Annotated in this window: 42 protein-coding genes (1 of these 42 cut by a window edge); 13 read left to right on the top strand and 29 right to left on the bottom strand. The window is 64.4% G+C overall.

Annotated features, from left to right (window positions below; translation table 11 throughout):
- Positions 1 to 229: acetyl-coenzyme A synthetase N-terminal domain-containing protein (locus tag MUB52_RS18855; RefSeq protein WP_318527443.1), on the bottom strand; the 229-nt coding region annotated here is incomplete at its 3' end.
- Between the two features lie 364 nt (positions 230 to 593).
- Between MUB52_RS18855 and MUB52_RS18850 the strand changes: the two genes are divergently transcribed.
- The 3 genes from MUB52_RS18850 to MUB52_RS18840 all read left to right on the top strand — a co-directional run bounded on the left by MUB52_RS18850 (position 594) and on the right by MUB52_RS18840 (position 3,701).
- Positions 594 to 1,610 carry a C4-dicarboxylate TRAP transporter substrate-binding protein gene (locus tag MUB52_RS18850; RefSeq protein ID WP_263845707.1) on the top strand — a complete coding sequence of 339 codons (1,017 nt, stop codon included), beginning with the start codon at positions 594 to 596 and terminating at the stop codon, positions 1,608 to 1,610.
- Positions 1,611 to 1,671: 61 nt separating this feature from the next.
- Positions 1,672 to 2,301: a TRAP transporter small permease subunit gene (locus MUB52_RS18845; RefSeq protein ID WP_263845706.1), complete on the top strand. Its 630-nt coding sequence runs from the start codon at positions 1,672 to 1,674 to the stop codon at positions 2,299 to 2,301.
- Positions 2,301 to 3,701, top strand: a complete 1,401-nt coding sequence (locus MUB52_RS18840) for a TRAP transporter large permease (protein WP_263845705.1) — start codon at positions 2,301 to 2,303, stop codon at positions 3,699 to 3,701. The genes MUB52_RS18845 and MUB52_RS18840 overlap by 1 nt, the downstream gene beginning before the upstream one ends.
- Before the next feature lie 66 nt (positions 3,702 to 3,767).
- Here MUB52_RS18840 and pobA read toward each other — a convergent pair whose 3' ends face one another.
- The 4 genes from pobA to MUB52_RS18820 all read right to left on the bottom strand — a co-directional run bounded on the left by pobA (position 3,768) and on the right by MUB52_RS18820 (position 8,722).
- Complete coding sequence (gene pobA, locus MUB52_RS18835; RefSeq protein WP_263845704.1) at positions 3,768 to 4,937, bottom strand: 4-hydroxybenzoate 3-monooxygenase; 1,170 nt, start codon at positions 4,935 to 4,937, stop codon at positions 3,768 to 3,770.
- 72 nt (positions 4,938 to 5,009) lie between these two features.
- Positions 5,010 to 7,058, bottom strand: a complete 2,049-nt coding sequence (locus MUB52_RS18830; protein WP_263845703.1) for a putative bifunctional diguanylate cyclase/phosphodiesterase — start codon at positions 7,056 to 7,058, stop codon at positions 5,010 to 5,012.
- A 114-nt stretch (positions 7,059 to 7,172) separates the two neighbouring features.
- On the bottom strand, positions 7,173 to 7,532 hold the full coding sequence (locus MUB52_RS18825; RefSeq protein WP_263845702.1) for an antibiotic biosynthesis monooxygenase family protein: 360 nt from the start codon (positions 7,530 to 7,532) through the stop codon (positions 7,173 to 7,175).
- Positions 7,533 to 7,759: 227 nt separating this feature from the next.
- Positions 7,760 to 8,722 (bottom strand): AraC family transcriptional regulator, encoded by a 963-nt coding sequence (locus tag MUB52_RS18820; RefSeq protein ID WP_263845701.1) that lies wholly within the window; start codon positions 8,720 to 8,722, stop codon positions 7,760 to 7,762.
- 235 nt (positions 8,723 to 8,957) lie between these two features.
- Here MUB52_RS18820 and MUB52_RS18815 point away from each other — a divergent pair, with 235 nt between their 5' ends.
- The 5 genes from MUB52_RS18815 (at position 8,958) to MUB52_RS18790 (ending at position 14,738) form a co-directional block, all read left to right on the top strand.
- On the top strand, positions 8,958 to 9,665 hold the full coding sequence (locus tag MUB52_RS18815) for a hydrolase (RefSeq protein WP_263845700.1): 708 nt from the start codon (positions 8,958 to 8,960) through the stop codon (positions 9,663 to 9,665).
- Positions 9,666 to 9,735: 70 nt separating this feature from the next.
- On the top strand, positions 9,736 to 11,703 hold the full coding sequence (locus tag MUB52_RS18810) for an amidohydrolase (protein ID WP_263845699.1): 1,968 nt from the start codon (positions 9,736 to 9,738) through the stop codon (positions 11,701 to 11,703).
- A gap of 19 nt (positions 11,704 to 11,722) precedes the next feature.
- A complete protein-coding gene (locus tag MUB52_RS18805; protein WP_263845698.1) occupies positions 11,723 to 12,319 on the top strand; it encodes a histidine phosphatase family protein in 597 nt (198 codons plus the stop codon).
- A complete protein-coding gene (locus MUB52_RS18800) occupies positions 12,316 to 13,944 on the top strand; it encodes an MFS transporter (RefSeq protein ID WP_263845697.1) in 1,629 nt (542 codons plus the stop codon). The genes MUB52_RS18805 and MUB52_RS18800 overlap by 4 nt, the downstream gene beginning before the upstream one ends.
- Positions 13,945 to 14,522: 578 nt before the next feature.
- A complete protein-coding gene (locus MUB52_RS18790; RefSeq protein WP_263845709.1) occupies positions 14,523 to 14,738 on the top strand; it encodes a hypothetical protein in 216 nt (71 codons plus the stop codon).
- Positions 14,739 to 14,799: 61 nt separating this feature from the next.
- Here MUB52_RS18790 and MUB52_RS18785 read toward each other — a convergent pair whose 3' ends face one another.
- Genes MUB52_RS18785 through MUB52_RS18770 form a run of 4 tightly spaced genes read right to left on the bottom strand, consistent with a single transcriptional unit; the run spans position 14,800 to position 18,003 of the window.
- Complete coding sequence (locus tag MUB52_RS18785) at positions 14,800 to 15,249, bottom strand: DUF411 domain-containing protein (RefSeq protein ID WP_263845696.1); 450 nt, start codon at positions 15,247 to 15,249, stop codon at positions 14,800 to 14,802.
- Between the two features lie 42 nt (positions 15,250 to 15,291).
- A complete protein-coding gene (locus MUB52_RS18780) occupies positions 15,292 to 16,680 on the bottom strand; it encodes a multicopper oxidase family protein (protein WP_263845695.1) in 1,389 nt (462 codons plus the stop codon).
- Positions 16,668 to 17,633, bottom strand: coding sequence for a copper resistance D family protein (locus tag MUB52_RS18775; RefSeq protein ID WP_263845694.1), 966 nt, complete (start codon positions 17,631 to 17,633; stop codon positions 16,668 to 16,670). The genes MUB52_RS18780 and MUB52_RS18775 overlap by 13 nt, the downstream gene beginning before the upstream one ends.
- A gap of 7 nt (positions 17,634 to 17,640) precedes the next feature.
- Entirely contained in the window at positions 17,641 to 18,003 is a 363-nt protein-coding gene (locus MUB52_RS18770) for a copper resistance CopC family protein (RefSeq protein ID WP_263845693.1), read from the bottom strand.
- A 728-nt stretch (positions 18,004 to 18,731) separates the two neighbouring features.
- On the opposite strand from MUB52_RS18770, the gene MUB52_RS18765 reads away from it, so the two are divergent.
- From MUB52_RS18765 to MUB52_RS18750, 4 genes are all read left to right on the top strand, one after another.
- Complete coding sequence (locus MUB52_RS18765; protein ID WP_263845692.1) at positions 18,732 to 19,130, top strand: hypothetical protein; 399 nt, start codon at positions 18,732 to 18,734, stop codon at positions 19,128 to 19,130.
- A gap of 26 nt (positions 19,131 to 19,156) precedes the next feature.
- Entirely contained in the window at positions 19,157 to 21,100 is a 1,944-nt protein-coding gene (locus tag MUB52_RS18760) for a methyl-accepting chemotaxis protein (protein WP_263845691.1), read from the top strand.
- 660 nt (positions 21,101 to 21,760) lie between these two features.
- Positions 21,761 to 22,048 (top strand): hypothetical protein, encoded by a 288-nt coding sequence (locus tag MUB52_RS18755; RefSeq protein WP_263845690.1) that lies wholly within the window; start codon positions 21,761 to 21,763, stop codon positions 22,046 to 22,048.
- Entirely contained in the window at positions 22,049 to 22,414 is a 366-nt protein-coding gene (locus MUB52_RS18750; protein WP_263845689.1) for a hypothetical protein, read from the top strand. It abuts the gene before it with no gap.
- A gap of 35 nt (positions 22,415 to 22,449) precedes the next feature.
- Here the strand turns inward: MUB52_RS18750 and MUB52_RS18745 are convergent, their stop codons facing one another.
- Positions 22,450 to 22,935, bottom strand: a complete 486-nt coding sequence (locus MUB52_RS18745; protein WP_263845688.1) for a hypothetical protein — start codon at positions 22,933 to 22,935, stop codon at positions 22,450 to 22,452.
- On the opposite strand from MUB52_RS18745, the gene MUB52_RS18740 reads away from it, so the two are divergent.
- Positions 22,936 to 23,709, top strand: a complete 774-nt coding sequence (locus MUB52_RS18740) for a hypothetical protein (RefSeq protein WP_263845687.1) — start codon at positions 22,936 to 22,938, stop codon at positions 23,707 to 23,709.
- Between the two features lie 3 nt (positions 23,710 to 23,712).
- On the opposite strand, the gene MUB52_RS18735 is transcribed toward MUB52_RS18740, so the two are convergent.
- From MUB52_RS18735 to MUB52_RS18645, 19 genes are all read right to left on the bottom strand, one after another.
- The gene (locus MUB52_RS18735) at positions 23,713 to 26,004 is read right to left on the bottom strand and encodes a hypothetical protein (protein ID WP_263845686.1); all 2,292 of its coding nucleotides are present in this window, start codon (positions 26,002 to 26,004) and stop codon (positions 23,713 to 23,715) included.
- Between the two features lie 263 nt (positions 26,005 to 26,267).
- Positions 26,268 to 27,548 (bottom strand): hydantoinase/carbamoylase family amidase, encoded by a 1,281-nt coding sequence (locus MUB52_RS18730; RefSeq protein WP_263845685.1) that lies wholly within the window; start codon positions 27,546 to 27,548, stop codon positions 26,268 to 26,270.
- Positions 27,545 to 28,846 (bottom strand): TRAP transporter large permease, encoded by a 1,302-nt coding sequence (locus tag MUB52_RS18725; RefSeq protein WP_263845684.1) that lies wholly within the window; start codon positions 28,844 to 28,846, stop codon positions 27,545 to 27,547. The genes MUB52_RS18730 and MUB52_RS18725 overlap by 4 nt, the downstream gene beginning before the upstream one ends.
- On the bottom strand, positions 28,843 to 29,367 hold the full coding sequence (locus tag MUB52_RS18720) for a TRAP transporter small permease subunit (RefSeq protein WP_263845683.1): 525 nt from the start codon (positions 29,365 to 29,367) through the stop codon (positions 28,843 to 28,845). The genes MUB52_RS18725 and MUB52_RS18720 overlap by 4 nt, the downstream gene beginning before the upstream one ends.
- 56 nt (positions 29,368 to 29,423) lie before the next feature.
- Positions 29,424 to 30,455, bottom strand: a complete 1,032-nt coding sequence (locus MUB52_RS18715; protein WP_263845682.1) for a TRAP transporter substrate-binding protein — start codon at positions 30,453 to 30,455, stop codon at positions 29,424 to 29,426.
- A complete protein-coding gene (locus tag MUB52_RS18710) occupies positions 30,452 to 31,375 on the bottom strand; it encodes a polysaccharide deacetylase family protein (protein ID WP_263845681.1) in 924 nt (307 codons plus the stop codon). The genes MUB52_RS18715 and MUB52_RS18710 overlap by 4 nt, the downstream gene beginning before the upstream one ends.
- Complete coding sequence (locus MUB52_RS18705; RefSeq protein WP_263845680.1) at positions 31,368 to 32,099, bottom strand: maleate cis-trans isomerase family protein; 732 nt, start codon at positions 32,097 to 32,099, stop codon at positions 31,368 to 31,370. Before MUB52_RS18705 ends, MUB52_RS18710 begins: the two co-directional genes overlap by 8 nt.
- Before the next feature lie 30 nt (positions 32,100 to 32,129).
- The gene (gene hydA, locus MUB52_RS18700; RefSeq protein ID WP_263845679.1) at positions 32,130 to 33,527 is read right to left on the bottom strand and encodes a dihydropyrimidinase; all 1,398 of its coding nucleotides are present in this window, start codon (positions 33,525 to 33,527) and stop codon (positions 32,130 to 32,132) included.
- Positions 33,524 to 34,267 carry an aspartate/glutamate racemase family protein gene (locus tag MUB52_RS18695; protein ID WP_263845678.1) on the bottom strand — a complete coding sequence of 248 codons (744 nt, stop codon included), beginning with the start codon at positions 34,265 to 34,267 and terminating at the stop codon, positions 33,524 to 33,526. Before MUB52_RS18695 ends, hydA begins: the two co-directional genes overlap by 4 nt.
- A complete protein-coding gene (locus tag MUB52_RS18690; protein ID WP_263845677.1) occupies positions 34,267 to 35,601 on the bottom strand; it encodes an amidase in 1,335 nt (444 codons plus the stop codon). The genes MUB52_RS18695 and MUB52_RS18690 overlap by 1 nt, the downstream gene beginning before the upstream one ends.
- A complete protein-coding gene (locus tag MUB52_RS18685; protein ID WP_263845676.1) occupies positions 35,598 to 36,479 on the bottom strand; it encodes a polysaccharide deacetylase family protein in 882 nt (293 codons plus the stop codon). The genes MUB52_RS18690 and MUB52_RS18685 overlap by 4 nt, the downstream gene beginning before the upstream one ends.
- Complete coding sequence (locus tag MUB52_RS18680; RefSeq protein ID WP_263845675.1) at positions 36,476 to 37,276, bottom strand: ABC transporter permease; 801 nt, start codon at positions 37,274 to 37,276, stop codon at positions 36,476 to 36,478. Before MUB52_RS18680 ends, MUB52_RS18685 begins: the two co-directional genes overlap by 4 nt.
- On the bottom strand, positions 37,273 to 38,100 hold the full coding sequence (locus MUB52_RS18675; RefSeq protein WP_263845674.1) for an ABC transporter permease: 828 nt from the start codon (positions 38,098 to 38,100) through the stop codon (positions 37,273 to 37,275). The genes MUB52_RS18680 and MUB52_RS18675 overlap by 4 nt, the downstream gene beginning before the upstream one ends.
- Positions 38,100 to 39,185, bottom strand: a complete 1,086-nt coding sequence (ccmA, locus tag MUB52_RS18670; RefSeq protein ID WP_263845673.1) for a heme ABC exporter ATP-binding protein CcmA — start codon at positions 39,183 to 39,185, stop codon at positions 38,100 to 38,102. Before ccmA ends, MUB52_RS18675 begins: the two co-directional genes overlap by 1 nt.
- Positions 39,186 to 39,188: 3 nt before the next feature.
- Positions 39,189 to 40,244: an extracellular solute-binding protein gene (locus MUB52_RS18665; protein WP_263845672.1), complete on the bottom strand. Its 1,056-nt coding sequence runs from the start codon at positions 40,242 to 40,244 to the stop codon at positions 39,189 to 39,191.
- A gap of 156 nt (positions 40,245 to 40,400) precedes the next feature.
- Entirely contained in the window at positions 40,401 to 41,078 is a 678-nt protein-coding gene (locus tag MUB52_RS18660) for a GntR family transcriptional regulator (protein WP_263845671.1), read from the bottom strand.
- 101 nt (positions 41,079 to 41,179) lie between these two features.
- Positions 41,180 to 42,721: an amidohydrolase family protein gene (locus MUB52_RS18655; protein ID WP_263845670.1), complete on the bottom strand. Its 1,542-nt coding sequence runs from the start codon at positions 42,719 to 42,721 to the stop codon at positions 41,180 to 41,182.
- Positions 42,718 to 43,404, bottom strand: coding sequence for an aspartate/glutamate racemase family protein (locus tag MUB52_RS18650; protein ID WP_263845669.1), 687 nt, complete (start codon positions 43,402 to 43,404; stop codon positions 42,718 to 42,720). The genes MUB52_RS18655 and MUB52_RS18650 overlap by 4 nt, the downstream gene beginning before the upstream one ends.
- Positions 43,404 to 44,433, bottom strand: partial view of a TRAP transporter large permease gene (locus MUB52_RS18645; RefSeq protein ID WP_263845668.1) — the 3' portion only. The gene runs 257 nt beyond the window's last position; only the last 1,030 of its 1,287 coding nucleotides appear in the window; its start codon lies beyond the right edge, outside the window — the gene reads right to left on this strand; the stop codon is at positions 43,404 to 43,406. Before MUB52_RS18645 ends, MUB52_RS18650 begins: the two co-directional genes overlap by 1 nt.

Genomic DNA, 44,433 nt, shown 5'->3' with positions numbered 1-44,433 from the left:
CATCGGCAAACCAGTTGATCGACACGCCGCCCAGGCTGAAATCCACGTCCCGCACCCGGCTGAACGGCTTCATCCACCCCAAACGACAACCATGAACACCCCAAAAACCATCAGGGTCCGTGATGGAGCTTTCGTACATCTGCGCGTATGTCTCGGCGTCCACATGCGCATTCGCGCGCATCTCGGTCGACGGCGGATAGGTCTTTGCGGCTTTTACGGTGTCGGACATGAAGGCTCCTCCCTTGGGTCGTGGCTGTCAGGAGAAGTGGCACGCCGCCTGAACACCCCGTCCGGTCTTGCTCTCCTCCGGCATTGATCATAACGCCAATCGGACGGAAGGGAATAAGCCCAAAGGACAATAGCACCGCCTCGGATCTCTGCCGTTTGCGGCATCGTCAGAGCGGGGTTATCGGCGGCATGGCGTCTCCGAGGCCGTTCGGCGGCGGTGAGGAGGCCTGACGCGACCACCGAAGACGCGGCTCGGGGATGGTCCGGAGCGCGCCTGCGCTTTCTGGGCTTGGCAGGCCCGGTCCGCTTGGGTAGCTTTGCGCCAAGCGTACCCCATATAAGGTACGTCAAAAGGGAGAAACCACATGAACAGATATTTGTCCGGCGCCGCTGCCGCCGCCATCAGCTTTGCCTTTGTCTCGGAAGCTGCCGCAACCGAGTGGAATGTCTCGGTCTGGGGCAAGCGCCGTGCCTTCACGGAACATGTTGAAAAGCTGGCCGAACTCGTCTCGGAGAAGACGGGCGGCGAGTTCACCATGAACGTCAGCTATGGCGGGCTGTCGAAGAACCGCGAGAACCTCGACGGCATCTCCATCGGCGCCTTCGAGATGGCGCAGTTTTGTGCCGGGTATCACCCCGACAAGAACCGCGTGATCACCGTGCTCGAGCTGCCCTTCCTCGGGGTGGAGAACCTCGAGCAGGAGGTTGCCGTGTCCTCCGCGGTCTATGCCCACCCCGCAGCGACAGAAGAGATGGCGCAGTGGAACGCCAAGCTGCTGATGACCTCGCCGATGCCGCAGTACAACCTCGTCGGCACCGGTGAGCCGCGCGATGAGCTGGCCGAATTCGAAGGCATGCGCGTGCGCGCGACCGGCGGCCTTGGGGAGGCGTTCAAGGCCGTTGGCGCGGTGCCGACCTCGGTGACTGCCACCGAAGCCTATCAGGCGATGGAAGGCGGTGTCGTCGATACGGTCGCCTTTGCCCAGCACGCACATCTGAGCTTTGGCACCATCAACCAGGCCGACTGGTGGACCGCGAACCTGAACCCCGGCACCGTCAACTGCCCGGTGGTCGTGAACATCGATGCCTATGAGTCCCTGTCGGATGAGCATCGTGCGGCACTCGACAGCTCGGTGCCCGAGGCGATTGATCACTATCTGGCCAACTACGCCGAACTGCTCAAGCGCTGGGATGCGGTGCTCGAGGAAAAGGGCGTGACCAAGGTCGAGATCGACCCTGCGGTGATCGCGGAGTTCCGCTCGGCGGCGGCCGAGCCCGCCAAGGATGCGTGGATCGCCGAGATGGAGGCCCAGGGCCTGCCTGGGCAAGAGCTCTATGACCTCGTGGTCACGACGCTCGAAGAGGCCAAGGGCGGCAGCTAAGCCATCCGGGCCGCGCCCCACCGAGGCGCGGCCCCAACGATAACCACAAGGGGGCAGAGCGATGGCGGGATCTGCTGCGGTGCTCGAAGATTCCAGCCTGCTCAGCAGGTTGGACCGCACTCTTCTACCAATTGAGCGGTATTGCGCCCTGTTGAGCGGGCTGGCGATCTTTTCGCTGATGTTTCTCGCGGCCTATTCGGTCACGGGGCGCAAGTTCTTCGGCTCACCCCTGGCCGGCTATGTGGATTACATTGAGGCCGCGATGCCGATCATCGCGATCATGGGTATTTCCTACGTGCAGCGCGATGGCACCCATGTGCGCATGGACATGCTCGTCAGCGCCTTGCGCGGCCGGCTTCTGTGGTTCTTCGAACTCGTCTCCGTCCTGCTGATCCTGCTGCTGATCGTGGCGCTGACCTGGGGCGCGTGGGATCACTTTGACCGGTCGTTCGATTGTGCTCGGCCGCTCTGCAGCCGCGACAGTTCGATCGACATCGGGCTGCCGGTCTGGCCGTCGAAGCTGGTGGTGCCGATTGCCTTCGCGGTGCTGACGCTGCGGCTGTTACTGCAGGCCTGGGGCTATGGTCGCGCGCTGGTGCTTGGGCTGGAAAGTCCCGTGGCGGTGCCGCTCAATCTTTCGGTCGCCGAACAAGCGCGGCTCGAAGCCGAAGCGCTGGACGGGGCGGACTGATGGAGCCCATTGAGATTGGCCTATGGGTCAGCGGTGGCCTGCTCGTCTTCGTCGTCTTGGGCATGCGCGTGGCTTTCGCGGCGGGCCTTGCGGGGTTTGTTGGGCTGGTCTGGCTGCGCTGGAACGGCTTTGACTATGACCCGGAGCGGTTCTGGAAAGCGGTGGAGATCAGCGTCAAGATCGCGGGGCTCACCCCGCATTCGAAGGTGTCCGCGCAGGTTCTGAGCCTGATTCCGGTCTTTATTCTCATCGGCTATCTGGCCTATTACGCCAAGCTGACCACCGCGCTCTTCGTGGCGGCCAAGCGCTGGATCGCATGGGTGCCGGGTGGCCTCGCCGTCTCCACCGTCTTTGCAACCGCCGGATTCGCCGCGGTCTCCGGCGCCTCGGTGGCAACGGCTGCGGTCTTTGCCCGCATCGCCATCCCGGAGATGCTCAAGATCGGGTACAACAAGCAGTTTGCCGCCGGTGTCGTCGCCGCGGGCGGCACGCTTGCGTCGCTGATCCCGCCGTCCGCGATCCTCGTGATCTACGCCATCATCGTCGAGCAGGACGTGGGCAAGCTGCTTCTGGCCGGCTTCCTGCCGGGGATGTTCTCGGCGGTGGTCTACGCCACGCTGATCATCGGCATCGCGGTTCTGTTCAAGACCGTCGGCCCGCCTGTCGGCGGGTTTTCGTGGCGCGAGCGGTTTGAAGCGCTGCCACCGGCGCTGCCCATCGTGGCGGTGGTCGTGATCATCATCTTCTTTGTCTACAACCCCTTCGGCGAGGCCTGGGGCACGCCGACCGAGGGCGGCGCCATCGGAGCCTTCATCATCTTTCTGATGGCCCTCTACCGGGGCATGCGGTGGGGGCAGCTGAAAGACGCGCTGCTCGACACCGCGAAGCTCACCGTCATGATCTTCTCGATCATCTGGGGTGTGCTGATCTACGTGCGCTTTCTGGGGTTTGCGGAACTGCCCGAGGCCTTCGCCGACTGGATCACGTCGCTGTCGATGTCGCCGATGCTGATCCTCATCTGCATTCTTCTTGCCTATGCGGTGCTCGGGATGTTCATGGACGCCATCGGGATGCTGCTGTTGACGCTGCCGGTGGTCTATCCCGCGGTCATGGCGCTCAACGGTGGCGAGTTCGTGAGCGCGGCGGACAGTGCCTTCGGGATGTCCGGGCCGATGTGCGCGATCTGGTTCGGTATCCTGGTGGTGAAGATGGCCGAATTCTGTCTGATCACGCCGCCCATCGGTCTCAATTGCTTCGTGGTTGCCGGCGTGCGGGATGATCTCGCCGTTCAGGACGTGTTCAAGGGGGTCACGCCCTTCTTCGTCGCGGATGCTGTGACCATCGCACTTCTCGTGGCCTTCCCGGGGATCGTGCTGTTTTTGCCCACGTTGGCAGGCTAGGCGTCGTCCAGAATATCCAAGCCAGGGTTTTGGCCTTTCCCCGGCTGGCCTCAGACCTTGAGCGGGTCAGTAAGGCAGCCCCACGTAGTTTTCCGCCATCGCCTTCTGGGCAGCTGCATTGGTCCGCAGGAACTCAAGCTCCGCATGCTGCATGCGCAGGTCGAAGTTGGACTGATCGGGAAAGCGGTGCATGATGGACGAAAACCACCAGCTGAAGCGCTCGGTCTTCCAGACCCGGGCGAGCGCCTTTTCGGAGTACTGCCGAAGCCCCTCGTCGTCACCGTCGGCGTAGTAGCGCGACAGACCCTCGAAAAGGTAGTGCACATCGGATGCGGCGGTGTTCAGGCCCTTGGCGCCCGTTGGTGGGACGATGTGGGCGGCATCGCCGCAGAGAAACAGCCGCCCCCAGCGCATGGGTTCGGTGACAAAGGACCGCAGCGGGGCGATCGATTTCTCGATCGAGGGCCCGGTGACGAGGCTGTCGGCATAGCGGGCCGGGATGCGGCGCTTCAACTCGGTCCAGAAGGCGTCATCGCTCCAGTCTTCGGGCTTGTCGGCCATGCTGCACTGGATGTAGTAGCGCGACAAGTGCGGGTTGCGCATCGAACAGAGCGCAAAGCCGCGGTCCGAGTTGGCGTAGATCAACTCGTCGGCGACGGGGGGCGTTTCGCTGAGGATGCCGAGCCATCCGAACGGGTAGATCTTCTCGTACTCGCTGCGCACCGTCTCGGGAATCGCGGCGCGGCTGACCCCGTGAAACCCGTCGCAGCCGGCGATGAAGTCGCAGTCGATCCGCTGCGTCTTTCCATCCGCGCGGTAGGTCACATACGGTCGGTCACGATCCGCGTCGTGGATCGTCACCGCCTCCACCTCGAACGCGGTCCGACAGCCCGCAGCGTCGCGGGCATCGTAGAGGTCGCGGGTCACTTCGGTCTGGCCGTAGACCATCACCTGGGTCCCGGTATGCGCCTTGAAGTCGATGCGAAAGAGCGTGTCGTTGTACGAGATCAGCGTGCCGTGATGCGGATGCCCTTCGGCCTTCATGCGGGCGTCGATGCCGGCCTTGGCCATCAGCCCGACCATGCCTTGCTCCAGCACACCGGCGCGGATGCGGCCAAGCACATGCGCCCGGGTCTGCCGCTCCAGCACCACGGTGTCGATGCCTTTCGTGTAGAGGAGCTGGCCCAGCAAAAGGCCGGACGGGCCGCCGCCGATGATAACAACCTGTGTGCGCATGGGTCTCCCGGATCTTGCCCCGGCGCAGCATAATCCGACACGGTCTGGTGGCAATACAGAAGCGGGTCTCGCTCAGCCCGCCTTGCCGAGGCGCGCGTCCCTCTCGAAGAGGCGGTGCAGATCGTCGCGGCTCATCGGGCGCCCGAAGTAGAAGCCTTGGACCAAGTCGCACCGCTCCCGGCGCAGGAACGAGAGCTCATCCTCGACCTCGACACCCTCGGCAAGGACGGGGATCTTCAGCGCTGCCCCCAACAGCAGCGTGGCGCGCACGATGGCCGCGCGCTGATCGTCAAGATGCACGTTCTGCACAAAGCTGCGGTCGATCTTGATCTTGTCGAAGGGGAAGGTCTGAAGCGTCGCGAGGGAAGAGTAGCCGGTTCCGAAGTCATCCATCGCGATGCCGATGCCCATCTCCTTGAGGCGGTGCATCACCCGCAGCGTGTGGGCCTGATCGTCGATGATGCTGGCCTCGGTGACCTCGAGCTCCAGGCGCTCGGGCGGCAGCCGGCTCTCGAAGAGGATGTCGGACACATGTTCGAGAAAGGAGGGCTGGACGAGCTGCTGTGGTGCGACGTTGACCGCAATCTTGTAGGGCCTCGGCCAGGTCATGGCCTCGAAGCAGGCCGTGCGCAGCACCCATAGGCCGATCTCGCGGATCAGTCCCGATTCCTCGGCCGCGGGGATGAAGTCCGACGGGGACACGCGCCCCCGCGTGGGGTGGTTCCAGCGCAACAGCACCTCAAAGCCGATTGGCGCGAGAGACTGGATATCGTTTTGCAACTGATAGGCCAGTTCGAATTCGTCGTTGGCGATGGCCTGGCGCAGGTCGCTGATCAGCAGGATCTTGTCGCGGCTCTGCCGATCCATGTCGGCATTGTAGGGGCAAATGTGGCGCTCCGGTTCCATCTTCGCTCGGTACATCGCGAGATCGGACTTGTGCAGCAGATCGTGCAGCACGCGGCCGTCGTGAACGGTGGTCGCCGTGCCGATCGACGCACCGATCACCACCGAGGCGGCATCGGTCGTGATCGGTTCGACCACCGCGGCATGCAGGCGCTCGGCGAAGGCCGCGACCTGATCGGGGCGCCGGATGCCGCGCTTGATCGCCACGAATTCATCGCCGCCGGTGCGCGCCAGGAATTCATCGGGCTCCAGCGCGCTTGCGAACCGCCTGCCGACCGTCGCCAGAACCTGGTCGCCGGCGGAATGCCCATAGACGTCGTTCACCTCCTTGAACATGTTCAGGTCAATCGCCAGCACACCCAGCCGCTCCATCGCATCATTATCGAGCCGTGTGGACAGCTCGGTTATCTTCCGGTTGAGATGCATCCTGTTGGGCAGATCGGTCAGCGGGTCATGCAGGGCCGCCTGTTCGAGCTGGCCGCGCGCCTCTTCCTCGATGTTCGTCTCGATGCTGACCGCGGCGAAGCCGACCAGCAGCACCAGCGCCATGATACCGATGATAAGCAGGCTCAGGGTCTCGTCCGAGACCACCTGCCGCGGCACCGTGTAGAGCGGGCTGAGTTCGATCTCGATCGCGCTCATGCCGGTGAAATGCATCGCACAGATGGCCAGGACCATGAAGGCAGCCCCACCGAGCCAGCAGTAGGATGTCACCGGAAATGCCATTCTATGGTAGGCCGCAGCACCCAGCACCGCCCCCAGAAGCACGGAGACCGCCACCGCGGACTGATCCCAGAGGATGATCCCGGGCAGCAGGTAGGCGGACATGCCGATGTAGTGCATCGCAGAGACCGTGAGGCCGAAAATCGCCCCGGCCACGATGGTATAGACACCCTTCGGCGCAAAGCTCAGTACCGCATTGGCGGCGAGCAGCCCGAGCACGGCCACCAGCAGGGAGACGCCGGTGGCAACCGGCTCATAGCCGTGTTCGATCCCCGGCTCGTAGGCGAGCATCGCGACGAAATGGGTGGACCAGATCGTGGCCCCGCCGATCACGCTGGTCAGCGCAAGCTGGATCAGACGGCGCGGACCGGAGACCGCGAGCAACCTGCGGCCGAGCAGCACGGTCAGGCAGCTTCCAATCAGGCAGATGATCCCTGCAAGCACGACCAGGGCGTGATTGTGCTCGTGGGTGATGCACTCGATAAGACGATTCATCGGCGATGTGGCACTCGGCACGGGTTACAAAGGTCGAATTCACACCAAACGGGTAAATACTTTGATAGGGTGCATCCGGATAAGTCGCCGCATTTAAGTCGTATTTTTCGGACCTCAGGCGGCGCTGCCAGCCTCGTGGCGGGCCTTGCTGTCCGCAGGGGCCTCGGCGCGGTCGACCATGCCGTAATCGCGGATCACCCCGGCGATCCGCAGGCGGTAGTCCGAAAAGAGACCATCGCGCCCGGCGTCCTGGGCTGCGCGATGCGCGGCCAGCGTGCGCCAGCGCGCAACAGCGGCTTCGTCCTCGAAAAACGAGAGTGAGAGGAGCTTCTTCGGATCCGTCAGGCTCTGAAACCGTTCCACGGAAATGAACCCCTCGACCTCGTCCACCATCGGCCGCATCTTGGCCGCGACATCGAGATAGTCGTCCTTTCGACCGTCGGCGGGTTCAACTTCAAAAATCACTGCGATCACATCTGCTCTCCGTGTGGCGTGGATGCCAGCTTCAAAAGGTTCGGTCTTCGCTTAGCAGAAACCGCTACGACTGCGCGATGACGTCAGTCGCGCGGCTGCTCCGCAAGGCGGCTGCGGTCGGTCGCATTGGTCGCGCGGCGTGGACTCGAACAGGTGCCATGGGCGAGAGCCGATCATCGGGCATGCGGGGCGAAATGGCCAATCACATCCGCGCCACCGGGCGCAGGTCACTGATCACCGTCGCGGCCTTTGGCCCGTCGCTCGCTGAAGGCCTCGCGGTATCGCGCAGGCGTCACCCCCAGCCGCTTCTTGAAGGTGCTCGACAGATGCGCCTGGCTGGAGAAGCCGGTGGTCACCGCGATCTGCGCGATCCCGCGATCGGTATCCGACAGCAGGTCGCGCGCGCGGCAGAGGCGCCGGCCAATGATGTATTCCTGCGGCGATTCCCCCGCGGCACTCTGGAACGCGCGGGTGAAATGCGACCGACTCAGCCCCGCGGCCCTGGCGAGCTCTTCGACGACGAGCTTCTCGCCCAGATGGGCTTCGATGTGCTCCACGATGCGCCGCAGCGTGCTGGGCGAGATCGCCTCCTTGGTTCGGGTCCCGATGTTCGAACCCGCCAGCAGGCAGCCGATGCGCGCCAGAATACCGTCGGCGAGCGCTTCCAGGTACGTAGGCTCGACCAGGGGATCCCCCAGCAGCGAGCGCCGGATTTCCAGTTGCAGCGCGGTGAAGCCCGGATCGGAAAAGTCGGCGATCAACTCGGGGGCCCAGGGCCGCCCGCGCGCGGTCCGCTCGAACACCGAATTGGCGCGTGTTTCCTCGACCGCGATGCAGAGGAATTCGACCGGATCGGCCATGCGCGCGCGGATCGTGGTCTCAGGCGGAACGATGAAGGCCGAGCCTGCGGGCCAGGCCTGTTGGCGCACGGGCCCGTCCTTCACCGAGACATCTACCACTGCCCGGGCGTAGGGCGTGAAGATCAGATACTCTGGGATCCGGTAGGCGATTTCGAAATGCAGCGGCGGATGAAGGATGAACTTCAGCCCCGGCGCGCGTGCGACCCCGCCCCATTCGGGCAAATCGGCGGTGGGCGGGCCGCCGAAGGGCACCATGGAAAGCTCCGTCCGCGGCGGCATGAAGAAGCGCTGATCCTGGAGCGTGGGGCGCGATGTGTCTTCGGGTTTCATGAGGTCAATACTGGGGTCTCACCCGATCCCTCTCAAGCGCATGGCGTCCGGTTTTCGCACATCGTTGAAAAACTTGCCGCATTGTTGAAAGCGATCGCACATCGCTGCTCGCATATCACGCTTATCACGCAGATGGCGTTCAGGCGCGGGGCAGGGGCCCCTCATGCCTCTCCGCGATCCAATGCGCCAGTGCTGCATTCCAGTGGAACATCACAGCATCAACAGGAGACGTCCGATGACCACAGCGCCCGACCTTTTGACCCCAGAGAACTCGCAGTTGATCTTCATCGACCACCAGCCGCAGATGGCCTTCGGCGTGTCGTCCATCGACCGGCAGATCCTCAAGAACAACGTCGTGATGCTGGCGAAATCGGCAAAGCTCTTCGGTATTCCGACGACCATCACCACGGTCGAGACACAGTCCTTTTCGGGCTATGTCTACCCCGAATTGCTGGAGGTCTTTCCCGAAGACCCGATCCTCGAGCGCACATCGATGAACTCCTGGGACGACCAGAAGGTGCGAGATGCGCTGAGCGCCGCGGGGCCGGAGCGCAAGAACGTGCTGGTCTCGGGCCTCTGGACCGAGGTCTGCAACAACAGCTTTGCGTTCTCGGCCATGGCCGAAGGGGGCTACACCATCTTCATGGTGGCCGATGCCTCCGGTGGCACCTCGCTTGAGGCGCATGATTACGCGATGCAGCGGATGGTGCAGGCCGGGGTCGTGCCGATGACCACTCTGCAGACAATCCTCGAGTGGCAGCGCGACTGGGCGCGGCGCGACACCTACGACGATCTGATGGCGATCTTCAAGGAGCACGGCGGCGCTTACGGGATGGGCATCGACTATGCCTACACCCATGTTCACAAGGCCCCTGCGCGGGTTGCGGGCGGCCCGGTTCAGGATCCGGTGCCCGCCAGCTCGGGCCCCGTCGCGGCAGAATAGCCGCGCGTCGCTTTCGGCAGCGCACCACGCTGCCGATCCCAACCCCGAAGCCACAGCAGGGAGAAACCCCATGCCGATCCGCCGCCGAACCTTTGTTCAGGGCGCCGCCGCAAGCGCCGTGCTGCCCAACATCGGAGCCAAAGCCGCCCGGAGCCAGACCATGACCCAAACCCCCGACATGATTTTGCACAATGGGCGCGTCACCACGCTCGACCCCGCCACGCCGGAGGCTTCGGCGATTCTGATCCGGGACGGCCTCGTCGCCCAGGTCGGAGATGACGCGGAGATCATGCCGCAGGCAACCGAGGAGACGCAGGTGATCGATCTGGCCGGCCGGCGGGTGATCCCGGGGCTGAACGACAGCCATACACATCTGATCCGCGGCGGATTGAACTACAACATGGAGCTGCGGTGGGAAAATGTGCCCTCGCTCGCCGATGCGCTGCGAATGCTGCGCGAGCAGGCCGAGCGCACGCCGGCGCCGCAATGGGTGCGGGTGGTGGGCGGCTGGTCCGAGTTTCAGTTCGCCGAGCGCCGCATGCCGACGCTGGACGAGGTCAACGCCGCCGCGCCAGAGACGCCGGTTTTCATTCTGCACCTCTACGGCCGCGCTCTGCTGAACCGCGCGGCCCTGCAGGCGCTTGGCATCACGGCCGACACCCCCAACCCGCCGGGCGGCACGATCGAGCGTGGGCCGAACGGCGAACCGACGGGTCTGCTCCTGGCCACGCCCTCGGCCTTCATCCTCTATTCGACCTTGGCGCAAGGGCCGGCCCTGCCGGTGGACCAGCAGATCAACTCGACCCGGCACTACATGCGCGAGATGAACCGGCTCGGCATCACCTCGGTGATCGACGCGGGCGGCGGCGGGCAGAACTTCCCGCAGGACTACGACGTCATCCAGCGGCTGCACGATGACGATCAGTTGACTGTGCGCATCGCCTACAACCTCTTCGCGCAGACACCGGGAGAGGAGCTGAGCGACTACGAGCGCTGGATCGGCATGACCGAACCGGGTGCGGGCGACGCGATGCTGCGCATGAACGGGGCGGGCGAGAACCTCACCTGGTCGGCAGCGGACTTCGAGAATTTCCTCGAGCCGCGACCCAGCCCCGAGCCCACCATGGAAGCCGAACTGGAGGAGATCGTCGAGCTTCTTGCCACCAACGCATGGCCGTTTCGCATCCACGCGACCTATGATGAAACCATCGACCGCTTCCTTACGGTCTTCGAGCGGGTCAACGGGGGGACGCCGTTCCAGACGCGGTTCATCATCGATCACGCGGAGACGATCAGCGACCGCAATATCGAGCGGGTGAAAGCGCTGGGCGGTGGAATTGCGGTCCAGCATCGCATGGCGTTTCAGGGGGAATACTTCGTGGAGCGCTATGGCGCCCGCGCCGGTGAGGTCACGCCGCCCGTGTCCCGCATGCTGGAGATGGATCTGCCGGTCGGTCTCGGCACCGATGCAACCCGCGTGGCGTCCTATGACCCCTGGGTGGGGCTCTATTGGCTGACCAGCGGGCGCACGCTGGGTGGCCTGCGGCTCTATCCCGAAGCGCAGACGCTCGATCGGCAGACGGCCCTGCGGCTCTACACCCATGGCTCTGCCTGGTTCTCAGGCGAGCAGGATGTGAAAGGCACGCTGGCGCCGGGCCAATATGCCGATCTGGCAGTGCTCTCGGCCGACTACCTGTCGGTTCCGGCGGAGGAGATCCGGCAGATGTCGTCGGTTCTGACCGTGCTGGGTGGCCGGATCGTCTACGCAGCGGGGGACTACGCCGAGCTCGATCCACCCCTGCCGCCCGCCGCCCCTGACTGGAGCCCCGTCAACGCGCTGCCCAGCCCGGCGGAGCGGGCCGCCGCGGCCCAGCAGCCGGCGACGCAGTTTGCGCGCGCCTGTCACGACGGCTGTACCAGCGGCTGCGGCATGCATGGCCATAACCATCAGATCGCCTGGGCGACACCTCTGCCGATCCGCGAGGATGCCAAGCGTTCGTTCTGGGGTGCGCTCGGGTGTTCGTGCTTTGCGGTCTGACGCGGTCGGGAGAGGGGTCATGATCCGTGCCATTCGAACCGCGATTGCCCTGTGTCTGGCCGTGTCGATCTGGGTGTCGCTGGCGGCACCGGTGCTGGCGCAGGCGACACCCCGAGAGATCATCGCGGCCCTGCGTGAGGGCGGGCATGTGATCTATTTCCGCCACGCCGCGACCACCTGGTCCGGGGTTGATCGGGTGGACTGGCCGCGTGAGCGCCAGCGCCTCTTGTCGGAAGAGGGCATCGCTGACAGCCGCCGGATCGGCAATGCCTTTCGGCGCGCGGCCATTCCGGTGGGCGAGGTCATGGCAAGCCCCTTCGCCCGCTGCCGCGACATGGCCGAGATCGCCTTTGGCCGCGTCAGCGAGCGCGCGGAACTGCTGGGTCTGCTGTCGGATGACGCAGGCCATCCCGCGCGCATCGCCTTTCTGCAAGAGCAGCTCTCGGCCCCCTCACCGGATGGGCGCAACCGAATTCTCGTTTCGCATCGGTCGAACATCGCGCAGGTTGCCGGTGTCAGCCTCGGCGAAGGCGATGCGGTGATCCTGGTGCCGCGCGGGGCGGCAGGGTTCGAGATCCTCGGCGTCATGCAACCGCAGGACTGGGACGCATCATGACCGACCGTACCTCAGCCGAGAGCGCCGCTGCGCAACCGACCTCCCCCTGGGCGCCGTTCGGCCACACACCCTTCGCGGTGCTGTGGGTCGCCACCGTGGTCTCGAATGTGGGCACCTGGATGAACGATGTCGGCGCGGGGTGGCTCATGACCGAGCTCTCGCCGTCGCCTCTGGTGGTCGCCGGCGTTCAAGCGGCGACGACGCTGCCGGTCTTTCTCTTTGCGCTGCTGGCCGGTGCGGTGGCGGATATCGTGGACCGGCGCAGGATGCTGCTGGTGGTCAATGGCCTTACCTTCATCGTCGTCAGCGCTCTGGCCGCCTTGGTGGCTCTGGACGCGATGACGCCGGGCCTCCTGCTTGTCTTCACCTTTCTGATCGGAACAGGTGCGGCCTTTCTGGCGCCAGCCTGGCAGGCGATTGTGCCGAAGCTCGTGCCGCGCGAGGCCCTGGGGTCGGCCATCGCGCTGAATTCGATGGGGATCAACGTCAGCCGGGCCATCGGGCCTGCACTTGCCGGGTTTCTCATCGTCACCGTCGGGCTGTGGTCGCCCTTTGCCGTGAATGCCGCCAGCTTTCTCGCCATCCTTGCCGCGCTCTGGTGGTGGAGACCACCGCCCGAACCGGCGCGCAGGTTGCCGCGAGAACACGTGGGCGGCGCAATCATCGCGGGGCTGCGTTATGCCGCCAACAGTGGGCCATTGCGGGCGACACTGCTGCGCGCGGCGGCCTTCTTCGCCTTTGCCAGCGCCTATTGGGCGATGTTGCCGCTGATCGCGCGGCAGGTGCTCGACGGGGGCCCGACGCTCTATGGGATGCTGCTGGCGTCGGTCGGCGCGGGTGCGGTCGCCGGCGCCTTGATCCTGCCCGCGCTGCGCAAGCGGCTTGGTCCGGACCTGACGGTGGGGGTGGGAACGCTCGGCACAGCGCTGGTGCTGTTGGCCTTCGCCGTGGTCCCGAACCCGGTGATCGCTGTCGGCGCATCCGGTCTGGCAGGGATAAGTTGGATCGCCGTGCTGTCCTCGCTGCATGTTTCGGCGCAGACGGCGCTGCCCGATTGGGTCCGCGCGCGAGGCCTCTCGATCTTTCTGACCGTGTTCTTCGGCGCGATGTCCGGCGGCAGCCTGATCTGGGGGCAGGTGGCAAACCTCTGGGGCATACCCGTGGCGCTTGTGGTCGCGGCGGCGGGCGCGCTCCTGCTGATTCCGGCCACCTGGCATGCCAAGCTCGGCCAAGGCGAGGCGCTTGACCTCGCGCCTTCGGGCCATTGGCCTGAACCGGCGGTCACGCTGCCACATCCCGACGACCGTGGGCCGGTGATGATCCAGATCCGCTATGAAATCGCCGAAGAGGACCAGAAGAGCTTTCGGCGTCTGATGGGCGATCTGGCCCGGGCCCGGCGTCGTGGCGGCGCCTATGGCTGGACGTTGATGCAGGACGCCGAGGAGCCGGAGCGCTTCGTCGAGACCTGGTTCGAGACCTCCTGGATCAACCATCTGCGGCACCATGAGCGCGTCAGCCGCGCGGATCGGGACATCCAGGCCGAGGTGCAGGCGTTGCATCGCGGTGCCGGCGCCCCGGCGGCGCGTCACTTTCTTGCGCTGCATTCCAAGCAGGACGTGAGCTGATCACCTTCTCGCCCCGGGGATCCGCAGGCGATCTGACGCGGGAGCACCCGGCCGGCTGGATCTCGACAATCCTCTTTCCCGCGATGCTCTACACCTTCTTTGGCGCGCAAAGCGGAGGCGGAGCATGGGCGACTTCGGCCATGGCCTCTTTCTGTGTCCGTGCCGTTCTGGCTGTTGGGTTTTTCCGTTCGGAGTGAGCATCGCGCGGGACCGTGAAAGCTCGTTCGAGAGATGGCACCGCAGTTTGCCCGGTTGTGTTGCACAGCAATGGGCGGCGCGGCTCATCGCCGCGCCGATCTTCGTCACCCTGTCGGTCGCCCTTGTTATCGTGATGGCGCCTCAACAGAACGGGATCCACTTGGATGCCACCGCCTGGGCGCCGTTGGGGTCTGTGCGTTTTGCATCGGTTGTTCCCGCAACCCCGATGGGGCTGGGCTACTCGGCGGTGCTCACGCCGTCCGGCCGGCTCTTGCGCCGCTCGCTCCGCTTATGCGGAGGATCGCCCGGCGCGCGTCGTGGCCCAATTCGCGCTCGGCCACAGCTGCCGGCTGGTGAGCTGCCCCCTGTCCGGATGGCTGATGACGCGGGTTGGGCCGCTTGCCGCACGCGGCTGCCTGGCCGCGCTGGCAGGCGCTGGTGTTCTGGCGGCCGTGCGCCTCTGGCCAAAAGAAGACCCCGAGGTGCTCGAGCACACGCACGACACTCTGCCGCTCGATCATCGGCACCGTAAGCGCGAGCGTCGGCACGCGCATCCCGTCGTCCTGGATGATCGTCATCCGTATTGGAGAGCGTAGCTGTGAGCTCAGATTCAGCGGGCGAGACCCGCATCTCGCCGCTGGGCTGGAGCGCGGCGCGTCAAAGGTGCCGCTGGAACGTGTCCGTGCCGCCGCCGCGCAGGATCAGCATCGTCGCGAAGGCCTCCCGCTCATCGCCCATCTCCATGCCCGGAGAGCCGATCGGCATGCCCAGGACCGCGAGGCCGAGCGCGTCCGGCCGTTCGGCGAGCAGGCGCGTGACATCGCTGGCCGGCACGTGGCCCTCGATCACGTAGCCCGCGACAAAGGCCGTGTGGCAAGAGGCCAGTTCCGGCGTGATACCGGTCTGAGCCTTGAGCGCGTAGAGCGTATCCTGATCGACGTCCCGGGTGTCCACCGCAAAGCCGGCCCGCGCCATGTGCTCGACCCAGGCAGAGCAGCACCCGCAGGTCGGAGATTTGTAGACGTCGATGCGCGGCGATGCCGCCCGACCGGGGCGAGCCACGATCAGCGCCCCAAGCGCTGTTGTGATAAAGTGTCGGCGGTTCATCTCGTCTCTCCCTTAGTTCTCGTGGTTCTGCGCCGGGACTAGTCAGGCCACGCGCAGCCAGGTCATCATGCCGCCCGCCGAATGCTCAAGCATGTGGCAATGCAAAAGCCAGTCACCGGGGTTCTCGGCCACAAAGGCGATCTCGGCTGTCTCGCCGCGCACCATCAGAAGGGTGTCGCGCAAGGGGCCTGCCGCACCCTCCGAGCTGATCTGCCTGAAATGGTGGCCGTGCAGGTGCATGGCATGCGGCCAGGCGGTGTCGTTCGTGATGGCGATGCGGATCGTCTCTCCCCGGTCCGCCTCGATCAGCGGCGTCGCTGCCATATCCGCCATGCCGCCCATGGCCCAGACCTTGCCGGCCGCCGCCATCTCGCGCGGGCGGGTCATCTGGCCCCCCATCATGGCGCCCCGCATGCCGCCCATGGCGCCGCCCTCCATCAGAAGCTCCGCGCGCCGGGCTTGTGCGAGCGGCCCGAGCGCGGCCACCGGGTTCGGCGGCAGCCGAGCCGGGTCCGGGAGCCGTTCGCCCCGGGCTGTGCCGACTACCGGAAAGCCCGCGATGACATAGCCGCCGTCGCGTTCGAAGCTGATGAGCAGACCCTCTCCGCCGTCCTCGGCGGTAACATCGACGATCAGGTCGGCACGTTGGGCGGGGGCGAGCGCCAGACGCTCAAGCCGCTGCGGCGTCTCGAGCGGCATGCCGTCGAGCGCAACGATCCAGCCATCGAGCCCGCGGGTCTCCAGCGAGAAAATCCGCGCATTTGCGGTGTTCACCAGCCTCAGACGCAGCCGCTCGTGGCGCTGCACCTCGCGCGACCAGGCCCCATCTCCGTTCACGGTGATCCAGTTGCCGATCCGCCCGGCATGCGACCAGTCGTGCAGATTGCCGAAATCATCTGCGATCTGCGCCTCATCGGTCAGGCGCCAGTCGTCGAGGAGCAACACCTCATCGACATCGACCTGGGGCGCCGCTTCGGCTTCCTCGATGACGAGCGCACCGTAGAGCCCGCGCGCCATCTGCTCCCAGCTGCGGTTGTGTGGGTGATACCAGTAGGTGCCGGCGTCGGGGGCTGTGAAATCGTAAAGGAAGTCGGCACCCGGTTCGACCACCTGCTGGGTCAGCCCGGGCACGCCGTCCATCGCGTTTTCGAGCCGAACCCCGTGCCAGTGCACGCTTGACGCCTGCGGCAATTTGTTCACGAAGCGTCGTGAGACCCGTTCGCCCTGGGGCAGTCGGATGGTCGCGCCTGGCACCGCGCCGCCATAGGCCCAGACCTCCGTTTCCGGATAGTCGGCTGGCGCAAGGCGGACCCGCCCGGGGCGCGCCACCAGATCTGCTGCCGTCTCGGCCCAGCCAAGCCGTGGGACGCACAGGCTCGCTGCGCTGCCGAGGAGCGCGTGGTGGAACTGGCGGCGGGTCACGAGGGCCATGAGAGATCTCCTGAAACATGTATGGCAGAGTCGTGCGTCGGTGTCGTCTGCGATGCGCTGCGCGCCTGTTCAGAAGGCGGCGATGTCAGCGTCGTGAGGGCCGCGGTCGTTGCCAGAACCGCCAAGACGAGGACGCTTTCCATCCCGATGGATCGCCGGAGGCGACGCGCAGCGTCGGGTGCCGCGGCTTGCAACGCCGGTGTCAGCCGTGTCTTGTTCAGCCCCGCCAGGGCGAGCACGCCCGCAAAGAGCCCGAGCTTGATCAGGAACGCCTGGCCATAGGGCGTGGCAAGGGCCGCCGGCGTCGCGGCACCCAGCAGGACAAGCGTCAGGGCCCCCGCCGCCACAAGCGTCGCCACGACCCAGAGCGCCTTCGCTCCGAATTCATGTACGAGCGCGCCGGCTACTGCGGGGGGGTCGCAGCGGACCGCGCGCGTAAGCGGCGCGAAAGCGCCGATCCAGAAGGCCAGCCCGATGGCATGAACCGTCACCAGCGCCCCAAGCAGGAGCCGGGGCTCGCCGAGCGTATGGCCACGGAGAGCGAAGGAGGCGCAGGTCACCAGAGCCCCCGCAAGCGCCACCCACCGTGCGCCCCGGCCCGGCAGGAAGACGGCGAGAATAAGGGCAAGGCCGCCAAGCCTGACGATCACACTCGCCCCCAAGGGGCTCTCGGCCACGATCCGGAGCATCATCGGGTCGACTGCGCCCTCGACCGTTCCGCCCATCAGGAAGCTCGCCCGAAGTGGAATGCGCAGCAGGCTCAGCCCCGCGGCCGCCAGGGCTGCAACAGCCGCTATCCGGCGCAGCGATGAACGGCCCTGCTCGGTCAGCGCGCCGAGCGTCAGATAGATAACGACGCTTCCCGCCGCGACGAGGGTCGCGAGATAAGCGACCGTTTTCACCAGAATGGCGAGCCAGATCTGAGCGTCAGCCGAGGCAAGCGCAGAGATCATGCCGCCGTCACTCCACGATCCGGAAGGAAAAACTGCCGTCCATCGGATGGCCGTCGCTTGCCAGCCCGCGCCATTCGATGGTGTATGCGCCGGGGCCCATCTCGGCCGGCGCCGCCTCGAATTCCGTGAGCGGTGCCATGCCGTCGGTGCGTGTCAGCTCAACTTCAGCGCCGTCGCTCGTCACCAGCCGGATCAGCGTCAGGCGCATTGGTTGATCGAAGGTCATCGCAATGACCGACGGTGCGGCATCCAAGACGGCGCCATCCGCCGGCATCGTCGACTCCTTCTTGGAGTGCGCCAGTGCTGCGCCGGAGCCGGCGATAATGCACCCTGCAAGGCAGGCCGCGAGGAGCTGATTACCAGCGGTCATGATCGTCCCTTTCCATTGCCAATGCCTGCGCATCAACATCTGTGTATGTATGCGATACGACGTCCAGCAACTGGAAGGTCAATACCGGATTGTGCGTCGACCCTAGCGCCATCGGATCGGCGGCGCCATTGCGGCGGACGGAGATGACCGGCGCCCGAGACCAACCTGATCACCGGCGGCCGGGCCTTGAGGCGGAGGCGAAACGCGGCACGGGGGCGGGAGCAAGGAATTGTATTTCGCCCAGAGGTACGGCGGTGTCCGCCAGGCGTTTCCGCCAGAACGAGAGTGCTTACGATGGCATGCCACGAGCGGAAGCCGGTTGATTCCGTGTCTCTGGATCACTGGGTTTTGCGGTAAAAGCAGTGGTCAAATCATGGGCAGACTTTGATCGTATCATCGCAGCGCCCGCAGTTCGGCGGCGTACGGACCGACCGCCTTCGCAGCCTTCTGCAACAGGGTTTCCGCAGCATAGCTTCACAGAGAAACGACCCAATAACCGACTGAAACTGGATCGATTTCCGCGCCTGCCACGCATGTGAACACAGAGCAACCGGCTCAACCGGACTTCGGTCTCATCACCTGTGCCCTCCGCAGTCAGCGCGGCCGAGCGCCTGCGCTGACTGCGGAACACAATAAGATTCTCTGAGGTATTTGACGCCATGCGATTCCGAGTTGCTCTAGGAGGATGATCTAAACATGCGAACACCCACACTGTCGTCGCATTCGCCATGCCCGTGGCTGCATCCAGCGACTTCGGTTCGATCGAGGAAGCGCAATCCATTGCCGGATCCATGTCGGATATCATTCGCTCGAACGGACTGGACGCCGGTATTGCCGCGATGCACGACCCCGCCCAACCCTTCGCGGCCTCTCCGATGGGGATCCATGTATTCGAGCAGTCGATCATCGTGGCCGACAACCGCGAACCGGAACTGATTGCCTCGTCCTATGCCGAGATCGAGGATCTCACCGGTGAACCGATGTGGCCGCGGATCGTGGCAGCAGCCGATGCGTCCACAGACGCGCAGCTGGAATGGTACCACTACGATACCGAAGCCGAATACACGTACCAGTGCCATTCGGAATGGGCCACACCTGGCGAAGTCATCGTCATGGTCTGCCGCTAACCAAACCCCGCAAGAGGCCGCCGCAGATGTTCAAGAGCCTGATCGGAAAAACCACTGCCGCCATCTGTCTGGTGCTTGCAGTCTGTCTTCTCGGGCTTCTTTTCTTTTCGGCGCGCCTTTTTGAGACCAGCCAGACCAGGGAGTTCGAACGGTCCAGCATCATGCTGACGAACTATCTGGCCAACCAGATTAACGCGGGGACCCGCCTGAAACGCGAGTCCATGATTGCCCCGACGATCGACGCAGCGATCGCAAGTGAGTATATGGAGATCGTCGCGCTGCGGGTGACCCACGCTGAAGGCACCGAGGTCGCCGTGCGCCAGACCGACGGTGTGTCCGATGACGCGCTGCGGGCGATTCCCAACCCGGTTCTGGGAGCAGAGTCCATTGCCTCCTGGGACGGGCGCTATCTCGTTGTTCAGGCTCCGATCTTCCTCGGTGCGGGCGCGGATCGGCAGCTCGTTGGAGAACTCGGCCTCGTCTGGGGAACGGCAGCGATTTCCAGCAGTGTCTCGTCTGTCATCATGGAATTGGGTTTCGGAACCATTGTCATTCTTGCGGTCCTCATGATTGCCTGCACGGTCGTGCTTCGGTTTCTTGTCAAAAAACCGCTTGAGGTGTCCTTGAAGGCTATCTCCCCCATTGCGAAGGAGACCGCCCCCGAGAAAATGCCCGATACCGGGACGCGTGAGTTCGCGGAAGTGGTCTCGGCCCTTGAGCTTTTCCAGAAATCCACGGAACGGCGCCATCAGTTGGAGCAGGAAGAGAAAGCCGCGCGCGAGACCGCCGAGAAGGAACGTGCGAAACGGGCAGCGGAAGACAAGCTTCGGCGGAAGGAACGCGAGGCGGAGCAAACAGCGGCACGGCAGAAGGCCGAAGAGCAGTCGAACCGTGCAGCAGCGCTGATGAATGACTTGCAAGTTGTCCTGACGCGTGCCGAAGACGGTGACTGCTCCGCTCGGCTCGGTCGTGGTGAGACAGAGGAAGAAGGCGAGTTGCGCGTGCTCGTGGATCGGCTCCTCTCGAATTTCGAGAACGTGATCTCCGAGCTCTCGCACGTCATTCAGGGGCTGTCGGACGGAGATCTCACCCAGCAGATGGCCGGCGCGTACCGCGGCGAGCTGCATACGCTGAAGCAGAATACAAACGCGATGACGGAAAGCTTCCGCCAGGCGATCATGAAGGTGGCCGGTCATGCGGACGAGCTGCAATCAAACGCCACGGAACTTGAGAGCGCCTCCGGCGAGCTTGCCCAACGGACCGAGACCGCGGCAGCGAACCTCTCGGAGACCGCTTCGGCAGTCACCAGCTTCGCCGAGGCGACCAATAGGTCCGCTGAGAACGCCAAGCTCACGAATGAGCGCGTCGCCGACATACTCAAGCGGACCGAGCGCACCGATCAGGTGGTCGGGCACATGGTTCAGGCAATGGACGAAATCAAGACGGTGTCAGAAGACATTGCCGAGTCCGTCTCCATCATCAATGACATCAGCTTTCAGACAAATCTGCTGGCCCTCAATGCAGGGGTGGAGGCCGCGAGAGCTGGCGCAGCGGGCCAAGGCTTCTCGGTCGTGGCGTCCGAAGTTCGGGCGCTTGCGCAACGATGCGCCGAGGCCGCCGGGAAGATACAGACGCTGATCTCCAAGAGTTCCGAGCAGGTCACGCGCGGCGTCGATCTCGTGGGCGATACCAGCGAGTCGTTGTCAGCGATGGCTGCGTCCGTGAAGGAAATCGCCACCTACATTGATGACATCAGTCACAGCACCTCCGAGCAATCCGTGGGCGCCCGGGAAATCTCGCAGGCAATCTCGGGCGTTGATTCGACCACGCAGCAGAACGCCGCGATGAACGAAGAAATGGTGGCGGTGATCTCTTCGGTGGCGGCCATCACCTCTGAGATGAAGACCTTGGTTTATCAATTCAAAACGGCTTCGGGTCGGCCAGAGAGCGGACAGCAGACTGCGGCCTGAGCCGAACAGCGCCCAGTAAGAGCGTTCCTTGGCCGGACTAAACTCATTCATCCGGCCCGGTCGCTGTCCGACCTCAAGGTGCTCCTCAGTTCGTGGCATTCCCCGGCGGTTCCGCACTCGAACAACTTGGTTCGTTCGGTATTGAGGCTGGCGGGCCCCTATCGAGTGTCGGCGCACGGCCGAAGGGCCTCGTGTCGGCCCGCACCCTCATGGCCGACATGATCGATGCAGATTGTCCATGATGGAACCCGAGCGAACGGGAAAACAAGGTGAGCGCAAAAGGGCCAGGTCTTCCGTCTTGCGCGTTGCCGGGTTTCGCAAGCCACACGCGCAGGCGTCTTGAACATCACCTTGACGGCAAAAGCTGGCCTGAGCCAGGCGGCGGATCATTCTCGCACGGCCATTTGTGGCCCGCGCGATAGCACCAGGCCCTGCAGGATACGCCCCTTCAGCGCTACGTGCTCATCTCCGCCCAATGGGCAGCGTCAACATCAGCACCTCCCTCGAACACGGAGAGCTTCCGCGGTTTCTGTCCAGTGTCGCCATGGAAACGTATCTGCAGACGGACTGCGAGTGCAGCTGCCGGGGGTGTCACGCGAGTGCGACGACGGCGACCGCCGCGCCATCCGATTTCACCTTTGTGCTGCGAAGGGTGCGCGAATGACACGCTTCATCTCTTTCACTCGATTGTACCCCACGATGGCACGGGGGCAGACCTGCAGGCTGACGCTGTCGATCCTGACCGGGGCCGACCATGGTGCCTTGGACGCAGGCAGGGCGCTGAGCGCGCAGGTGACCGATGCGCCAAGGCGGCGCTTGCGCATGTGCTCGAAGGCGACGGCTTACCTGACCGACGGCGGGGTCCAGGTCAGCGGCCCCGGCGGGACGGGCCTCATCGGACGGCCGGGTGTCATCCACGTGATCCGCGCGCCGAATTGGGCGGACTAAATGTTCTTCGACATGGGGGACGTGGCCGGAGATATGGGGTGTGTCGTGGACGACGAGGGCCCGATGCTTCTGACCTTTTACGCCGAGCGCGGCGAGGTGACGTCATTTGACCTGCGCTCCACGCCGGCCGCCTTTGGCCAATTCGACCGACATCGGACCTTCCAGAGTCACACGCCGGACACGATGTGGACGCGTCTCGGAGAGGTTCAGGATCCGGTCATGTCCTGCGAACCTGCGGGATCGACACCGACGCCGGCCCGCCTTCGGGACCAATCGCTGGGGGGCGGGCAGGAGCCGCTGTCCTTGGCGACCGCGAGATCCTTCACAGCGCACCGCCATGGCTGGCGCAGCCGACCTCTTCTATGAGTTCACGATCGACGCAGCGCGCCAGTTTGCGTGGTTCACCACCACGAAGCACTTGTCAGGGTCATTGCCGCGGTTCTAGGATACGTCGGAGTTTGAGCTGCGATTTCATGCGTCTGATTTTTGTATATCTTGTTGTTTTTGCTTTGGGCGTCACCGGTTGGCCCGCGGCACCGCACGCGCAGTCCAGCAATTGGATCCTTCAGCAGCAACGCCAGCAGCAGATGATGCAGCAGCAGCGGATGCAGCAGCAGCGCCAATTGCAGCAACAGCGCCAGATGGAACAGCAGCGGCGCATGCAGGAACAGCGGCGCCAGCAGCAGCAGGCGATGCAGCAGCGGCAGCGCCAGATGCAGCAGCGCCAGCAACAGCTGCAGGCACAGCGGCGTCAGGTGGCCGAGCAACGGCGCCTGCAGCAGCAAAAACGCCAGCAGGAGATACAGCGCCAGCAGGCGCAACGACAGCAGGTCGCGCGCCAGCAGGCGCAGCAGAACACCCGGATCGCCCGAAATCAGGCGCTGCAATTGCAGCGAACCAAGCGGCTGCAGGAACTGCGCCAGAGGACACGGATCAAGGACAAGCAGGACAAGGACCGCAAGGAGGCGCAAAAGACCCAGTCTCTTGCGCTTCTGATGCGCCAGGGAACCAGGGCGACGACGTCACATGCGTTGCGCAGCCGTCAAGCGGAAGCCTCCGCCCGACTTGGCCAGTTGCGCAGCACAACCAGCCCCAAGGTACCGGCGCAGCGCCAAGCCGATCAAGCTGCCGCCAGCCAGCAACGCCAACGCATCGCCCAGCAGAAAGTTCAGGAGTTCCGCAAGAGAAAGAGCGAAGAAGCGCTCAAGAAGGCGAAGCTGGATCAACCAAGAAAGGGGCAACTGCTTCTAGCCGGTCCGGGCAAAGATCGTCGCGCAGCTCCTGGCACGGCAAGCCACAGCGGAGAGTTGCCAAGGATCAAGGCGGGGGAGACATGGCTGAAGGGGCAAGGAACCGCGGGGAAGGTCCCGTTGCAGATAGCAGAAAAGATGCAGGGTCGGCAGTTCACGAACTTTGATCACTTTCGACGCGAATTCTGGAAAGAGGTCCACAAGGACAAGGCCCTTCGCGCCCAATTCAGCGTCGGCAATCAGCAGCGCATGGCCGCGGGAAAAGCGCCATTTGCACCTAAGAATCAGCAAGTTGGCAAGCGACAGCGATACGAGTTGGATCATGTTCAGGAACTCCGGAAAGGCGGGAACGTCTATGACATGAACAATCTCTTTATCCGCAGCCCATTGAACCACATCAAAGGCAAGTAAGCGTCAAAACTCTTTGCGGGCGCGCCAGCCTGAGGATGTCTTGGTGAACTTCAGGAACATCGTGTCGCTTCTGGACGGGCAGGAGGCGTTGATCATGCCGGTGAAGAGGTCCATCAGAGGGTCCCGGAACGAGCTGAACTCGCAGCGTTGCCGGAATACGACCTCGCAGGAGAACGCGTCGGCGCTGGTCTGAAAGCAGCTCTTGCGCGCCACGCCATTGCGGTGGACGCAGGCATGGGCAAAGCCTTGCACCCCCTCGCATTGCTTTGTGCCAAAGGCGTTCAGCATGTCCCGATCCGTCGGTTCGGGAATGTCGCGGTAAAGCTCCACTCCAGCCGGCACAAGGTCCTTCAACTCTGCCTTTGACGGGCCGTAGCCCCGCGCTGCCGCCGCCTTGAAGAGGTCGCTTGCATCGAAGAACGCATCGTCATCTTCGCGATAGGTCAGATGGAACATGGCCTGAAGATGCTGTGCGGGTGCATAATCGGCGGCGCTCGCCACGGCGACGTAATGCTGTGCACTGTCCGCGTCGCCCAGAAACTCGAGCACGCGCGCCAACTGAAAGGCTTGTCGGGGTGCATCGGGCGCGAACTCTACCGCCGCGATACAGGCATCGAGGGCGCGGTCGAAGTCATACTCGGCCGAAACACGCTCCAGATCGACGCCTTGCGTCGGCTGGGCAGGATCCGCCGGATCTCCGGCCCATTGGTCGCATTCGGTTATGCCGTTTCGGTCCGGTGCGCCTGTCGGCGGGCGGATGACGAGGGCGCTGAGGTCACCATGCCAGCGCTCTTCGGCGCCCACCAGCGCACCGGTTTCGGATGTCACAAGGGCATGGCTGAGGCGCGGCCCGTCGCGCGTATCGATATCGATCTGCCCCGTGCCATTGCGGCGCAGATCGAAGGCGGCCAACACGTGGTTGTTCGCATAAAGCGCGCATGACAAGTCGGTGAGCGTGGTTTCCTCACCCGCGATTGCAAAGCGGGGCGGGGCCGTCTGCGATGTCTGTACCTTCGCCGCGAGGGCGCGGCAGGCGCGGACCCGGCCGCTATCAATGGCCGCTTCGATGTCTTGCGCATAGCCCTCAAAGCCTGGAAAATCTGCCGAAAGCGCATCGAAGAGGAGCGCTTGCTCCTCCAGCTCTGCAATGGTGTCAAGCGTCATCTGACGCTGATCCAGTGCGGCGCGGAACCCGGGCCGACCGTCCTCGATCAAGCTTTCGGCCCGTGTCGCGGCGTGCGACACCAGCGCTTCGGCTTCTTCTTCAAAGCCGAAGTTCGCAAACTCCTTGCTCAAGGACAGACCGGTTTCAATCACGAGGTCTACATCCAGATAGCCTGTGCCGGCCTCGTCGATCAGGGCCACCGCCTGCTGTTCGTGCTGGGACAGAGCCTCGTTGGCGAAATCATCAAACCAGAAGGCTGCCGTCTCGAGCATCTCCCCGGTTTGGGGCAAAGCGGAATGCGGGGCATGCGTTTCCAGCACGCGCACAAACTCCAGATGCGCCCGGAGGTCATCTAGATAGCTGCCGGGATGGGCCTGTTCATGCGTTTCAATCTTTTGGTCGAGCCACCGCGCCAATTGGCCGTCGGTCTGCGCAGCAAGCGATGGCGGGGGATCCCACTTCTCGACCTGGGCGCTGACACGTTTGACCGCCTCCGGGATTTGCGTCGAGGCGTTGAGTATGTCTGCCACGGCACTGGTCATCTGCGAGGCAGCGAACGCATCGGCCAGCACATCGAACCGGGCTCGCAGCATGTTTGCCCCTGGCGTGTTGTAGGCCGAGACGACCTCCAAAACCTTCTCGACCTCCGCCTGTGCGGCCTGACGCGGTTTCTCGGTCAGCAAGCTTTCGACAAAGCGCTGAAATCGCGTGACGTCCGCGAACGCCAACTGTGTGACCGTGGTTTGCCCGGTTTGCGCGAACAAGCTGTAGCCGGTGGTCTGGGCGATGCCGGGAACCTCCCGGAAGGGCGCAAACATCTCCAAGAGCTTCGGCAGTTTCTCCAGGCCGTCGATCTTCTCGGGGATCCGCGCCGCGACCTTGTTGAGCTCTGGCACTTCGAGCACCAGGCGCCAATTGTCCGTCCCCTTGGCCCGGGCCGAGAGCAGGTGCACCTCTCCGGCGTATCCTTTGACGCGCACGTCGCCCAGCTTGGGGCAGGCGGCATATGCGTTGCGCAGCGCTGCGGAGAACAACCCGCCCAGATCATGCAGGCGTGCCTCGAAGAAGGTTGCGTCATTGCTCTCGACCCTGAAGGTTTGCGTGGTCCGGCAGTCTGAGTTGTCAACCATCACCCGCGCTGTTCCGTCGCTCAAGACCGCCAGCTCGCGCGCGTCAAGTCGGTCGCTCGACGCCGCCACGAAGACGATGATCAAACCGGCAAAACACAACGATCGGATCAATTCAGGCAAAGCCCCCAAGAGAATATACGTGCCAACAATGAAACGCCGGCGCCGGTGATGCAACTGTCTAACGAGATGAGATTTGGCGTCGGTCACGTGATGCAACTCATCAGTCATGGCATGGCGGCGGAGACCTGCATCTGTCGTCCCGCTCAATCAGGGGCTGGCAGGTCCGTCCGCAGGCGAGACAGATAGTCCCTTGCCCACGCAAAAAGCACATCGCAGGCCGCGGCGAAATCTTCGAAATCCATGTGTTCGTCCGGGTTGTGGCTGCCGTTCCGGTTGCGGATGAAGAGCATGCCCGAAGGAATGCCTTGGCTCGCGAAAGTCGCGCAGTCATGACCTCCGCCAGAGGCCAGGTCCATATGCGGCACCCCGCAGGATTGTGCTGCGGCCCGGAGGCTCTGCTGTATCTCGGTCGACATCGGCGCGGCCACTGCCTGGGTATGATGGCCAAGGTCGATGTGCACGCCGCGTTTCTGCGCGATCTCCGCGGCGCGTGTCTGCAGATCCTGTTCGAAGCGATCGAGCACCGCGTCGTCCTGACTGCGCACATCGATGGTGAAGGTCAGACGACCGGGCACCTTTGTAATGCCGTGCGTGGTCGGATCGGTGGAGAATTCGCCGAGTGTCAGCACCATGTCCTTTCCGCTCTCTTCGACCTCCAGCCAATGGGCTTCGAGCGCCGAGACCAGCTCCACCCCGGCCAAAACCGCATCACGGCGGCTTTGGCGCGGAACGCCGCCCGCATGGGTCGTTTCCCCGTCGATCCGGCAGTATCGATGGCGGATGTTGCCCCGGATCGCACGGACAATCCCCACCGGACACCCGGCCTCGACCAGCACCGGCCCCTGTTCGATGTGGGTTTCGAGGAAAGCGCCGATCCGTGCCGGGTCGAGCTGCGGGCGCCCTTCCCGAATGGCCTGGGCGTCAAAGCCGGCCTCTGTCATATGATTGGCGAGCGTGCGGTCGCTGTCGCTCCGCCGAAGCCGGTCCGGCGTATCGCGGGGCAGAAGACCGAACGCGGCGCGGCTGCCGAGGTAGTGCTCGGGGAACCAGATCATCTCTTCGGCCCGGATCGCCATCAGCGTGACGTCGCAGGGCGGCGGGCCCCCACCCGCAAGGCGTTCCAGCAGGACGAGCCCGGCCAACACGCCCGCAGCGCCGTCGAAGTTGCCGCCATGCGGCACGCTGTCGAGATGCGAGCCGGTCATCAGGACCGGCAGGGTGCGATCTGATCCGGGCAGGGTGACGTAGAGATGGCCGATCTCATCGGTGCAGGTCTCAAAGCCGAGCGACACCGCCTCGCGCCGGATGATCGCGTGGGCTGCGTTCTCACCGGGGCCAAAGCTTGCGCGGGTGACACCTGGCGGGTCCGCGCTCATCTCCGCCAAGGCGGCAAAGAGCTGTTCTGCGCGGGCAAGCGGGGTCAATACAGCGCCTCCGGCACCACCATCACGATCTCGGGCCAGATGATGATGAGGCTGACCATCAGGAGCATCGTCGCCACGAAGGGAAGGATGCCGCGATAGACATCCGCCAACTGCCCGCGCCCGCGCACCCCTTGCACCACGTACAGATTCATGCCGACCGGCGGGGTGATCAGCGCAAGCTCCATCATTATCACAAGGAAGATGCCGAACCAGACGGGATCGATGCCCAGATGCAGGATCACCGGCATGACCACCGGGATCGTTCCGACCATCATCGACAGCGTTTCGAGAAAGCAGCCCATCACCAGGTAGAACAGCACCAGGATCAGGATCATCTCTGTCGCGGTCAGGCCAAGGTCGGTGATCACCCGGCTCATTGCCTGTGGAACGCCCAGAAGCCCGACGATGAAGTTGAGAAAGAAGGCCGCCGTGATGATGAAGAGCAGCATCGCCGAGGTCTTGATCGTGGCGATGAAGGCCGAATGCAGCATCCTGAAACTGAGCGCGCCGTTGCCCCAGGCAAGGCCAAAGGCCATCACGACGCCGATGGCCGCAGCCTCCGTCGGCGTTGCCCATCCGCCGTAGATGGCCGCCATGACCACCACGAAAATCGCAAGCGGCGGCAGGAGATGGCGCAGCCGCCGCAGACGTTCGGCCCGAGGGGCGGGCGGGAGTGCAGGCTCGGCGAGCGCGGGGCGCAGAATCACGGCCAATGCGATGATCACCATGAAGAGGACGGTCAGCATCAAGCCCGGAATGATCCCGGCGGCGAAAAGCTGTCCGATCGAGGTGTTGGTCAGTGCGCCGTAGATGATGAGGTTCACCGACGGTGGGATCAGGATGCCCAAGGTGGCTCCGGCGGCAATGGTGCCTAGGACCAGGGGCTCATGGTAGGCGCGGCGCTTGAACTCGTCGAGTGCGACGGTGCCGATGGTTGCAGCGGTGGCAACCGACGAGCCCGAGACGGCCGAAAACATCGCGCAGGCGCCGATGTTGGTGTGCAACAACCCCCCCGGCAGACGGCTCAGCCAGTCTGACAGGCTGTCGTACATGTTACGGGTAATGCCCGCGCGCAGCAGAAGCTCTCCCAGAAGGACGAAGAGCGGGATCGTTGTCAGGAGGAAGTCGTTCATCACCGACCAGAGGTTGGTGCCGAAGGACAGCAGGACCGGCGGGCCGAAATAGACCAGCGCGCCCAGCACGCCCGTCGCCAGCATCGCGATCCCCACATGCAGGCCGATGAACATGAGCCCGAGCATGATGGCGAAACCGATCGCGGCACCCGTCACATCGATCATCGCTTGGCCTCCTCGATCTCTTCCGCGATGGTCGGGGGGGCCAGCACCCGGTTGGCGGCGTCGAGCCCTGCGCGCAGGGCGAGAAGGCCGCGCAGCGCTGTCCACAGTGCGGAGAGGCCGAAGACAACCAGGCCCGCCAGCCAAAGGGACTGCGGCAGCCACAGCGGTGTCTGCAGCGGGCTCGACGATACCGACCCAAAGAGCAGGCTGTCGGACAGGGTGCGCCAGCCCATATAGGCCATGAAGGCCGCTCCGATCCCAAGTCCGACGTAAGACAGAAGGTTCAGTGCCGCCTGCACGCGTTTCGGCAGGCGCAGAAGCAGCACGTCGATCCGGGTGTGGGCCCGTTCAACCGCTGCAAGTGCCATGCCGAAAGTGCCGGTGATTGCAACCACATAGCCGCCGATTTCGTCCACGCCCTGAAGCGAGACGTTGAAGAGCTTGCGCGCGAGGATCTCGATCACGATCAGGAACGACAACCCCAGACAGGCATAGCCGCCCAATATTCCGATCAACCGCATGTGTGAGCGCCCCTTCGAGTGCGGGGCGCGGAGAGGACGCGCGCCCCGCCACCGCTTCAGTTGAGTTCAATGCCGCGCGCAGCGCCGGCCGTCGCATTCCAGATCTTGGTGCAGTCGGCAAAGCCCGCGTCGCAGCTTTCCGCCCAGTCCGGCAGCACCTTCTCCATTGTGGCGGCAGTGACCTTGGCCTGATCCTCGGCAGAAGCCTCCACCAGCGTCATGTCAAAGGGTGTATAGTTCTGGCAATCCTCGCCACCGGTATTGCAGGCAATGGCCCAACCGTTGTTCTCGCGCGCGAGATCCCAAAACGCGTCTTCGAAGGCTGCAAATTCGGCCTCGAGCGTGGCCTTTTGGTCGTCCGAGAAGCTGTTCCACGTGTCGAGATTGATGAAATGCGCATTGACCGACCACGAAATCCCTAGTGGCAGGAAGTGCGTTGTGACCTCGGGCCAATTGCCGGTGTTGCCGGACGTAGGCGAGGTGATGGCGCAATCGACCACGCCGCGCTGCAGGGCCGGGTAGACCTCCTTGAAGCTCATCGTGACCGGGCTCGCGCCCAGAGCCTCGATCAGCGTGGACATCGATGCGGTGTAGCTGCGGATCTTCAGCCCCTCGAAATCATCCAGCGATGCGATCTCGGCATTGCAGTAGAAGACCTGAGGGCCGTAGGGCCAGACGGCCAGCGGCTTGGCGTTGAATTTCTCCGCCACCCGCTTTTCCAGCTCCGGGCGGAAGGCCTCGACCACAGCGGCGAGCTGGTCCATGTCGGTCGAGACGCCGATCAGGTCGATCCCTTCGAGAAACGCGTCATCGCGCGCAGCCGCCCCTACCGTGCTTTGAACGATGTCGAAGGCGCCGGTGCGCACCATCCGCAGCGTGTCCTGCATATCGACGCCCACCACATCGAGCGGGTTGAAGTTGATCGCAAGCGGTATGCCGGTCTTCTCCGAGAGGCCGGCGTAGAATTCCTGCTCCAGCGCCGTGTGAAACTTATGGGTCGAAACGAGCCCGGTGGCGCGGATTTCCGTCTCAGCCAGGGCGGGCAGCGCAGCGACGGCCAGGGCCGACGCGAGGATTGTCGTCTTCATGTCACTGCTCCTTGTTGGGTTTGGTGTTGGGCCGCGCGGGAGGAGGCGGCAAAGTGGCGGGCGATCTGATGTCGTTGCGCCCGCCAGATCTGGCCGTCGAGTGACGCCAGATATTCCAGGATCCCGGTCACAGCGGGGAACCGCGCGGGCCGGCCGCAGATGCGCAGGTGAAACCCGATGGAGAGGGTCGCTGAACGGCCCCCTTCCGCTTCACGCAAGAGCTGCTCGACTGCATCTGTGACGTAGTCCACCATTTCGGCTGCACGCACGAAACCGTTGGGATGAAAGAATTTCATGTCGTTCGTGTCGAGATTGTAGGGCACAACCGTCAGGCCCGATGGGTCGTGGTAGGGCAGGTCGTCGTCAAAGGCATTGGAGGTGTAGAGATATCCTGCCTCGGCCAGCATGGACCGGGTCCAGGGGCTCTCGGAGCCGCGGCAGAAGAAGCCCGAGGGCCGCTGGCCGGTCGCGGCCTCGATCGCCTCGGTTGCGCGATGGAGATCGCCGCGCTCCTCCTCCGGGCACGTGTAGCTGGCGTGGGGCTGCCACAGCCAGCCGTGACAGGCGGCCTCGTGCCCCGCGTCGACAATCGCGCGGGCGAGATCGGGTGACCGGGCCACCGCACGTCCGCACATGTAGAAGGTCGCGGGTGTTTCGGTTTTTTCAAGCGCGCTCAGAAACCGCCACAGCCCGACGCGGCTGCCATAGGCGAAGAGCTGTTCCTGCCCCTGGTCGCGGAGGCCGTCCGGCACAACACTGACAATCTCGCCTACGCGCTCGGAGGTGCGATCGCCGTCTCCGACCTGGCATTCGGCGCCTTCCTCGAAGTTCACAACGACCGATACGGCGACGCGCGACCCGTTCGGCCAGACGATCTCGGGCGGTGTCGCCCCGTATCCAATCAGGTCGCGCTCAGACATCGAAGAGGCGCCCCCAGCCACGGATCCGACGGGGGTCATCGCCCGCGACGGCCATGGATTTCCAGAGTGCGGTCGACACGCTGTCAAGCACGGTGATGCCCGTTTCGGCTTCGATGGTTTCGGCCACGCCTGCACCACGGAAATTCGTACAGAAGACCGCAATCGCATCGGGTGCTTGGGTTGCGACAGCGCGGCACATCTCGAGGATCTGTGCCTCGCTGTAGGTGGCGAAGGAATAGTTTCCCGGGTCGTCAAGATGCCGCTCGCCCACGACCTCAAAGCCCGCACAGGCGTAGTTTTCGACGATCCGCGTCTGAACCTCCGGCAGGTAGGGCGTCACCAGCGCAATCCGCCGCGCGCCCATCCGCTCGAGCAGTTCGTTGAGCGCAAGGACCGATGAGCAGGCCGGGATGCCCGTCCGGCGCTGGATGTCGTCGATCAGGGCGAGGTCGGTATCGAACCCCAACCATCCCGAGGACGTGCCGTTCCAGCAGATCGACTGGACCTGCGCATCGGCCAGAAGATCGGCGGCCTCCAGCATGGGCGCGTTGGTGAACTGGCCAAGCGCGTCGGCCTCCATGGAAATCTTGACCACGCGGAAGCGTGCAAAATGCGCAGAGACATCCGGCAACTCCTGCAGCATCGCGGCCGTGAGCGGCTCCAGCACGGTGTTGGAGGACGGCGTGAGCATCCCGAGGCGGGTCATTGCGAGTTCGATGGTCATCGCGCCGCCCGCTCTTTTGCTCGTATCGGCTCAGCGCAGGACATCGGGTGCCTCCCGGTGCAGGATCTGGCCGCCCGGTGCGCCCACGGGTGCGCCGTCCAGCATCGTCGTGACGCCGCGCAGGATCGTGCGGACCGGCCAACCGGTCACGTGGAACCCCTCCCAAGGCGTGTAGTCGGTGCCGTGATGCAGATCGGCCTGGCGTATCGGTTTGGTCAGCTTTGGATTCCACAGCGCGATATCCGCATCTGCACCGACCGTGATCGCGCCCTTTGTCGGATAGAGGCCATAAAGCCGCGCGTGGTTGGTGGCGGTCAGCGCCGCGAACCGCTCCAGCGACAGACGACCTTTGACAACGCCTTCCGAGAACAGAATGGGCAGCCGTGTTTCGACACCGGGTATCCCGTTGGGAATGTTGCGGAAACTCTTGCGCGCGCCGGGTGCATCCTTGCCGGCGGTATCGACGAACCGGAACGGGCAATGATCGGAGGAGAAGAGGTCAAAGACACCTTGTTCGATCCCGCGCCAGATATTGTCCCATTCGTCGCGGGTCCGAGGCGGCGGCGAACAGACGTATTTCGCGCCGTCGAACCCATCGCGGTCAAGGTCGTCCGCCGTCAGCGTGATGTATTGCGGACAGGTCTCGGCAAAGACGGTCAGGCCGCGCTGACGCGCCCGCATGATCTCCTCCGTCGCTTCGCCGTTGGAGACATGCACGATGGTCAGCGGCACCCCGGCGATTTCGGCCAACGAGATCGCACGGTGCGTCGCTTCGCGTTCCACCGGAACCGGTCTTGTGGTCGCGTGGTGGTACGGGCTGATTTGGCCGTCGCGCTCGGCCCGGTCGCGGAGAAACTCGATGGCGTCTTCGTTCTCGGCGTGGACCATGACCATCGCGCCATGCGCCTTGGCCACCGACATCACCTCGAGGATCTGGCGATCGGACAGCGCCAGCCCCTGGTAGGTCATGAAGACCTTGAAGCTGGTGTAACCCGCCTCGATCAGCGCGGGCAGGTCCTGACCCAGCGTGACCGCATCGGTCTCCTTCACGATCAGGTGGAACGCCACATCGGTCAGGCAATTGCCTTCGGCCTTGCCGCGATAGGCGGTCACCGCGTCGCGCAAGGTCTCGCCGTCCTCGGGCAGGCAAAACGGCAGCACGGTTGTGTTGCCGCCACAGGCCGCGGCCCGCGTGCCGGTGGTGAAGTCGTCAGCCATCTCGATACCGGGCCCGGAGGGTTGCGAGATGTGCACGTGGCTGTCGATACCACCCGGCAGGGCAACAAGACCGGTTGCATCGATGACCTCGCGCGCCGCGAGCCCCGTGCCGAGCGTGGCGATCTTGCCGTCCTTGACGCCGATATCGCAATGTGCGGTGCCACTGGCGGTCACCACATCCGCGGATCGAATGACGAGATCATGGGTCATGGTGTCTCTCCGGCAATGAGGGTGGACAGGGACCGGCTCAGCCCCGACGAGGATTTGGCGGCGGGGCGTCCGACCCGGCGGCGGTAGTTCGGTGCGAGGCGCACCAGGCTCATGGCTTGGGCTGTCGCCGCAGCGACCGGGTCGATCAGAATGCCCGGCGCGTCGTCGCAGATCTGTTGCGCAAGGCCGGCCAGCGGCGCTCCGCCAAGGATCACCACATCCGCGCCGTCCTCGGCGGTGGCAGCGCCCACAAGCCCGACCAGATCGTCGCGCAAGGTTTCAGCCACATTGTCGACGGAGGCTGGAGCCTCGGCCGGACAACGCACACCCGTGAACCGGGGCTCCAGCCCCGTGAGCCGCACGCAATCGGTGTACCAGCGCGCCATATGCGGCGAGAAGGTCACCACCGAGAACCGTTCCCCAAGCATGGCGGCGGTCATAACCGCCGCCTCTGCCATGCCGACCACGGGCAGATCGAAGAGCTCGCGCGCGGCCACGAGCCCAGGGTCGCCGAAGGCGGCCACGATCACCGCATCGACCGACCGGTGATGCTCGGAAATCATTTCCAGGACGTTGGCGCCGGAAATCTGCGCCTCGGCGCGCGATGCGATGTACGGGAAGCCGCGCGTTGCGGTCAGCGGGACGATTTCGGCGTCCTCTCCGGCCAAATCGCGGGCGACTTGCGTCATCGACCGGGTCATCGCGTCTGTCATGTTCGGGTTGACCAGGAGAATTCGCATCAGGCGCACCTCTTGAGGATCGGCTCCACCGCTTGCGCAAGCCCGATCAGCGCGCCGTCGCACCCGGCATCGGCGATCAACTGAAGGCCGAGCGGCAGGCCGGTGCTGTCGGTGCCGCAGGGAACCGAGATCGCGGCAACGCCGGCGTGGTTCACCTGTGGCGTGAAGGCCGCGTGGTCACGTGGCGCTGCAGGCCGGCCGCCGACGGTCTGCGGCGCGGACAACTCAGCGGGCCAGGCAGGGCAGGGGGTTGTGGGTGTTGCAATCACGCCGTGTCGTGACAATGCGCTGCGCAGCGCCTCGCGCATGCGGTGCGATATCTGGTGGGCCGCGGCCACCTCGACCCCGCTCAGGCCCAGCCCGGTTTCAATCTGAGCTGCAATCACCGGGTCGAAGATTTCAGGTGTGCGGCGCCAGACATCGCCATGGGCCAGAGCAAGCCCCGCGAATTGCAAGGGCAGGACGTCATGCCCCTTGATCCCGCCCCAATCGATAACCGCATCCTCGATATGCGCACCCGCTGCCTTGAGCGCTTTCGTCAGCCTGTCGAAACAGGTGGCAACGTCAGCCTCGAGCAGCTGCCCGGTGCCGAAATCGGGACTGACCGCGAGGCGGATCCTATCCGGTGCAGTGGCCTTGACGCCGGCGAGAACCTCCATGGCGAGCGCGATGTCGCCCACGTCCCGTGCGATGGGGCAGATCACGGAAATCCCCCAGACCGGTTCGTCGAAGCTCGGGCCATAGGGGATCAGGTCCATCGTGGGTTTCATGCCGCACAACCCGGTGTGCGCTGGCGGCCTGCGGCTCGATCCGCCTGCATCGGTGCCAAGCGCCAGCGGCACGATGCCGGCCCTGACCGCAGCGACCGACCCGCCCGAGGACCCGCCTGGGCCCATCTCGAGGTTCACCGGATTGCGGGTGACACCATGCAGTGGCGAATTCGTGGCGCCTTTGCAGGCGAACTCCGAACAGGTCGCGATGCCAAGGATTGTCGCGCCGGCAGCCCGCAGGCGGCGGACGGCTTCGGCCTCCTCGGGTGCCACGTGATCCGCAAAGAGGCGCGAGCCCTGCGCGACGCGCAGGCCCTTCACCCAGATGTTGTCCTTGATCAGCAGCGGCACTCCGGCCAGTGGCAGATCCTCGCCGGCGGCGAGGCGTGTGGCGACCGCCTCGGCTTCGGCGTCGAAGGCGGGGTTCAGAAAACAGATCGCGTTGATCGCCGGATTGCGCGCCTCGGCCCGCGCGCGGGCCTCTGCTGCCACGGATTGTGGTGTTGTGTCACCGTGGCGCACAGCAGCGGCCAGATCGCGGGCAGTGAGATCAAGTGCGCTCATGACGGCGCTCCGTGATGGCGGGCCCAGGTGCGCGCAATGTCGCGGCGCGGAGCGATCCAGACGCCGGGTTTCGCGGCGATATGCGCCAGCACTGCCTCCAGCGCGCCGATCCGCGCGGGTCGCCCGATGATCCGCAAATGCAGCCCGATCGACATCATCCGCGCCACACTCGCACCTTCGGCATAGAGCCTCTCGAACCCGGCGATCACGTAGCTGGAGAAATCATGCGCATGAACAAAACCACCGCCGGGTGAAAACCGCATGTCGTTGGTGTCGAAGGCGTAAGGCAGGACAACATGCGCACCCTCGAGGTAGGGGATGTCGTCGTCATAGGCATTGCTGTCGTATTCGAACCGCCCGTGTTCGATCAGAAGCGCGCGGGTTTGCGGCGAGGTGGCGGAGCGCGTATGCCATCCGACCGGAGCAACGCCTGCGATATCGGCAATTGTCGCATGGGTCCGCGCGATCACGCTGCGCTCGGTCTCGGTATCCATGCCGGCATGGCTCTCCCAGCGCCAGCCATGGCAGGAGATCTCATGCCCACGGCGCACCGCATCCTTGATGAGCCAAGGCAGGCGCACGGCGGCCCGGCCGCATGTGGAAAAAGTCGCCCTGGCGCCATGGGCGTCGAAGGCGTCGACGATCCGCTTGTATCCCTGCCGGGGACCGTACCCGAAGTGGCTCTCCATGCAGGGGTCCGGGACGCCGCGCACCTCTTCGATCGCCTCGTAGCGGCTCTCGTTGCGGTCATCGCCGTCAGCGATGGAGAGCTCCGCACCCTCTTCGACGTTGACCACGAAAGACACGGCAAGCCGTGCGCCGTCGGGCCAGCAGGGTGCCGGTTCGGCGCCGAAGTATCCCTTCAGGTCCCGCCTCATCCCTGTATCATCCGGTTGAGGCCGACCGTGCGCGAGCCGATGACAAGGACGATGACTGCCAGAAGTATCAACCCCGACGAGATCGCCGCCAAGGAGGGGTCGGGCTGCTCCTCCAGGTACTGCAGCATCTTGATCGGAAGCGTCTTGTTGCGCGCATCCGTCAGGAAGATCGAGATCGGGTAGTTGTCCATCGACGCAAGGAAAGCGAATAGCCCTCCGGTCAGGTAGGCCGGGGCGAGGTTCGGGATCAGCACGCTCAGAATGGCGCGGGGATAGGACAGCCCCAGTGTCCGGGCTGCATCTACGAGGCTGAAGTCGAAGGTGGCCATCGACGCAAGCAGCGTACGCATCACGAAGGGCAGGGTGATGACGATATGGCCCAGCAGCAGTGACCAATGGGCGTCCCGCAACCCGATTTCGCGGAAGAACTGCAAGAGGGCCACGCCCACCACCAGCCCCGGCATCATCAGCGGTGAGACGGTGAAGGTTGCGATGGCCTCGCGCCCTCGAAATCGGCCGCGTGTCACGGCCACCGCAGCCAGTGTGCCCAGCACCAGCGAGATCAGCGTGGAGACCACGGCCAGGTTCAGCGAGAGCGTCACCGCTTCCCATAGACCCGAGCGACGTTCGAGAGACTGATACCAGCGCAGCGACCATTCCGGCGGCGGCAGCGTATAGACCGAGGATGACGTGAAAGATGCGGCAACCGTGATGACGATGGGCAGCATCAAGAAGATCACGCAGCCCATGCCGATCACCCAGCTCAGGGTCAGAAACAGCCTGTCGGTCCCGGTCATGACCGCGCCCCCAGCCGGTTGGCCAGCCAGCTCGACCCCAGCACAACCGAAATCGCGATGATCAGGAGGATCGACGAGATGGTGGCGCCAAGCGCTTCGTTGCGCAGATAGAGAAAGGAGCGCGCGGTCAGCATCGACAGCGTCTGCTGCCGCTCTCCCACGATCAGCGAGGGGATCACGTACATGGAGACGGCCAGCGAAAACACGAAGGCGCAGCCCGCCACGACACCGGGCAGGCTGAGCGGGAGTGTGACGTGGAAGAAACGGAAGACCGGCGTCGCGCCCAGCGAGGCTGCGGCCTCGGGCAAGCGCCCGTCCATCTGGCGCAGCACCGCATAGATCGGCAGCACCATGAACGGCAGGAACACATTGGCCGCGCCGATGATCAACGCGCTTTCGGTGAACAGCATGCGGATTGGCGCGTCGGTGATGCCAAGCGACATCAGCATGTCGTTCAGCACCCCGCGGGTGCGGAAGATGATCGACCAGGCGAAGGCCTTGACCACCACGCCCACGGACATCGGCAACACCATCGCAACCAGAAAGACAGAGAGCCAAATGCCCCGCGCGCGCGACATGGCGATCGCCGTGGGATAGGCGATCACCAGCGCAAGCAACGTGGTCAGAAGCGCGACCCGCAACGTGCGCCACAGAACGGTCAGATTGTAGCTGTCGCTGAAGAACAGCCGGTATTCCGCGATCGAGACCTGCCCGTCGATCTGGAAGGACTTGAGCAGCAGAAGCAGAAGCGGCAGCGCAAAGATCACTGCCAGGAAGGTGAGGCCGGGCAGGGCGAGCAGCCCGATATGCTCCAGCCGCCGCATCAGCGTTCCACCTCGTAGACCAGCGTGTCATCGACCGACCAGCCAAAGGTCACCTGCTGGCCGCGCTCAAGGCCCGACTGGATGCCGGGCAGCTCGCACAGCAGGCGGTCGTCTCCGGTGCTGGCGCCGTAGAGATGCGTCTTGGCGCCGAGGATCATTGCATCAGCCAGCGCCACCCGGACGGTGTTTTCTCCGGCTTCGCGCCGGATGAGTTCAGGCCGGACGCCGACCACCACCTTGGCGCCGGGTGCGAGCGCTCCTTTCGCCCGGACCTCGCCGTAGGGTGTTTCGATGCGCAGCGCGCCTGCTTCGGATACTTTAACTTTGCCGGACAATCGGCTGGAAAGCCCGACAAAATCCATGACGAAGGCCGAGGCAGGACGCGCGTAAAGGTCTGACGGCGTGGCGAATTGTTCGATCCTGCCGGCGTTCATCACCGCAATCCTATCCGACACGCCCATTGCCTCTTCCTGGTCGTGGGTGACGAAGACAGCCGTCATGCCGCGGTCGCGCAGAAGCGACTTCAGCTCGACCTGCATCGTTTCGCGCAGCTTGCGGTCGAGCGCCGAAAACGGCTCGTCGAGCAGCAGAAGCACCGGATCGACGATGAGCGCGCGGGCGACCGCGACGCGCTGTTGCTGCCCGCCGGACAGGGCCGCGACCGGCCGCTCGGCAAAGTCGCTCATCCGGACCAGCGCCAGCGCATCGGCCACCTGTGGCCCGGTCTGGGCCTTTGCCATGCCACGCGCCCGCAGTCCGAACGCCAGGTTTTCGGCAACGGTGAGGTGCGGAAACAGGGCGTAGCTCTGGAAAACCACCGAGATGTTGCGCTTGTGCGCGGGCACCTTGGTGATGGCGCGCCCGTCCAGCACGACATCACCTGCATCGGCAGAGGTGAGCCCTGCGATGATGCGCAGAAGGGTGGTCTTGCCGCAGCCGGAGGGGCCGAGAAGGGAGACAAGCTCTCCCCGCGCCACGCGGAAGTCCATGCCGGACATTACGGTGGTTCCCCTGAACGCCTTGCTGATGTCGACGACGTCGAGATAGGCGTGTGCGCCCGGCTCCGGCCCGGCGGAGCGGGGCATGGATCAGAGCGCCATCAGCTTGTCGAACCGTTCGATCCAGGCGCGACGGTTGGCCGCGACGAAGGCCCAATCCGGCGAGTAGATCGGAACGCCTTCGGGAATGATGGCACCGGCGGTCACGGTCGTGTTCGCTGGCACAGAGGACGCGAAATCGGCGATTGCAGCCTGCATGTCGGGCCCCAGCATCTCGTTCACGTAAGCGGCGGCAAGCTCGGGGTTCGGGCCGCCTTTCACCAGGCAAATACCTGACGGCATTGCAAAAATCCCTTCCGACGGTGCGGCCAGATCAACCGGAACGCCGGTTGCCTTGCGCGGCAGCGTGTAGGACGAGAAGTTGCCGGCGAGCATGGTGATCTCGCCCTGCTCGAGCAGATTGAAGGCCTGGCTCATGGTCGTGTAGACGGACAGCAGGTTTGGCTTGAGCTCTTCGAGCTTCTCGAAGGCCGCGTCGATTTCATACTGCGCCTCCGAGAAGGGCTTGCCCGACCCGAGCATCGCAGCGCTGAACAAGGTCCACATACCTTCGGTGTTCTGCAGCGACGGGATGATCAACTGGCCCTCGGCTTCCGGCGCCCAGAGGTCGGTCCAGGACGATACGCCGCCCGACCGGAAGTCCGTGTTGTAGGCCACGCCCGCCCAGGGTTGCACATAGTTGCACCACATTCCGTCCATATGCACGGCACCAGGCCGCAGATCCGTCATGTTGGGTACTGCATCGGCCGCGATTGGCGCCAGAAGATCGGCTTCGACCGCCTGGATCATGACCGGGTCGTCCATCTGAACAACCGAGAGATAAGGCGCGTCCTTGTTCGACGCCATCTTTTCCAGGTTCACCGAAGATTTCGTGCCTTCGAACAGGATATCGGCGCCGATTGCCTTTTTCATGTGCGGCGCCACGATCTGTTCCATCCAGGCGGTGTGCGATCCGGCGCAGCCGATGACGATTTCCGAGCTTTGGGCCCGCAGGATCGCGGGCGTCGCGACCGTGCCAAGCGCCGCGCAGGCTGAGCCTTTCAAGACAGAACGACGGTTGAGTAATCCCTTTGACGTGAGCTTCATATTGCTTCCCCCTGAAGTCCGGTAAACTCAGGCCAAAAATGGCATGCCATTTTAAGCCAGTCTTGTTTTCCAAGAGGTCACCGAGTCAAAAACCCATAAAATGCTGGAAGTTTAGGCGCTATATGCGCCTGCGTTCAATTTACAGGCTACGCGGAATCACTGCGCGTTCTCCGCCTCATGGCGGCTGAGCAGCGCGGCGAGCGTATCGCCGGTATGACGCAGGTGTGTTTCCCAGATGTCCGAGGCTGCGGACGGGTCACTTGCCCGCAGCGCCCGCATCAGTTGCTGGTGTTCGTCAACGGCCTGGTCGAGCCGTTCAGGATCCATGATCGCGAGAAACCGCCCGCGTCGGGCCCGGGCGATGAGCCGGCGGTGTGTGTCGGCGACAACCGGATTTCCGCAGTTGCCCACGATCACGTCATGGATCATCGTGTTGAGGTCGAAGTACTGCTCGGATCGGCCTGCACGATGATGCTCCAGCATCTGGCCATGAAAGTCTTCAAGCTGCTGCAAGGTGGCCGCCGACATCTGTTCGGCCAGGCGCCGCGCGGCGAGGCCTTCCAAAACCGCGATCACATCGAAGAGCCGCACCGCGTCTTCCGACCGGTACTCGGACACCAGCGCACCGCGGTGATGCGTGATCTCGATCAGGCCATCGGCCTCCAGCAGCTTGAGCGCTTCCCGCACCGGCGTGCGAGACACATGCAGCTCTGCAGACAGGCGGCGTTCCACGATGCGGTCGCGCGGGGCCAGCTCGCCCTTGACGATCCGGTCGCGCAGGATTGCGGCGACCCGTTCTGCCACGGCCTCGGATTTTTCGGACGGACTCTGCATCTGGATCGACGTCGCTCGTTAACACCACGGGTTGCAAGGTCATGCCGAAATGCAGCCCATGCGTCAATCTCTTGCCACAAGGCAGCCGCGGGCCATCCAAGCTACCGGCGGGAGGATGTCTTATAGAACGGCGTGCGATCCGCGGTCTTGCGAAGATAGCCATCATAGAATGCCTTGACGGTCGGGAAGACAGCGTCGCGAAGACTGTGGCGATTGACCTCATCTTCGTCCCGGGGCTGGGACAGGGCCTCGGCGATCCGCGTGAGAACCGCGTCACGGTCGATCCGGATGAAACGGCCGTCTTCCAGGATCACCTCGCCCTCCACGATGACCTGATGCACATCCTTTGATTTCGCGCGGTGGATCAGCGCGTCCGCCGGGGCAATATCGGGATCCTGGTAGGGGTAGGTTGCCCGGTCGTAGTCGAACACCACGGCATCCAGGCGCCGTCCCGGTTCGAGCCGGCCGATCTCGGCTCCGAAGGCAGTCGTCCGCGCTCCGTGCTCTGTGGCCATGCGCAGGATCTGGCCGGGGGAGGGCACATCGGCGGGGTCCATGCCGGGGAACCGGTGCAGGTTCAGGGCCATGCGCATCTCCTGCAACATGTCCCGATCATCATTGATCCCGGCTTCATCTATGCCGAGCCCGACGGTCATGCCGCGCTGCACCAGCGCCATGAGCGGAAGCACGCCAGACCGCAGCCGCAGGTTCGACGAACAGTTGTGGCAGATACAGGTCCCTGTGCCGGCGCAGATCTCGACATCCTCCTCGGTCATCCATACGCCATGTCCGAGCGTCATATGCGGGCCAAGAAGCCCGAGCCGTTCCAGATGCCGGACCGCGGTCGTGCCCGTGCGGCGAAAGGCGTATTCCTTCTGATAGGCCGTCTCAAGCAGGTGCATGTGCATGGGGACACCCGCGGCGGCGGATTTCTCCTGCATCGCCAGCAGCCCGTCATCTGTCATCCAGTGGAGGTTCGCAGGCGCCAGCTGGATCCGCGCGCGGGCGGATCTGCGCGTCTCCATCAGCCGGTCGAACAGTGCCATGAAATCGTCGAACGGCATCGTGACACGGGCCAGATGTGCTGCCATCGCGCGCCCGACCTCGGGCGGAAGACGGTTGCAAAACGCTTCATCCGCCTCGTAGACGAACCTGTTCTGTTCGCGCACCGAATAGCAATAGGAGACACGCATCCCGATGTCGTCGTAAGCCCTGAGCACCTCCTCGGCGGACCCGGTCACCGCATCGATATTCCCGACCGCCCAGCCCTGAATATGCTGAACGGTCGTGACACCTGAAGCGATCATCTCGAAGGCCGAATAGAGCGTGTCGAGATAGGGGTCGATCTTGCGCATTGCCAGGCGGGCGGCAAACCAATGCTCCAGCGGCGAATCCGGCGCACCCATCTGCAGCGGCGTCAGCCCGATATGGTGGTGCGCATTGACAAGCCCGGGCATGATCAGATGCCGCGGATAAGAGGTGACCTGCGCTTGCGGATAGGCCTGCCGGATCTCGTCGGCTGGTCCAACAGCGAGGATCGCACCGGCATCATGAACCAGCGCCGCATCGTCGAGCGTTCGAGTCTGTCCATCGTCGTCGGTGCCGGTGACGATCCAGCGCGCGGTGATGATCTGCGCGCTCATGCCGGATACCTGCGGGTTGTGGGGTCTGCGGGCGTCCCTGCGACGCGCGCGCGCAGTTGCGCAATCGCCTCCTGCGTTCCGTCGATGACGGGCACCGGGCACTCCGGCGCAATGCGGCTCGCCAGCCCTGCGAGTGGTCCACCGCCGAGAACGATGCTGCGCGCGCCGTCCCGGGCGCAGGTTGCGCAAAGTGCCGCCAATGGAGCGAAGAGGGTCTCTGCCACGTCGGCGGGATCGCCTTGCAGAGGGTCCTCGAGTGCCGCCACCCGCAAAAGCGCGTCGCCCGCCCCGTGTTGGATCGCCTTTTCACGCAAAGGCGGGGCAACTTCAGGTGCGAAGGTCACAATCGAGAACGGCCCCCCGATCCGCCGCGCGGCGGCAAAGGCGGCCTCGGCGATCCCGATGACGGGGATGTCGGGCCAGGCCTTGCGGACTTCCTCGGCGCCGGTGTCGCCAAAGGAGGCCAAGATGATCCCGTCCGGTGTCTCGCCCGCGCGCCGGATCGTCTCAATCACACCGCGCGCGGCCTCCGCGCCGTCTTCGGCGGTCACGATCAGCTCCGGTCCGAACGCCGCCGGACGTGTGGTGAACCGGTCGCCTGGACGGGCGACCGCCGCCGCCGCGTCCGCGATCCGCCGGGTCACGCCGGCCGAGGTGTTTGGATTGACGATGAGCAGACGCATTACAGGATCACCGAGGGCAGCCAGAGCGAGATGGCTGGGAAGAGGTTGATGAGCAGAAGCGCGACCAGCATCGCGCCGATGAACCACAGCATCGAGGGGATGATCTTGGCGATGGAAATCTTGGCGATGGCGCAGGTGATCAGCACGACGGAGGCGACGGGCGGCGTCTGCTGACCGATGCCGAGGTTGATCGTCAGGATCAGCCCGAAATGCACCCGGTCAATGCCCAGCTGATCTGCCAGAGGCAGAAAGATCGGTACCAGCATGAGGATCGCCGGCGTGCCGTGGATGATCGTTCCGGCCAGTAAGAAGAACAGGTTGATCGCGAGCAACACGATCCAGTAGTTGTCGGAAATCCCGAGGATCGCCTGAGCGATGTCCTGCGGGATGCGCTGGTTCGTGAGATACCACCCCAGCAGCGTCGAGGTCGCGACGATGAACATCAGCATGGCCGAGCGCTTGCCGGCAACGCGCAGGGTGTCGATCAGCGTGCCCAGCCGCACCGTGCGGTAAAACAGAGCGGCCAGAACGATGGACCAGAAGGCGGCAATGGCGCCTGCTTCGGTCGCGGTGAAAACGCCGCCGAGGATGCCCACCAGAACAAGGATCGGGAGGGTGAGTGGGATCGCGGCGTCCTTTCCCGTCTCGGCCACGCGCCGAAGAGAAAACGCACCTTCGGTCGGGTAACCGCGGCGGACCGAAATGAAATAGGCGGTCCCCATCAGCAGCCCACAGACAAGAATGCCGGGAAGGAGACCGGCCGCGAAGAGCTCGGCGATCGAGGTATTGGCGACATAGGCATAGAGAATGAGGTTCAGCGACGGCGGCACGATGATCGCCATCGTGGCCGAGGTCGAGGTGACCGCAGCGGCAAAGGCTGCCGGGTAGCCGCGCTTGCGCATCTGCGGGATCATCACCGACCCGATGGCCGCAGCGTCCGATGTCGCGGTGCCCGAGATCTCGGAAAAGAACAGTGATGTCAGGATGTTGACATGTGCCAGCCCGCCCCTGATGTGGCCCACCAGCGAC

Origin of the sequence: Roseobacter sinensis (genome assembly GCF_025755255.1) — a bacterium.
Taxonomy (GTDB): Bacteria; Pseudomonadota; Alphaproteobacteria; order Rhodobacterales; family Rhodobacteraceae; genus Roseobacter; species Roseobacter sinensis.
This window is presented reverse-complemented; position numbering and strand designations above follow the sequence as displayed.

Bases quoted from the DNA above. Each gene is read 5' to 3' on its own strand.
- MUB52_RS18710 (WP_263845681.1), bottom strand. From the start codon at position 31,375: ATGTCTGAGCGCGACCTGATTGGATACGGGGCGACACCGCCCGAGATC.
- MUB52_RS18680 (WP_263845675.1), bottom strand. From the start codon at position 37,276: ATGACCGGGACCGACAGGCTGTTTCTGACCCTGAGCTGGGTGATCGGC.
- MUB52_RS18690 (WP_263845677.1), bottom strand. From the start codon at position 35,601: ATGAGCGCACTTGATCTCACTGCCCGCGATCTGGCCGCTGCTGTGCGC.
- MUB52_RS18715 (WP_263845682.1), bottom strand. From the start codon at position 30,455: ATGAAGACGACAATCCTCGCGTCGGCCCTGGCCGTCGCTGCGCTGCCC.
- MUB52_RS18815 (WP_263845700.1), top strand. From the start codon at position 8,958: ATGACCACAGCGCCCGACCTTTTGACCCCAGAGAACTCGCAGTTGATC.
- MUB52_RS18735 (WP_263845686.1), bottom strand. From the start codon at position 26,004: ATGGTTGACAACTCAGACTGCCGGACCACGCAAACCTTCAGGGTCGAG.
- MUB52_RS18705 (WP_263845680.1), bottom strand. From the start codon at position 32,099: ATGACCATCGAACTCGCAATGACCCGCCTCGGGATGCTCACGCCGTCC.
- MUB52_RS18755 (WP_263845690.1), top strand. From the start codon at position 21,761: ATGACACGCTTCATCTCTTTCACTCGATTGTACCCCACGATGGCACGG.
- MUB52_RS18785 (WP_263845696.1), bottom strand. From the start codon at position 15,249: ATGAACCGCCGACACTTTATCACAACAGCGCTTGGGGCGCTGATCGTG.
- MUB52_RS18845 (WP_263845706.1), top strand. From the start codon at position 1,672: ATGGCGGGATCTGCTGCGGTGCTCGAAGATTCCAGCCTGCTCAGCAGG.
- MUB52_RS18750 (WP_263845689.1), top strand. From the start codon at position 22,049: ATGTTCTTCGACATGGGGGACGTGGCCGGAGATATGGGGTGTGTCGTG.
- MUB52_RS18830 (WP_263845703.1), bottom strand. From the start codon at position 7,058: ATGAATCGTCTTATCGAGTGCATCACCCACGAGCACAATCACGCCCTG.
- MUB52_RS18790 (WP_263845709.1), top strand. From the start codon at position 14,523: ATGACGCGGGTTGGGCCGCTTGCCGCACGCGGCTGCCTGGCCGCGCTG.
- MUB52_RS18720 (WP_263845683.1), bottom strand. From the start codon at position 29,367: ATGCGGTTGATCGGAATATTGGGCGGCTATGCCTGTCTGGGGTTGTCG.
- pobA (WP_263845704.1), bottom strand. From the start codon at position 4,937: ATGCGCACACAGGTTGTTATCATCGGCGGCGGCCCGTCCGGCCTTTTG.
- MUB52_RS18805 (WP_263845698.1), top strand. From the start codon at position 11,723: ATGATCCGTGCCATTCGAACCGCGATTGCCCTGTGTCTGGCCGTGTCG.
- MUB52_RS18725 (WP_263845684.1), bottom strand. From the start codon at position 28,846: ATGATCGATGTGACGGGTGCCGCGATCGGTTTCGCCATCATGCTCGGG.
- MUB52_RS18820 (WP_263845701.1), bottom strand. From the start codon at position 8,722: ATGAAACCCGAAGACACATCGCGCCCCACGCTCCAGGATCAGCGCTTC.
- MUB52_RS18800 (WP_263845697.1), top strand. From the start codon at position 12,316: ATGACCGACCGTACCTCAGCCGAGAGCGCCGCTGCGCAACCGACCTCC.
- hydA (WP_263845679.1), bottom strand. From the start codon at position 33,527: ATGACCCATGATCTCGTCATTCGATCCGCGGATGTGGTGACCGCCAGT.
- MUB52_RS18760 (WP_263845691.1), top strand. From the start codon at position 19,157: ATGTTCAAGAGCCTGATCGGAAAAACCACTGCCGCCATCTGTCTGGTG.
- MUB52_RS18685 (WP_263845676.1), bottom strand. From the start codon at position 36,479: ATGAGGCGGGACCTGAAGGGATACTTCGGCGCCGAACCGGCACCCTGC.
- MUB52_RS18810 (WP_263845699.1), top strand. From the start codon at position 9,736: ATGCCGATCCGCCGCCGAACCTTTGTTCAGGGCGCCGCCGCAAGCGCC.
- MUB52_RS18850 (WP_263845707.1), top strand. From the start codon at position 594: ATGAACAGATATTTGTCCGGCGCCGCTGCCGCCGCCATCAGCTTTGCC.
- MUB52_RS18765 (WP_263845692.1), top strand. From the start codon at position 18,732: ATGCCCGTGGCTGCATCCAGCGACTTCGGTTCGATCGAGGAAGCGCAA.
- ccmA (WP_263845673.1), bottom strand. From the start codon at position 39,185: ATGCCCCGCTCCGCCGGGCCGGAGCCGGGCGCACACGCCTATCTCGAC.
- MUB52_RS18770 (WP_263845693.1), bottom strand. From the start codon at position 18,003: ATGACCGCTGGTAATCAGCTCCTCGCGGCCTGCCTTGCAGGGTGCATT.
- MUB52_RS18660 (WP_263845671.1), bottom strand. From the start codon at position 41,078: ATGCAGAGTCCGTCCGAAAAATCCGAGGCCGTGGCAGAACGGGTCGCC.
- MUB52_RS18775 (WP_263845694.1), bottom strand. From the start codon at position 17,633: ATGATCTCTGCGCTTGCCTCGGCTGACGCTCAGATCTGGCTCGCCATT.
- MUB52_RS18695 (WP_263845678.1), bottom strand. From the start codon at position 34,267: ATGCGAATTCTCCTGGTCAACCCGAACATGACAGACGCGATGACCCGG.
- MUB52_RS18650 (WP_263845669.1), bottom strand. From the start codon at position 43,404: ATGCGTCTGCTCATCGTCAATCCAAACACCTCGGCCGGCGTGACCCGG.
- MUB52_RS18655 (WP_263845670.1), bottom strand. From the start codon at position 42,721: ATGAGCGCGCAGATCATCACCGCGCGCTGGATCGTCACCGGCACCGAC.
- MUB52_RS18675 (WP_263845674.1), bottom strand. From the start codon at position 38,100: ATGCGGCGGCTGGAGCATATCGGGCTGCTCGCCCTGCCCGGCCTCACC.
- MUB52_RS18840 (WP_263845705.1), top strand. From the start codon at position 2,301: ATGGAGCCCATTGAGATTGGCCTATGGGTCAGCGGTGGCCTGCTCGTC.
- MUB52_RS18780 (WP_263845695.1), bottom strand. From the start codon at position 16,680: ATGGCCCTCGTGACCCGCCGCCAGTTCCACCACGCGCTCCTCGGCAGC.
- MUB52_RS18665 (WP_263845672.1), bottom strand. From the start codon at position 40,244: ATGAAGCTCACGTCAAAGGGATTACTCAACCGTCGTTCTGTCTTGAAA.